The 57,671-nt window shown below is 42.0% G+C and carries 55 protein-coding genes and 4 pseudogenes (1 of these 59 running past the window's edge); 38 read left to right on the forward strand and 21 right to left on the reverse strand.

Annotated elements, in window-relative coordinates:
- The first annotated feature begins 237 nt into the window (after nucleotides 1–237).
- Both MADE_RS01735 and MADE_RS01740 read left to right on the forward strand, forming a co-directional pair.
- Entirely contained in the window at nucleotides 238–606 is a 369-nt protein-coding gene (locus tag MADE_RS01735; RefSeq protein WP_012516876.1) for a hypothetical protein, read from the forward strand.
- A gap of 75 nt (nucleotides 607–681) precedes the next feature.
- On the forward strand, nucleotides 682–864 hold the full coding sequence (locus MADE_RS01740) for a hypothetical protein (protein ID WP_012516877.1): 183 nt from the start codon (nucleotides 682–684) through the stop codon (nucleotides 862–864).
- 251 nt (nucleotides 865–1,115) lie between these two features.
- Here the strand turns inward: MADE_RS01740 and MADE_RS20100 are convergent.
- The 4 genes and pseudogenes from MADE_RS20100 to MADE_RS01760 form a co-directional block, all read right to left on the reverse strand.
- Nucleotides 1,116–2,069 (reverse strand): annotated as a pseudogene (locus MADE_RS20100) (IS481 family transposase).
- A 71-nt stretch (nucleotides 2,070–2,140) separates the two neighbouring features.
- Nucleotides 2,141–2,875 (reverse strand): hypothetical protein, encoded by a 735-nt coding sequence (locus MADE_RS01750; protein WP_012516879.1) that lies wholly within the window; start codon nucleotides 2,873–2,875, stop codon nucleotides 2,141–2,143.
- A gap of 84 nt (nucleotides 2,876–2,959) precedes the next feature.
- A complete protein-coding gene (locus MADE_RS01755) occupies nucleotides 2,960–3,775 on the reverse strand; it encodes a hypothetical protein (RefSeq protein WP_023559485.1) in 816 nt (271 codons plus the stop codon).
- A gap of 61 nt (nucleotides 3,776–3,836) precedes the next feature.
- Complete coding sequence (locus MADE_RS01760) at nucleotides 3,837–4,226, reverse strand: hypothetical protein (protein ID WP_012516881.1); 390 nt, start codon at nucleotides 4,224–4,226, stop codon at nucleotides 3,837–3,839.
- 1,581 nt (nucleotides 4,227–5,807) lie between these two features.
- Between MADE_RS01760 and MADE_RS01770 the strand changes: the two genes are divergently transcribed.
- The 5 genes from MADE_RS01770 to MADE_RS01790 all read left to right on the forward strand — a co-directional run bounded on the left by MADE_RS01770 (nucleotide 5,808) and on the right by MADE_RS01790 (nucleotide 12,816).
- Complete coding sequence (locus MADE_RS01770) at nucleotides 5,808–7,088, forward strand: TolC family protein (RefSeq protein ID WP_012516884.1); 1,281 nt, start codon at nucleotides 5,808–5,810, stop codon at nucleotides 7,086–7,088.
- A gap of 2 nt (nucleotides 7,089–7,090) precedes the next feature.
- A complete protein-coding gene (locus MADE_RS01775) occupies nucleotides 7,091–8,272 on the forward strand; it encodes an efflux RND transporter periplasmic adaptor subunit (protein WP_012516885.1) in 1,182 nt (393 codons plus the stop codon).
- A gap of 15 nt (nucleotides 8,273–8,287) precedes the next feature.
- On the forward strand, nucleotides 8,288–11,395 hold the full coding sequence (locus MADE_RS01780) for an efflux RND transporter permease subunit (protein ID WP_012516886.1): 3,108 nt from the start codon (nucleotides 8,288–8,290) through the stop codon (nucleotides 11,393–11,395).
- A 43-nt stretch (nucleotides 11,396–11,438) separates the two neighbouring features.
- Nucleotides 11,439–12,317: a cation diffusion facilitator family transporter gene (locus tag MADE_RS01785; protein ID WP_012516887.1), complete on the forward strand. Its 879-nt coding sequence runs from the start codon at nucleotides 11,439–11,441 to the stop codon at nucleotides 12,315–12,317.
- A 307-nt stretch (nucleotides 12,318–12,624) separates the two neighbouring features.
- Nucleotides 12,625–12,816, forward strand: coding sequence for a DUF3955 domain-containing protein (locus MADE_RS01790; protein ID WP_230962262.1), 192 nt, complete (start codon nucleotides 12,625–12,627; stop codon nucleotides 12,814–12,816).
- Nucleotides 12,817–13,060: 244 nt separating this feature from the next.
- Here MADE_RS01790 and MADE_RS01795 read toward each other — a convergent pair whose 3' ends face one another.
- Together MADE_RS01795 and MADE_RS01800 are read right to left on the reverse strand one after the other, a co-directional pair.
- Nucleotides 13,061–13,471 carry a diacylglycerol kinase gene (locus MADE_RS01795; RefSeq protein WP_012516889.1) on the reverse strand — a complete coding sequence of 137 codons (411 nt, stop codon included), beginning with the start codon at nucleotides 13,469–13,471 and terminating at the stop codon, nucleotides 13,061–13,063.
- Nucleotides 13,459–14,349: pseudogene (locus MADE_RS01800) on the reverse strand (phosphoethanolamine transferase); the annotation flags it as partial. The pseudogene MADE_RS01800 and the gene MADE_RS01795, both read right to left, overlap by 13 nt.
- Before the next feature lie 100 nt (nucleotides 14,350–14,449).
- On the opposite strand from MADE_RS01800, the pseudogene MADE_RS01805 reads away from it, so the two are divergent.
- Nucleotides 14,450–15,858: pseudogene (locus tag MADE_RS01805) on the forward strand (IS66-like element ISAma4 family transposase).
- 15 nt (nucleotides 15,859–15,873) lie between these two features.
- Here the strand turns inward: MADE_RS01805 and MADE_RS01810 are convergent.
- The 5 genes from MADE_RS01810 to MADE_RS21255 form a co-directional block, all read right to left on the reverse strand.
- Entirely contained in the window at nucleotides 15,874–16,602 is a 729-nt protein-coding gene (locus MADE_RS01810) for a phosphoethanolamine transferase domain-containing protein (RefSeq protein WP_012516893.1), read from the reverse strand.
- 120 nt (nucleotides 16,603–16,722) lie between these two features.
- Nucleotides 16,723–18,465, reverse strand: a complete 1,743-nt coding sequence (locus MADE_RS01815) for an ArnT family glycosyltransferase (protein WP_012516894.1) — start codon at nucleotides 18,463–18,465, stop codon at nucleotides 16,723–16,725.
- Nucleotides 18,440–19,156, reverse strand: a complete 717-nt coding sequence (locus MADE_RS01820) for a TVP38/TMEM64 family protein (protein ID WP_012516895.1) — start codon at nucleotides 19,154–19,156, stop codon at nucleotides 18,440–18,442. The genes MADE_RS01815 and MADE_RS01820 overlap by 26 nt, the downstream gene beginning before the upstream one ends.
- Nucleotides 19,157–19,891, reverse strand: coding sequence for a glycosyltransferase family 2 protein (locus tag MADE_RS01825; protein WP_012516896.1), 735 nt, complete (start codon nucleotides 19,889–19,891; stop codon nucleotides 19,157–19,159). It lies immediately after the preceding gene.
- Between the two features lie 402 nt (nucleotides 19,892–20,293).
- The gene (locus MADE_RS21255) at nucleotides 20,294–20,467 is read right to left on the reverse strand and encodes a hypothetical protein (protein ID WP_470207098.1); all 174 of its coding nucleotides are present in this window, start codon (nucleotides 20,465–20,467) and stop codon (nucleotides 20,294–20,296) included.
- 315 nt (nucleotides 20,468–20,782) lie between these two features.
- Between MADE_RS21255 and MADE_RS01830 the strand changes: the two genes are divergently transcribed.
- From MADE_RS01830 to MADE_RS20640, 18 genes are all read left to right on the forward strand, one after another.
- Nucleotides 20,783–21,472, forward strand: coding sequence for a response regulator transcription factor (locus tag MADE_RS01830; RefSeq protein WP_023559489.1), 690 nt, complete (start codon nucleotides 20,783–20,785; stop codon nucleotides 21,470–21,472).
- Entirely contained in the window at nucleotides 21,456–22,895 is a 1,440-nt protein-coding gene (locus MADE_RS01835; protein ID WP_012516898.1) for a sensor histidine kinase, read from the forward strand. The genes MADE_RS01830 and MADE_RS01835 overlap by 17 nt, the downstream gene beginning before the upstream one ends.
- 1,221 nt (nucleotides 22,896–24,116) lie before the next feature.
- Nucleotides 24,117–24,407, forward strand: a complete 291-nt coding sequence (locus tag MADE_RS21145; protein ID WP_417871225.1) for a hypothetical protein — start codon at nucleotides 24,117–24,119, stop codon at nucleotides 24,405–24,407.
- Nucleotides 24,408–24,511: 104 nt separating this feature from the next.
- The gene (locus MADE_RS01840) at nucleotides 24,512–25,003 is read left to right on the forward strand and encodes a DUF411 domain-containing protein (protein ID WP_012516899.1); all 492 of its coding nucleotides are present in this window, start codon (nucleotides 24,512–24,514) and stop codon (nucleotides 25,001–25,003) included.
- An 80-nt stretch (nucleotides 25,004–25,083) separates the two neighbouring features.
- Nucleotides 25,084–25,437 carry a copper resistance CopC family protein gene (locus tag MADE_RS01845; RefSeq protein WP_012516900.1) on the forward strand — a complete coding sequence of 118 codons (354 nt, stop codon included), beginning with the start codon at nucleotides 25,084–25,086 and terminating at the stop codon, nucleotides 25,435–25,437.
- Between the two features lie 21 nt (nucleotides 25,438–25,458).
- Nucleotides 25,459–26,346 (forward strand): copper resistance D family protein, encoded by an 888-nt coding sequence (locus tag MADE_RS01850; RefSeq protein WP_012516901.1) that lies wholly within the window; start codon nucleotides 25,459–25,461, stop codon nucleotides 26,344–26,346.
- Nucleotides 26,347–26,366: 20 nt separating this feature from the next.
- A complete protein-coding gene (locus MADE_RS01855) occupies nucleotides 26,367–26,837 on the forward strand; it encodes a YybH family protein (RefSeq protein ID WP_012516902.1) in 471 nt (156 codons plus the stop codon).
- Between the two features lie 136 nt (nucleotides 26,838–26,973).
- On the forward strand, nucleotides 26,974–27,336 hold the full coding sequence (locus MADE_RS01860; protein WP_231514349.1) for a DUF4440 domain-containing protein: 363 nt from the start codon (nucleotides 26,974–26,976) through the stop codon (nucleotides 27,334–27,336).
- Between the two features lie 258 nt (nucleotides 27,337–27,594).
- Entirely contained in the window at nucleotides 27,595–28,431 is an 837-nt protein-coding gene (locus tag MADE_RS01865) for a formyltransferase family protein (RefSeq protein ID WP_012516904.1), read from the forward strand.
- A 794-nt stretch (nucleotides 28,432–29,225) separates the two neighbouring features.
- Nucleotides 29,226–29,660, forward strand: coding sequence for a MerR family transcriptional regulator (locus MADE_RS01875; RefSeq protein ID WP_012516906.1), 435 nt, complete (start codon nucleotides 29,226–29,228; stop codon nucleotides 29,658–29,660).
- A gap of 75 nt (nucleotides 29,661–29,735) precedes the next feature.
- A complete protein-coding gene (locus tag MADE_RS01880) occupies nucleotides 29,736–31,979 on the forward strand; it encodes a heavy metal translocating P-type ATPase (protein ID WP_012516907.1) in 2,244 nt (747 codons plus the stop codon).
- Nucleotides 31,980–31,990: 11 nt separating this feature from the next.
- Nucleotides 31,991–32,344, forward strand: coding sequence for a cupredoxin domain-containing protein (locus MADE_RS01885; protein ID WP_012516908.1), 354 nt, complete (start codon nucleotides 31,991–31,993; stop codon nucleotides 32,342–32,344).
- Between the two features lie 8 nt (nucleotides 32,345–32,352).
- Complete coding sequence (locus tag MADE_RS01890; protein ID WP_012516909.1) at nucleotides 32,353–32,691, forward strand: DUF2933 domain-containing protein; 339 nt, start codon at nucleotides 32,353–32,355, stop codon at nucleotides 32,689–32,691.
- Nucleotides 32,684–33,349 carry a methyltransferase family protein gene (locus MADE_RS01895; protein WP_012516910.1) on the forward strand — a complete coding sequence of 222 codons (666 nt, stop codon included), beginning with the start codon at nucleotides 32,684–32,686 and terminating at the stop codon, nucleotides 33,347–33,349. Before MADE_RS01890 ends, MADE_RS01895 begins: the two co-directional genes overlap by 8 nt.
- Nucleotides 33,333–33,743, forward strand: a complete 411-nt coding sequence (locus MADE_RS01900) for a hypothetical protein (protein WP_012516911.1) — start codon at nucleotides 33,333–33,335, stop codon at nucleotides 33,741–33,743. The genes MADE_RS01895 and MADE_RS01900 overlap by 17 nt, the downstream gene beginning before the upstream one ends.
- Before the next feature lie 17 nt (nucleotides 33,744–33,760).
- The gene (locus tag MADE_RS01905; protein ID WP_012516912.1) at nucleotides 33,761–34,132 is read left to right on the forward strand and encodes a hypothetical protein; all 372 of its coding nucleotides are present in this window, start codon (nucleotides 33,761–33,763) and stop codon (nucleotides 34,130–34,132) included.
- Between the two features lie 198 nt (nucleotides 34,133–34,330).
- On the forward strand, nucleotides 34,331–34,477 hold the full coding sequence (locus MADE_RS20805; RefSeq protein WP_230962199.1) for a DUF5676 family membrane protein: 147 nt from the start codon (nucleotides 34,331–34,333) through the stop codon (nucleotides 34,475–34,477).
- 101 nt (nucleotides 34,478–34,578) lie between these two features.
- Nucleotides 34,579–34,734, forward strand: a complete 156-nt coding sequence (locus tag MADE_RS20640) for a hypothetical protein (RefSeq protein WP_012516914.1) — start codon at nucleotides 34,579–34,581, stop codon at nucleotides 34,732–34,734.
- Between the two features lie 155 nt (nucleotides 34,735–34,889).
- Here MADE_RS20640 and MADE_RS01915 read toward each other — a convergent pair whose 3' ends face one another.
- The 5 genes from MADE_RS01915 to MADE_RS01935 form a co-directional block, all read right to left on the reverse strand.
- On the reverse strand, nucleotides 34,890–36,215 hold the full coding sequence (locus MADE_RS01915; protein WP_012516915.1) for an APC family permease: 1,326 nt from the start codon (nucleotides 36,213–36,215) through the stop codon (nucleotides 34,890–34,892).
- 157 nt (nucleotides 36,216–36,372) lie between these two features.
- Nucleotides 36,373–37,119, reverse strand: a complete 747-nt coding sequence (locus MADE_RS01920; RefSeq protein ID WP_012516916.1) for a copper resistance protein B — start codon at nucleotides 37,117–37,119, stop codon at nucleotides 36,373–36,375.
- 9 nt (nucleotides 37,120–37,128) lie between these two features.
- Nucleotides 37,129–38,943 carry a copper resistance system multicopper oxidase gene (locus tag MADE_RS01925; RefSeq protein ID WP_012516917.1) on the reverse strand — a complete coding sequence of 605 codons (1,815 nt, stop codon included), beginning with the start codon at nucleotides 38,941–38,943 and terminating at the stop codon, nucleotides 37,129–37,131.
- 665 nt (nucleotides 38,944–39,608) lie between these two features.
- Nucleotides 39,609–40,340, reverse strand: coding sequence for a MauE/DoxX family redox-associated membrane protein (locus tag MADE_RS01930; protein ID WP_012516918.1), 732 nt, complete (start codon nucleotides 40,338–40,340; stop codon nucleotides 39,609–39,611).
- Nucleotides 40,333–40,863 carry a DUF305 domain-containing protein gene (locus tag MADE_RS01935; protein WP_012516919.1) on the reverse strand — a complete coding sequence of 177 codons (531 nt, stop codon included), beginning with the start codon at nucleotides 40,861–40,863 and terminating at the stop codon, nucleotides 40,333–40,335. Before MADE_RS01935 ends, MADE_RS01930 begins: the two co-directional genes overlap by 8 nt.
- A 121-nt stretch (nucleotides 40,864–40,984) precedes the next feature.
- Here MADE_RS01935 and MADE_RS01940 point away from each other — a divergent pair, with 121 nt between their 5' ends.
- Nucleotides 40,985–41,380 carry an ion channel gene (locus MADE_RS01940; RefSeq protein WP_012516920.1) on the forward strand — a complete coding sequence of 132 codons (396 nt, stop codon included), beginning with the start codon at nucleotides 40,985–40,987 and terminating at the stop codon, nucleotides 41,378–41,380.
- A 651-nt stretch (nucleotides 41,381–42,031) separates the two neighbouring features.
- Here MADE_RS01940 and MADE_RS20810 read toward each other — a convergent pair.
- On the reverse strand, nucleotides 42,032–42,262 hold the full coding sequence (locus tag MADE_RS20810) for a hypothetical protein (RefSeq protein ID WP_232363093.1): 231 nt from the start codon (nucleotides 42,260–42,262) through the stop codon (nucleotides 42,032–42,034).
- Between the two features lie 1,087 nt (nucleotides 42,263–43,349).
- On the opposite strand from MADE_RS20810, the gene MADE_RS21150 reads away from it, so the two are divergent.
- The 9 genes and pseudogenes from MADE_RS21150 to ltrA all read left to right on the forward strand — a co-directional run bounded on the left by MADE_RS21150 (nucleotide 43,350) and on the right by ltrA (nucleotide 51,238).
- Nucleotides 43,350–44,021 carry a methyl-accepting chemotaxis protein gene (locus MADE_RS21150; RefSeq protein ID WP_415858273.1) on the forward strand — a complete coding sequence of 224 codons (672 nt, stop codon included), beginning with the start codon at nucleotides 43,350–43,352 and terminating at the stop codon, nucleotides 44,019–44,021.
- 56 nt (nucleotides 44,022–44,077) lie between these two features.
- Nucleotides 44,078–44,443 carry a response regulator gene (locus tag MADE_RS01955; RefSeq protein WP_012516923.1) on the forward strand — a complete coding sequence of 122 codons (366 nt, stop codon included), beginning with the start codon at nucleotides 44,078–44,080 and terminating at the stop codon, nucleotides 44,441–44,443.
- 37 nt (nucleotides 44,444–44,480) lie between these two features.
- On the forward strand, nucleotides 44,481–46,505 hold the full coding sequence (locus MADE_RS01960; RefSeq protein ID WP_012516924.1) for a chemotaxis protein CheA: 2,025 nt from the start codon (nucleotides 44,481–44,483) through the stop codon (nucleotides 46,503–46,505).
- Nucleotides 46,502–46,801 (forward strand): annotated as a pseudogene (locus tag MADE_RS01965) (chemotaxis protein CheW); the annotation flags it as partial. The gene MADE_RS01960 and the pseudogene MADE_RS01965, both read left to right, overlap by 4 nt.
- A complete protein-coding gene (cheD, locus tag MADE_RS01970) occupies nucleotides 46,791–47,408 on the forward strand; it encodes a chemoreceptor glutamine deamidase CheD (protein WP_012516926.1) in 618 nt (205 codons plus the stop codon). The pseudogene MADE_RS01965 and the gene cheD, both read left to right, overlap by 11 nt.
- A 2-nt stretch (nucleotides 47,409–47,410) precedes the next feature.
- Entirely contained in the window at nucleotides 47,411–48,457 is a 1,047-nt protein-coding gene (locus tag MADE_RS01975) for a protein-glutamate methylesterase/protein-glutamine glutaminase (protein WP_012516927.1), read from the forward strand.
- A gap of 430 nt (nucleotides 48,458–48,887) precedes the next feature.
- Entirely contained in the window at nucleotides 48,888–49,148 is a 261-nt protein-coding gene (locus tag MADE_RS01980) for a hypothetical protein (protein ID WP_012516928.1), read from the forward strand.
- 383 nt (nucleotides 49,149–49,531) lie between these two features.
- Nucleotides 49,532–49,729, forward strand: a complete 198-nt coding sequence (locus MADE_RS01985) for a hypothetical protein (protein ID WP_012516929.1) — start codon at nucleotides 49,532–49,534, stop codon at nucleotides 49,727–49,729.
- A 369-nt stretch (nucleotides 49,730–50,098) separates the two neighbouring features.
- A complete protein-coding gene (gene ltrA, locus MADE_RS01990; RefSeq protein WP_232363116.1) occupies nucleotides 50,099–51,238 on the forward strand; it encodes a group II intron reverse transcriptase/maturase in 1,140 nt (379 codons plus the stop codon).
- A gap of 124 nt (nucleotides 51,239–51,362) precedes the next feature.
- Here the strand turns inward: ltrA and MADE_RS01995 are convergent, their stop codons facing one another.
- The 3 genes from MADE_RS01995 to MADE_RS02005 form a co-directional block, all read right to left on the reverse strand.
- Nucleotides 51,363–52,034, reverse strand: coding sequence for a haloacid dehalogenase type II (locus tag MADE_RS01995; protein ID WP_012516932.1), 672 nt, complete (start codon nucleotides 52,032–52,034; stop codon nucleotides 51,363–51,365).
- 230 nt (nucleotides 52,035–52,264) lie between these two features.
- A complete protein-coding gene (locus MADE_RS02000; RefSeq protein WP_012516933.1) occupies nucleotides 52,265–54,064 on the reverse strand; it encodes a GGDEF domain-containing protein in 1,800 nt (599 codons plus the stop codon).
- Nucleotides 54,065–54,206: 142 nt separating this feature from the next.
- Nucleotides 54,207–55,091 carry a DMT family transporter gene (locus tag MADE_RS02005; protein ID WP_012516934.1) on the reverse strand — a complete coding sequence of 295 codons (885 nt, stop codon included), beginning with the start codon at nucleotides 55,089–55,091 and terminating at the stop codon, nucleotides 54,207–54,209.
- 283 nt (nucleotides 55,092–55,374) lie between these two features.
- Between MADE_RS02005 and MADE_RS02010 the strand changes: the two genes are divergently transcribed.
- Nucleotides 55,375–55,893 (forward strand): HAD family hydrolase, encoded by a 519-nt coding sequence (locus tag MADE_RS02010; protein WP_023559491.1) that lies wholly within the window; start codon nucleotides 55,375–55,377, stop codon nucleotides 55,891–55,893.
- A 3-nt stretch (nucleotides 55,894–55,896) separates the two neighbouring features.
- On the opposite strand, the gene MADE_RS20645 is transcribed toward MADE_RS02010, so the two are convergent.
- Nucleotides 55,897–56,052 carry a hypothetical protein gene (locus tag MADE_RS20645; protein WP_012516936.1) on the reverse strand — a complete coding sequence of 52 codons (156 nt, stop codon included), beginning with the start codon at nucleotides 56,050–56,052 and terminating at the stop codon, nucleotides 55,897–55,899.
- Nucleotides 56,053–56,130: 78 nt separating this feature from the next.
- Here MADE_RS20645 and MADE_RS02015 point away from each other — a divergent pair, with 78 nt between their 5' ends.
- Nucleotides 56,131–57,671: the beginning of a hybrid sensor histidine kinase/response regulator transcription factor gene (locus MADE_RS02015; protein ID WP_012516937.1), read on the forward strand. The gene runs 2,302 nt beyond the window's last position; only the first 1,541 of its 3,843 coding nucleotides appear in the window; it begins with the start codon at nucleotides 56,131–56,133; its stop codon lies beyond the right edge, outside the window.

The raw sequence follows: 57,671 nt of genomic DNA on the forward strand, positions 1-57,671 counted from the left end.
TAGTAAAATCTACGGAGGCTATTTTACGGAGTAGCTAAATCTGGGGAAGACGGCCTATATTGATCGCTTACTTTGTAGTCATGGGAAATTCGGTAGACGAACTTTTGTTTTATCTTGAACAAAGAATGTCAATTTTACAATCGTTAATGAAGCAGCAGCTCGGTGCCAATAGTGTTTTAAATAATTAAAGAAATGACGAACATAAACAAGTTAACAATCGATTTATAGGAGGAAAAGATGAGCGATCTAGATCACAGAGTCGGTGTATCAGAGGCGAATTTAGTCGTACGGCATTTAAAGTTGGTTGGTATTACCGAAGATAACATAGAAGCAATTATTGCTGGCATTGATGGGACCTTTGGAATCGATGCAGTTTCATTTGAGGACGCCAAAAGTACCCTGCATATAGGCTACGATGCAACCCACTGCAATTTAGATGGCATTGAGACAATCATTCGTGACAACGGGGCAGACATTTCGGACGACTTTTGGACAAAAATGAAAGAAGGCTATTACCAATTCGTTGACGAAAACATTCGTGAAAATGCAAAACACAAACCCTGGAGTTGCCACCGTGTTCCTCCTGGGCAAACCCATAAAAAGTAATTGGTTCAATAGCAACGATCAGACTTACGTTACGCCTGATCGTACAGCCATAACAAACAAAAACAGGACAACACAGTGGTACATAGTAAAAACGAAGCGGACAGAATTAAGTTACTTAACTTGGGAATAATTGAAAGAAACCCAGCTGAGCATGAAATCCATCAAGCGGTACAAGAATTCACAGGTTCCGTTATGCCTAACGCAAAATATTCACTGGAAAAAGCATTAAAAGCGTTTTCTTCAAGCAAAGACGAATAGAAGCGTGGCAAGTTTTAGCCGCTGGAAGGGGCAATTTTTCTATTACCGGCACATGGGTAAATAAAGTGTTAGTGAGTACTTCAATAGGGGCTTTGGTAGCTGTTTTAATAATAGGATTGGCGAAGTTAAATAAATTCGATAAAGACCGAAGTTTTTATCCAACGCTCACTGTTGTGATCGCGAGTTACTATCCATTGTTTGGAGTGTTAGAAAGTCGATTTATATGGCATGAGTTGTGTGATTCATAGACATCATTTCACTTTTCTCAATTGCAGGTCGCGTTGATAATTTGATAGCTGAATGCGCTCGTCCTCAGTTATATAATCCTCGTGAACCTCTTCTCAAAGTGGGGCTTGTTCAAGTCTTTCACAGACAATATCCATTGGCGTTTTTCCCTTTAACTAACCATGTGCCCGTTGCCAGTTGTAGTAATGCTGCCATTCGGGCAATGTTTCGTTTTTTAGTTCGTCTAGATTCAAGTTTACTGTTGAATAAAACTCTTCTTTGTCGGTTCTTTGCGACCTTTCAACCTTACCATTCAGGTGAGGAGAACCAGGCTTGTTAGGACGAAATTTGATGCCATAATCCATCAGCTTTCGCTGAACTTTCTCTGCGAAGAATTCTGTACCACGGTCGGTTTGTATTCGCTGTATTGGAAATGGCATTTCCTCGATTACCTTATCGATAAAAATAAGGGTGTTTGCTGCCGACCTCCGGTTAAACACATCCAGTACGCGATATCTAGAGCAGTCATCAATAGCAGTATATTGGTAAATTCCAGGAGCGATTTTGCATGTATCCATCTGCACTCGATCACCTGGAATAGGTCTTTGGTAACGGATGAAGTCTTTTTTCTTCCGTTGAAATACTATTGGTTTAACGTCATGTCTGGTCAGCACCTTATGTATGGAAGCAAGCGATAATTGAACACTATGCTCGCGAAGAAGTTCATTTTGGATTCTCCGCGCACCAAGCTTCCTGTCTTTTCTCAGGCTTAGAATCCATTCCTCTATCTGATGGTTTATTTTAGTATTTGGCGAGGTATGAGGGCGTTTAGAAACGTCCTGAAGACCGTCTAGACCATTTTCTTTGTATCGTTTTAACCATTTACGAAGAGTGGGTCTGGATATACCACACCTGCGGCAAACCAGACCTGCATTTTTAGTTTCTTCGTAAAGCTCAATCCACTTGAGTCGCTGTCTAATTTCTTTGTTCTTAGAGTCGTATTATGTTGAAACGATCTCTATGAATCACACACATAAACGTCCTTGTTGTCTTAAATATTCTGACTACTGTTTTCGAAGACCGTAATTAAAGATTCATCCAAATAGGGACCGATCTCGCTAAAATCGTAAATGCTATTTATGTTCTTATTGCTAATGATCCTTTTGCATTTTAATTTAGTTAAAAATGAATCACTACTAGCAACGGTGAGAATATCTTGTTCAAGATCTCCAGCTAGTTTTTCAACCAATTTAGATTCTAACCTTCGCGAAATACTCTCAAAAGAAGGCAAATTTTCTTCGTTAGTGTTATCGACCCAATCTTTGGTCCTCGTTAGATGATTCTCTATTACCTCGAAAGTTTTTTCAATTTTTATGTTTTTCTGCAATCGGTAAGCAAGTATTGGGTCATGTTTTGAAAGCTCTAAAATAGCGCTGTCAAACTGAGAGGAGAAATCTACTCGCAGTTCTTCCTTCATATCAATGATTAACGAATTAAATGCTTTCTCAAGGGCAATTCGTAGCTCTGCTTCGAATGCTGATTTATCTTTAGGCGAGAATGCTTGGTCATTCAATTTCTCTAAATACAGCTTCAAGTAACCGTCAATCGCGCGATCTGTATTAATTACTGAATTGATAAATACATTGCGTAACTCAAGGAGTAAATAAATTATTGTTCGATTACTTTCTTTTTTTTCTCTCTGAATTTTCCATATATATGTTGCTAAGGCTACTAAAATAGTTGCACTAGCGGTAATAAAGGATCCCAAAATCTTAAGTTCTATCATGTAACTCTCGTGCGATAAACTCATCAACTAAAGATGCTAACAAATGCAAAATTAGTTTTTGTTTATGAAGTAGATTAATAAGTATCAGCAATTTTGTAATACTGTGAAGATAGCGTTTTGCGCAGACTCTCTAAATTCACGACCAATTCTTGGTGTGTATGAAGGGTGGGGGGCTGATATTACAGTTGTTTTAAAATCGCCTTTTTGCAGGCTACCTACTGAAAACTTGAACGTTACTTTACCTCTCACTTCGTGATGCTGTATGTCTGTTAAGTTTGAAGAGTGTAGTAGCCAATTCTTTGATGATGGGCTATTAGAGCTCTTGGGAACAAGAACAACTTTTGGCTTGAAGTACTCGATTATCTGATTGTTCAGCTCGTAAGAAAACTGAATAGCTCTCTCTAAAAGCGCTTTATCGTATTTAGCCAACTGAGAAGTGAAGCTTTTAAAATCCTTACTTCCCCACAGCACTATGTTAGCCATGAGCGTTTTGTGTTCACCAAACCGCTTGTTGAATATCTCTGAGTAGAATTGCCACTTGTTGTTTGGCTTGTTAATAGGATCCCACAATGGGACATTCGCACCGTCGCTATTTTTGTACGCTTCGCTGAAATTGTCGTTCATGGCTTGTTGCACAAAACCCTCGTAGTGGGAAGGGGAGGAAGGAGACAAAATAGCGTCGAGAGATTCAGGAACATTAGGATTTGAGCCTAACCAAATTACATCAACTGATTCGGCATTGAGCTTACTTAATACTTTTGCTGTCTCGATTTCCCCGAAGATAGAGCCTCTAAACGGTATCGAATAAGAGCCTGTACCTCTCTTGAGCGCTTTATTTTCTTGATTTTCTACAAAGTCAGAAATACTATTGTTTATTGCTTCAAATATATTCAACGTCATGTCCTTATGATTTGCTTGCGTATTCTTTACAAAGCGACTTTTTAACTTTTTCGTAAGCTTTTTATGAACTAAAGATACGGTAATGCTTGTCTAGCTTCCAAGTGCATTGACTCGGTATTAGATTAAATTTATCACATACCAAGGTTTGAAGCTCAACGCTCTGTACCACTTTTCTGTCTGCATATATTTTAAAGAACTTTGAGTTTCCAGAGTAGATTATTCTACCCCTGCTGACTTCTTGATATTCAACAGCAATGAGCTCAGGAAAACACGGAAGGTATATTCTATGCTCTTCCCACTCTACTAAATGGCTAAAGTCACTGTCATAGAGTGAAAGGCTATCAGGCTCTGTACTATTCAAAGGCATTGCTTTAGCAAGTACAGTCGACTTGTAGACCCAAAAAATACCAATATGAGGCAGCTTAGTTTTCATCTTGTATATCTCCAACATGTTGACGTCACCCAACTGTCTTGACAGAGATTTACAACCCTTTAATTATTTTAAATTTGCTGCTGAAGTGAGCGCTATTCGCTTGCATGATATATCGTAGTCAAAAGAGGAAAGCTAACTTCTTATCTCTACTCGAATAGGTAACGTTAATGTGCATTAACATGAACTATTTAACATGAAAGTAACTCTGCTACGGTTCTAGATCAGAAAGAGAATTATCACAATTATTATAGTGCCCCTTCATAGATTTCAGTCATCTGTGGAGCCTCTTCAGATTTTTAGGAAACCTCCCCTAAAGAAGCTTGCTATGCCAGGAATGAGTGGTTGTTAACAAACAAAGTATACTTCAGAATTCATACTCGAAGCGGTATTACTCTGCTAGAAACCTGATATTATTGGTCGTCAGATTGCTTTAGATATTAGTATTTTTCTTAGTCTACCTAACTGCTGAAAACATCATGCTGCGCAATCTAAAGATAAAACACATAAGAGCAGTGATCCCCGTTGTGACGCGGGGATAGCAGATTAAAACATGAACTTGCCAAGGTCAAAAAATGACCGGTATTTTTACGCGAAGCGACAACGTTTTTAGCCAAAAAGTTACAGTAAGGTATCTAGCGATATCGAGTTTCCGATATGCCTTTCTACTAGTCTATTGTACCGTTTATTCGAAAATGGAGCCTTAGATGATTTGGTGAACTCAAAGAAGCGATGCGAACCAACTTCATGCTCATAAGCATAGCATCACGGTTATGGCATGAGCCAGATAATATTTACTTTGTTGTTCATTGATGCGCTCACTGTAAGGAGATCAGATAGCAATTGGAAAAGCTACCTCTTGGGTCAACGGTGATTTTATCTTTCAGTATTGGACTTGCTTTTACACTTGTTGTAGGGGGTATTACAGGTTTTGGTACGAGCGAGACGCAATAATTGTGACAGGCTTATTGAAATTGCATGTTGTATTCTTCTATTCCTTCGGTGTACTTATTTTACATTGCCGGATTATGTATGAGCAGGCTTTGCAGTAGATTTCTGTTTTTCTGACAAGATTTAGCAACTTAATTGAAATACATGGCTTTTTAATACAGAGTTCCTCTTGTGAATCAGAAAGCTGACCATTTAGGCATTGACTACAATCATATTTTAAGAGAACATGAATTGCCAATAGAGGAATCTTGTGTTGAAAACGAATTACCGCATTAGCAAAAATCTAAAAGTGGTCTTAGCCGCTTTTTTGTTGTGCGCACAATTTTTGTTGATTGTGACTGACGCGTTTTCTATTGAACAAGACCACTTGTTTAGCAATGAATTATGTACTGAAAATACATTAATCGAACTGTCCGATGCTTACGATTTAGATACGGGAAGTGATTGTGACCATTGTTGTTCTTGTCATGGCCATTTTACACACATAGCTTTTTACTTTGATATTGAAAGCTCGTTTCTAAAAAAATCTCCCAATTTAGTCTCAGTTTATAGTGAAGCTACACCTAATCGTTTCATTAACCAAATAGAGCGTCCTCCAAGAATTTAATCCCTGTCGTTTTTCGTTTTTTCAACTGACTAGGATTATATATCATGAAAATTTCACAGTTTCCTGTGCGCAAATTTACGCGCGCCGGAATATTGACTAGTGCATTGATGCTATCTCAAGCCAATGCATTGGCAGAACAAGTAACTTTAGATGATGCAGTTCAACTTACTCTCAACCGTCATCCAAGCTTGTTGAAATTCAGACCTCTTACTAGAGCTCTTGAGGGAGATCGCCAACAAGCTTTGCTTTCTCCAGCTTACACCGTAGGTGCTAATCTAGAAAATGTGATGGGCACAAGTTCTACTTCGGGAGTTCAAGCAGCAGAAGCAACCATCTCTCTATCTTCAGTGTATGAACTTGGTGGAAAGAAGAGTGCAAGAACACTGGTTGTGGATGCCAGAGCTGCCCTTTTAGATTCAGAGCAGTATTCAATGTCTCTCTCACTACTTGGTGGGCTCACTCAGCAGTATATTCGCGTTCTGGCACAACAGGAGCGTCTGCAAATAGCTGAGCGAAGTGTGAGCTTAGCTGAAGATGCTCTTACTGTGATCACTAATAGAATAAAAAGTGGTGCAACGAATGATGCTGAATTGTTCAGAGCTAAATCGGCTTTAAATCAAGCGAAATTAGAACTTGCGACAGCAAAGGTGAATAAAGAGATAGCCCTGCAATCTCTCACACTATTCTGGCAGGGCAATTATGAAGATATCACGCTTACTGGTTCTTTAAATTCACCCGCTAAAAATTATTCCTACGAAACACTTTTTAACCAATTCTTATCATCATCGAATGCGGATTTACTAATTAAGTCACTTGACCTGAAGGACGCTGAAATTCAGTTGGCTAAGTCTGATAATACCGCAGACCTATCTTGGTCTGTTGGTGTTAGAAGGAATCAGGGAGCTCAAGATACATCGTTAGTTTTTGGTGCCTCAATTCCACTATTTGCTGAGAAGAGGAATTCGGGTGCAGTCAAATCTGCAATTGCTAGTAAGGAGGCGGAGTTATTAGAGCGAGACACCAAGTATCTCGATGTAAAAGCGATTCTATTTAAAGCAACGAAAAGCATAAATTTTAGTTCACAGGCAGCATTGCACCTGGAAAAAGAAGTAATGCCAGATTTGAAAAGAGCATTGGAGCTGACCAAGGAGGGCTATCAAAAGGGAATTTACACTTATCAAGAATGGTTTGCTTCACGTGATGCACTTCTCCAATCTCAACGGAGTCTCATCAACTATCGCGAAGCCACCCTGCTCAATGAAGCACTTATCGAACAATGGACAGGGCAATCTCTGAAATCATTCACTTTCAATCTCCAGGATTAATTATGCTAAAGCAAATTTTATTTTTATTTCTTATCGGCACTGTGACATCTATCGCGACCGCAAGTGAAGATGTCACCAATTCAAATGACAACCAAAATATATTCCAGAAAGGTAACATCAAAATAGAAGTAAGTATCGATGAAAGCCCCGAGGGCTCTGTAATTATTGCCTCGACTTTTGAAGATGGGAAGCCATTTATCCCTGATTCCTTTTCTATAGAGCTACAGAAGTTAGGTTCAAGCTCAGAAAAATTTGAGTTTCAAACTTCAGAGGGGGTTTTGCGGTCAATAAAAGCTCTGTCTGAACCTCATTCTTTTAGGGCTACTATTTATCTGACTGACAAAAGACGAAAGTATTCCTGGGAGTGGGAAAACTTCGAGGGAAGAACACAGATCTCAAGAGCATTAACTGAAAAGTTTCAATTAGCAACCTCCGAAGTTCAGAGTGGGACCATTGAAAGACATATCGAATTGTTGGGTACTCTTGTAATTCCACCCAAGAACAAGGCTGAAGTTAATGCGCGGTTCTCGGGAGTTGTAGAAACTCTCGCTTCGGATGTTGGTGACAGCGTGAAGGCTGGCGATGTAATTGCAAAAATTCAATCAAATGACAGCTTACAAACCTACATCGTGAAAGCGCCAATTTCGGGTACGGTAGTAAGTCGAAATGTTAATGTTGGGCAGTTGGTTACCAGTGAAACGCTTTATAAAATAGTCGACGCTGAAACGCTTTGGGCAGAATTGAAAGTATTTCCATCCAAGCGGGATACAATAAAGCAGGGCTCTTATATCCACATAAAAAAAGGTTCCCGACAGCAAGATGCAAAGGTCAAATTTCTCATTCCGTCAGGTTCACTTGAACCTTATCAGATCGCAATTGTTGAAATCACTAATACCGAAGGAGAATTCTCCCCCGGCGATATGGTTACAGGTGTAGTTGATGCTCAGAAAGTCGATGTTTCGCTTCGCGTTGAGAATGAAGCTATCCAATCAATGGATGGTAACTCAGTTGTATTTTTAAACGATGGTAACACGTTTCAAGCTGTCCCTGTCGAGCTGGGTATAAAAGATGACAACTTCACTGAAGTAAAGCGTGGCTTAATCGCTGGTCAAATTTACGTATCAAAAAATAGCTTTCTGATAAAAGCGGATCTTGAAAAATCCGGTGCCTCTCACGCTCACTAATCCTGGAGACGATAAATGATTGATAATATTATTCGTCTTTCAGTAGAAAGACGCTTTTTGTTTCTTGTTCTTGCACTAATCTTAATTGGGATCGGCGTTTGGAGCTACCAGCGATTACCTATTGATGCTGTACCAGATATTACAAATGTACAGGTTCAGATTAACACCAAAGCTCCGGGGTACTCACCATTAGAAGCTGAACAACGAATAACATTTCCTGTCGAAACAGCACTATATGGCTTGCCTAACTTATCCTATACACGTTCTATATCGAGGTATGGTCTTTCACAGATTACAGTTATTTTCGAAGAAGGAACGGATATCTTTTTTGCCCGAAATTTAATCGACGAAAGACTTGCTAACCTTAAAAGTGTTTTACCTGATGGCCTTGAGCCAGAAATGGGGCCAATCGCAACAGGGCTTGGCGAAATTTTCGTATATACACTGGAAGGGAAAGATGGAGCAACGTTACCCGATGGCTCGCCGGTCACACCTATGGCTTTAAGAGAGGTACAAGATTGGATCATTCGACCACAGTTAGCCCAGGTTCCGGGAGTAGTAGAAGTAAACACTATTGGAGGTTATGACAAGCAATATCACGTCAATCCCGACCCTGTAAAAATGCTGGAGATGGGAGTCTCGCTTAAAGACATTTCTGAAGCACTATATTTAAACAATGATAATGCTGGAGCAGGCTATATTGAGAAAAATGGCGAGCAACTTCTTGTTCGCTCTCCAGGTCAATTGACAGGGATAAAGGATATCGAAAATGTCGTAGTAGGAAAAAAAGGATCTGTTCCTGTTCTAATAAAAGATATTGGAACTGTAGGCTTGGGTAAGCAGCTGAGGACCGGTGCCGCTACAAGAAATGGTAAAGAGACAGTGATGGGAACGGTCATGATGTTGCTGGGAGAAAACTCAAGGGAAGTTGCAGCTTTAACTGCCAGTAAATTAACTGAAATTCAAAGATCGTTACCAAGCTGGGTAGTTACTGAACCCGCCTATGATCGAACTACACTGGTCGACAAAGCGATAAACACTGTGCAGAAGAACCTGCTGGAAGGAGCATTACTCGTAATTGTCATATTATTTTTACTACTAGGCAATATTCGAGCGGCTCTTATTACGGCTGCGATCATACCTATTGCTATGATGATGACAATCACTGGAATGGTCCAGAGAGGTGTTTCGGCAAATCTGATGAGTTTGGGGGCTTTAGATTTTGGTCTGATTGTCGATGGCGCTGTCATCATTGTTGAAAACTGTATTAGGCGCTTATCTGAAGCGCAACAGCATCACGGCAGACTTCTTCAACTCAAGGAACGTCTAGAAGAAGTGAAAATAGCAACGATTGAAGTAATCAGGCCCAGCTTATTTGGAGTCGGGATCATAACCGCTGTTTATCTGCCTATTTTTACTTTAACAGGCGTAGAGGGAAAGATGTTTCATCCCATGGCAATAACTGTTGTTATCGCTCTTATTGCGGCAATGATTTTGTCACTGACGGTAGTGCCTGCAGCGATCGCAATTTTCATGGGGGGAAAAATCAGTGAAAAGGAGAGTTTTTTAATACGTTGGGTGAAACTGGCTTACGAACCAGCACTTAGGGCTATTCTTAAATTTAAAGCTGCTGCTCTTGGGGCTGCACTAGCGTTTGTTGTCTTCTGCGGATGGTTGGCAACAACACTTGGGTCTGAATTTATTCCTCAACTGGATGAAGGTGATGTCGCTTTACAGGCTTTACGCATAACGGGTACCGGTCTAAACCAATCAATTCAAATGCAAGAATTACTTGAAGGTGCGCTGTTAGAAATTCCAGAGGTAGCGGTAGTCTTTGCGAAAATAGGTACACCAGAAGTCGCTACAGACCCAATGCCTCCTAATGTAGCCGATAGTTTTGTAATACTTAAACCTCGCTCAGAATGGCCTGATCCAGCTAAATCTAAATCGGATCTAGTGGCTGAAATTGAATCAGTCGCCTCAAAGCTTCCCGGTAATAACTATGAATTTACCCAACCAATTCAAATGAGATTTAATGAATTGATTTCCGGCGTAAGGGCTGATGTTGCAGTCAAGGTTTTCGGTGATGACTTAGAGCAATTGTTGGATTCTGCAAATAAGGTTGCTGAGATCGCTGAGTCGATACAAGGTGCCTCAGACACCCGAGTTGAGCAAGTTGCCGGCCTTCCTATGTTGTCCATATTACCAAAACGAGATGCTCTCGCAAGGTACGGTCTTAACGTAGCAGACATTCAAGCACTCGTTTCAACCAGCATAGGGGGTAAGGAATCAGGCATAATCTATGAAGGCGATCGTCGGTTTAAAATTGTAATCAGATTATCTGAAGAGTTGCGTACAAATATTGACAAATTAGAGAGCTTACCTGTTCGTGTCGGCAATAGTTTTGTACCGCTTGAAGAGGTAGCCACTCTCGAGTTAAAGCCGGCGCCTGCACAGATCAGCCGAGAGAATGGAAAGCGCAGAGTTGTCGTAACGACTAACGTACGAGGAACCGACCTAGGAGGATTTGTCGTTGATTTACAAAAAAGACTTAAATCCGATTTAAAAATGAAGGAAGGATATTGGTTAGAGTTTGGTGGTACCTTTGAACAACTGGAATCCGCCAGCAAACGGCTGACTTTAGTCGTTCCGGTTACGCTTGCGTTGATAGTTGGCATACTCATTATGGCGTTTGGGTCTGTTAAAGACGCATTGATAATTTTCACTGGTGTACCACTAGCCTTGACTGGAGGAGTACTGGCACTCTGGATTAGAGATATGCCTCTTTCAATTTCTGCGGGAGTAGGCTTTATCGCTTTGTCCGGGGTCGCGGTTTTGAATGGACTAGTGATGGTCGCATTCATCAGACAACTCTGGCAGGAAAATGGTGATATTTATACTTCAGTAATTCGAGGGGCCATAATCCGGCTTCGACCTGTTTTGATGACTGCGTTAGTGGCCAGCTTAGGCTTTGTTCCCATGGCACTTAATACAGGAACAGGTGCTGAAGTACAAAGACCGCTCGCCACTGTAGTCATTGGGGGAATTATATCGTCAACTTTACTGACACTGTTTATATTACCTGCGCTTTATCAGCTCGCACATAACAAACGCAACTCTTAATCAAATTTTACGCCCGGTATGTTCCGGGCGCACCGGAGCCTCTATGACTCATAATCATTCAAATAGCTCAAACAAAATTGGGTGGGCTTTTCTATTAAATTTCAGCTTCACAATTATTGAATTTATTGGCGGCTGGCTAACGAACAGCACTGCTATAATGGCAGATGCTGTTCATGATCTCGGCGATTCAGTTTCTATTGGAAGCGCCTGGTGTCTCAATAGGTTAGGAGAGAGAGAGGCCGATGAAAATTTCACATATGGGTACAAGCGACTCAGCCTGTTAGGGGCATTTATTAACGGAGCCGTACTTATCCTTGGCTCAATCTGGGTATTATCAGAAGCCATTCCTCGAGTATTAGACCCGGTCGTTCCAAATACAGAAGGCATGATATTACTTGCGATTCTAGGTGTCGCTGTAAACGGCTTTGCTGTGTATAAACTCCAGGGAGGAAATACCCTAAACGAGAGAGTGTTGAACTGGCATTTATTGGAGGACGTTTTAGGCTGGGTTGCTGTATTAATTATTGCCATAGTAATGCAATTTGTCGACTGGCCAATTTTAGACCCCCTACTTTCGATTGGCTTTACGCTTTTTATATTGTTTAATGTAATTCGAAACTTATTAGCAACCTTAAAATTATTTTTGCAAGGTGTTCCAGAGAAAAACTTATACAAACAAGTGTTAGATGAACTCCGGAGTGTTGATAGAGTTGAATATATCCATGACTTAAAAATTTGGTCACTTGACGGAGAACACAATGTTATTACTATACGCGTTGGCAGTGCCTTAAAGACAGTTGAAGAATACAAGTTATTGAAGCTTGATATTTATGATAGCTTGGCCATGTTTGACTTCAGTTACAGCACAGTTGAAATAGAGTTTACTGACGAGCATTCTGCAGTTAATGAGGAGGTGAGATGAAATTCCATTACTCATTAACAATGATAGTCGACAGTAATTCAAGTTTTAATACTAAGCTAAAATTTTATTTGTGACACATTGTCTACAATCATGACTATAGATTTTCATGGAACTTTTTAGTTTGTTCCCCTCATGATTAAATTTTTTGTTAAACTGTAAGGAGAGTGTGATAGATAATAATGCGTAACTAAAGTGGTAAGAGGCAAGATTGAACACGTACCTTCGACATCAACGTTTCTTTCGTGCTCTTACGAGATGTTGAAAATAAAATATAGAGACATTAATGAAATTTATAAGTAACTATAAGATGAGCTTCTTATTTTTTATTAGTGGTATTCTGTGTTTAATCGCTTATAACATAAAAGGCTCGAGTATAGATGAAAATGGTTTTTTGGTTGAATCGTTTGGCTTCATTCCTATATTTTGGCTATTTGAGCTGATGGCATCGCTGACTTTTGCTTTCACTTTCATTAAACTTAAAAAAAATCAGCGAAAGTAAAAGCACGCGAAGAACTTTTTCTAACTGACAATTTTGCTTTGCGATTTGCTATGCAACTCCTGGCTAGTAATTGAAAACTGAACCCAAAGGTTGTTGGGTATTGCCTTTTAGTTATATCAGACTTTAACTTCTTATATTAAAGCTCGCTAATTATTGGCTTTCTATTCTTTTATACACATTGATGAATTTGCACAGTTGGACCCATGTCAGTGCGGTACCTCATCGGTGAGTCAACAGTCTCAAATCAAAAATATCTACACAATGTAGCTAACCACAACAGTGATGAAATTGCGATCGTCACTAAAACAGCCGCTGAGCCTAAATCTTTCGCTAAGCCTGACAGTGGGTGAATCTCTTTTCCAATACGGTCAATAGTTACTTCAATTGCAGTATTTATAATTTCAGCGAACAAAACGAAGAGTATGGAGGAAAGTAAAATCGCCTTTTCCATATAAGGAATTGACCAAAATGCAAGCACTCCCGCCGCTAAGATAAGTAAGATAAGTTCTTGCCGGAACGCTGACTCGTTTTTAACAAGCCATGATGATATAGCTCGAACTGAGTTTTTCATTGCTAATACAATACGCAACATGCCCTTTGGTTTGGCTTTAGGGTCGAAATGCATTTTTGATGTGGCTTCGTCTATGACTCGCATTTTCGTAAAATATCCTGAGTGGGTTGGTAGGTGCTGCTTTGCACATTAGTAAGACCAAGTAATGTGTCAAAAAGGTTGTCATGCGAATAAGGATGACTGGATAACGACTTTACGCAATCACTGTATTCAGGTTGGCTAAACTTGGAGGCCCAATAAACCATTGGTACATGAGTTTGCTCAACAGGCGCTAAATTATAAGGGAAACCGTGTAAATAAAGCCCTTTTTCTCCCAATGACTCACCATGATCCGATAGATAAAGCATCGACGAATTAGGAATAGTGGAAAGCTGTTCAATAATCTGGCCTAGCACGTAGTCTGTGTATGCAATAGTATTATCGTACGTATTTGTCAGCTCTGCCTCTTCACAATTTTGAATATCACTTCTGGGACAGTCAGGCACGAACTTAGCAAATTTCTCTGGGTATCTCCGGTAGTAAGTAGGGCCGTGTGAGCCAATCATATGTAAGACTATCACTCTATGTTCTTTAGATGGCCTTGAAAGAGTTTCTCTTAAAAGGTCAACAAGTACCTCATCATAACAATAATCTCCATCGCAAAACTTGGGATCTCTGGACGGATCAAAGTCTAGGGTCTTTACCCTCTTGCATACGCCTTTACAGCTACTGTTGTTGTCAATCCAAGTCACGTCAACTCCTGCACGATGAATGATGTCTAAAACATTGTCCTGACTGTCTGCAATACGCGAATCATAATTTTCTCGAGAGAGTCTTGAGAACATACATGGCACGGAGACTGCGGTAGCAGTACCGCAAGATGTCACCTTGCTAAAACTGATTGCACCTGCGTTCTGGATATTAGGCGAAGTACGCCTCGAATAGCTGTTGCTTGAAAACTTGTCCGCTCTGGCTGTTTCGCCGTAACCGTTCACCAGGGCCCTATTGACAGTTAGTAATATTTATTTTCAATGATCGTGGGGATCCTATTGATTGATCCCGCCAGTCTGTCAGAGTGGTTTCATGCCACGTAAAAAGCAGCCCACAAAGCCACCTGTCGCTACTAATCTCGATGATGCCAATGAGCTCATTAGTACACTCTGGGACAGGCTAAATGACCTCGAAGACCGACTGAATCAAAACAGTCGTAATTCATCGCGCCCGCCATCGTCTAATGGGCCGGGGGCGTCCTCTTCTGCGCCAGCTAAAAAGCCGACAGGCCGTAAGCGCGGTGCGCAATCCGGCCATAAAGGCAGTAAGCGGATGCTGGCCGATACCGTTGATGAGACGCGCACCTATTATCCCGACGATACTTGTGCTTGCGGTGGTACTATTACTATCAGTGATTCACCGTATCGCCGCCATCAGGTTTTTGATATTCCTTCTCAGGCTTTCTCTGTGGTTGAACATCAGTTACATCAGGGTCAGTGTTGTCAGTGCAGCAAAACGGTAAAAGCAACGCTACCTGACAACGTGAATCAGGGACAGATGGGCAATAACCTGCTGGCATATGTGGCAATGCAGTCCGGTCAGTTTCACCAGAGTATCAGTAAAATCCAGCAACAGCTCGAACAGAACTTCGGCTTATCGTTCAGTCGCGGTGCTATCTCTGAAGCGCAGGCCGGGTTAGTTCAGTACTGACGCCAGCGTATCAGGATATCAAAGAGATGATGCGCACTGAGGCGGTGGTACACTGCGATGAAACCCGTCATCAGCGTGGTAACGAAAACCGCTGGATGTGGCAGGTATGCACAGCAGAATTATCATGCTTTATGACGCACTTCTCACGTGGCGCCTGGGCGGCAAAGAAACTACTCGGCGATAATCCGGAAAACATTGTTGTTACTGACCAGTATGCCGGTTATCACTACATCGATTCAGACCACCGTCAATTGTGCTGGGCGCATATCTTAAGAAACATGAATGCGCTGGCGGAAAGCTGGGGTACGAACAAGACTTATGGAACGACGTTAGTCAGGCTCATTCGCATACTGTTCCGGCTGCAACACCGGTATGAGAGTAACGCACTAAGTGAAAAGCGATACCTGGACCGGATGGAAAAACTACGCATCGCCTGGCGAGAGCAACTTGAACTGGCATCAAGACGCTGTGTGACTCCCCGCTATCAGAACCGGTGTAAGCTACTGCTAAAACACGATGACATGTGCTGGGTATTCCTCAGTCACGATGGCGTCCCTCTCACTAACAATGAAGCCGAGCGTTCATTGCGAAGCTATGTGCTGTGGCGAAAAGGCAGCTATGGTGTGTGGTCTCACCGAGGGGAACTGTTCAGACAACGTATACTCACCATCGTCGAAACCTGCCGGAAACAAAAGCTGAATCCACTGAATTGGCTCCGCGCCATTCTCGAAGCGACGCTGAACAAAACGTCCTATCCTCTGCTCGACGACTTCAAAGCTGCCTGTCAATAGGGCCTTGGTGAACGGTTACGTTTCGCCAACCACTAACACTGTAATAGATGGGTGTATATTAGCGTTACCTTTTAAGTAGGGACGCTTGTCTAATACTTTGTAGGGTAAAGGCGGATAGAAGTAAGTGTCCCGAAGGTACTTGTACCCTGAATCATAAAAGGCGTAGGGAATAATATACTTCGTTAGATCTTTGTTATTTCTGCCGACAGCTGCATAGCTCTTAAAAAGGAACGTGGCTATAATTGCAATACCCAATAAAGCTAATAAGTTCAGCACTAGAAGGTGCTTGATTCGAGCCTTGAGCTTTCCATTTATTTCCAGATTAAAAATCGCAAATACAGGGATTAATCCCAGTATAGAGAAGAATAAAAAAAGTGTTGAATTTAGATAAGAAAAGGCTTCACCAGAATTTGTTTCCATTACATTCTGTATCATGCTCTTATCGAAAATGACACCATAGGCCAAGGTGCCGTAAAGTAGAATAGAACTTACAACGAAAGCAATTGCAACGGTGGTGCGCGGCAAAAATAGGGCACCAAAAAGACTTAGAAAAATAATATTAAAAAAGGTTAGCAAGAGCGGTACAGAGAGAAAAAACACCCACTCATTCAATGTTACAGGGGCTACAACTTCATAAACAGCGGACAAAAATGGTATGTTAAATATTGCTGCGATAAACAATGAAGAAAGTAAAATGAACTGAGCTGATGTAGGATTGAAATTTAGTGTTCTTGGAAATTTCACAATAAGGTTCTCGTGTACTTCTTAGCACATAAGTTACCTGTCTAAACTTAAATAACGCTTAAGAAAAACTGTAGAATGAAAATTCTCGCATTATTTTTTAATTGTATGAAAACATGTACCTCACGTAACGGGCCTATCTGGGATATAACTAAAGATCTCAGTCGCAGTTTTCGTAAGCGGACACTTTTCGGTTAATGCCTCGTGCGATAATAGTACCCAGTGGGCGCGATGTGCATACCCTACAGACGTTGCCATTTCTTTTTTAAAACAACTATTGCGTACATGTTTTTCATCGACGAGGATGTATCTTCCCTTTTCAGTCTTATCCAGCCACTGGTAGGCGGCAGACAATTGCTGATCAACAGGGGTATGATACCCAAAATGAGTGATGGGATAAGGCGAGAAGAGAATGAACTGTTCAGAAAAATCAACAAGTGCAATAGTTGCATCATGTTTACCAATTTCTTTTTCAATATTTGCAAATACGCTTTTAGGGGTTTTTACATCTTCAAGTAAAGTGTAACCCCAAGTAGCGTACATGCCCCAAAGAGTACACAAGAAATAGGGCCAGACTTTCCAGTGCTTCCCTCTAGTAGTGATCACCGTAACCAGACACGTCAGTCCCCCCGTTACTAAAAAAAACATCCACGGAGAAAGCCCGAACTTTTCTTCTAACTTTAGGGCGAATGATGCTTTTACTATGCCGGAAAAACCAAACCCCAATAAGCCTACTGATAGTAAAAATACAACGCCCCACAAAAGCCAGGAAAATACTTTCTTATTAACAACTGAATCAAAGTAAGGCGCAGAGATCAGTGCCAGCATCGGCAATGCGGGTAAGATGTACACCCCCCGTTTACCAGGACTTACACTGAAGAAAAGCAGAACAAGTACAATCCAAACCAATGGTAAGTATATGCGGGCATCACCTTTTTTGATTGCGCGATACCAACATGGGATGAGCCATGGGAGAGCGATGCTAATTGGCAACCAGAATAATGGAATAACCTCTACGAGGTAATACCAGAACGGCTTTATGTGATGCCAGGAATCAGCATATCGAGTGACCGTTTGCCTGAAAAGAATATTATCTCTATATAGAGCAAGTGATGTGTTGTGGCTATTTTCGACCAATATCAACATAGGTATAAACCATAGTGATATAGCCAGTAACATCACCACTGCACCCATTATCCACGGTAATACGGACTTTTTAGTTTGCTTCTTAGCTATGTCCCGCTGAGGCCAAAAGTGTCGATGTATCAAGTATGGTATCAGCATCAGGACTGGTAAAAATCCGACCCCTTTTGTGATGACGCCAATTCCCATGAAGAAAAAGGCGAGGTAATACCAACGCCATCGCCTTTCAACTAAGAAAAAGCGCAAAAGACCATAGCATCCGATTGTTATCCAGCAGCAGACCATTGCGTCTATCTGTGCAGACTTGGCTTGAAGCAAAAATTGAAAACTCAATAAAAGAAGTGACGTTGCGATCAGCGCCTCTTTTGTACTCCACAGTCGTTTTGAGATGTCATACACCAAAAAAAGTGTGAGTAGGCTGCATAAAGCAGATGGGAGCAGAAAGGCAATCTTAATTGACCCGAATAGCGCAAAGAAAAAAGCGATAGACCACATAAACACAGGTGGTTTATCAGGATAAAACTCTCCCGCTCTGGCTGGAAAGAACCACTGACCTGTTTCAACCATTTCTTTTGCAACTTGTGCAAAACGAGGTTCGTCAGCAGGCCAGGGATCTCTTAACCCAAGCCCGATAAATATCAACACGCTAGCCAGTACAAAAAGCCAGAAAGTATAATTTGGGTGCTTGTTCTTATGTTTAATGGCTAGGCTCGTCTGATTCATTGCTACATTTGCTGCTTTTTGTGAGAGAACGAAGAGTTTTATCGTCATTATGTTGACGATGATAAACCTTAAAAAGATATGCGCTTAGCAAGCTGGAAATCCCAAATAATAGGGCGCTTATGATTATTTTAAGTTCAGAGTTGACTAATACACCCTTACCCATTAATGCAAAAACCGCCATTTGAGGGATGTAGCCAATAGTAGACCCAAAAATAAAAGAGCGTCGTGGAATCTTTGAAACGCCAGCAAAAATGTTTGTGAGTAGATTATTCCCTATTGGCAACAGTCTAATGATAACGGACTTAAGAAAGGGAGAGCGAAGTAGAAAGTGGTCTAACTTGCGCACTCGCATTTCAAAGTGTTGAATAATAATCGGTCTAGCGAAATACCGGGACACTGCCATAACTGTTGCACAGCTGAGCGTAGCTGCTAATGTTGAATAGATGACACCTTCAGCAAATCCAAAGGCATACCCCCCCATAAATGCGACTAACTGGCGTGGAAGTCCGATAGTAAGTAAAAATACTGAGACGGCTAAAAATTTGGCTATCCCTGTCACTCCATTATCACGGGTATGATTGTCTATCCACTCCTGATTAAATGCGTCAAATGAGGGGGAGAGCGAAATCAAATGACTAAAAAACAGAATGGCAAGTACCAGAATGAAGAAACGAAGGAGACTGGAATTCAATTAGATACTCTCTTCATTTTCTAAGATGACATCATTAAGTTTATTACGTTTCTGAAGCCAATAAACTCCTGCCATATCAATTAGTCCAACCCCAAGCCGCCCTAACATATTATATTTTGATTTTCCGAATTGCCTGTCTCTGTGATTCACTTCAACAACTTTAATGATCCCACCTTGTCGTCGGATCAGTGCTGGCAGAAAACGATGCATATGATCAAAATAGGGTAAATCGAGGAATGTTTGTTTTGGAAAGACCTTTAACCCACATCCGGTGTCAGGTGTATCATCATTAAGAAATTTACTTCTTACAGAATTTGCTAGTTTTGACTGAAATCTTTTCCAAGCTGTATCCTTTCTGTCTTTACGATGACCAGCAATGCAAAAGTGACTCCCTAACGGAAATTGAGAGGCCATAGTCAGGAGGTTTGGTATATCAGAGGGATCATTCTGCCCATCCGCATCAAGTGTAACTACAAGTTCTCCATCAGCATGGCTCACCCCTGTCCAAATAGCTGTACTTTGTCCCACCGAGTGCTTGTGCCGTAGTACGTTAACTCTTTCAAAGCCACTCGCTTTCAGATAAAGCAGATTCTCAAATGTATTATCCGTACTTCCATCATCAACATAGATGACTTCGAAGTTGGCTACACCTGTTAACGCTCTATAAATTTCCTCAATTAAGGGTTTTAAATTTTTTTCTTCGTTTTTCGCTGGTATTACAACTGAAATTCGCACGTAGCCCTCTGTCAAAGCCTCAAGATCAAGAAAATTCTATTTTCGACAGGAAAACGTTAACAAACAAAACTTAAGATACGCTTATGAAGAGTCATTTAATTGAAGTAATAATGTTTTAATCGCTCAGGAAGGAAGAAAGAGGTGGGTTAAGGAAAACACGCTATAGGAATGTGTTTCGACCAGTTATCGTAGCACTTTTGCCACGGCCCTGGTTTGCACTTACGATCACCTTGTCTTGTTATTGCAAATATTTTGTCCTGAGTAACGCCTGCGGCCAAATAAGCAGCAAAGTCAGTGCTTGAATCGCCAAATGCAGCAAAAAGTGTCCAGCCAGACTCCGTGTAACGCTTTAGAATATTTAGTTTAATGTTTTAAAGTTTTTTCGCTCAGCCGTAGCATTCGCTACCTGAATATTTCCGTCTGGGAAATGGTAACGGGATAAAAAAATGAAATGTTGCACTGGAAGTATATACTTCGCGCAGTCAGATAGATAACTCTGGAGCCGTTATCAGTGTATGCTTGAACAAGTTCAGACGCACTTTCTCTTTCAGAAAAAATGCAGGTGTTACTGAGCATCAGTGTTTCATCGGTGTCAAAAATAACAGCTTTGTCACTCTTACAATTTGGGGGCAGAAATTTCTGTAGAGGTTATTGAGCACTCGCTAAGTAGCAGGGCTGATAAGAATCGGTCTTCATCGTCAGTCACAAAACTGTTATTAATATGAACATAATAACGAGATAAATTAAGAGCTACTGAAGGAAATCAATCAGTTTATGCTAAAAGAACCACTTTTGCGTAGGTTAACTATAAGCACCAGTTCAATAGCTTCTTCAGTAAATCCTAAGGATGAGAAGGTATACTGAAATAACTTTAAAATTGACGTTCAAATTATGAGAATACTTCTGATAGAAGACTCCTTATCATTAAGGAACAGTTTGAGCTTAGGCTTAGAAAAGTTGGGGTACTCAGTCGATACTGCTGGCACTGGCTCTGAGGGATTGAGTATGGCGTTGCTTGGTAGCTACGAAATAATCATCCTTGATATGATGCTACCTGAGTTGGACGGTATGACTATTCTTAAAACGTTACGAAAAAGACATTTAGAAACAAAGGTTATCATCTTATCTGCGCGATCTGAGTCTGAAGACAAGGTAGCGGGGCTATTGGCAGGTGCTGACGACTACCTTTCTAAGCCGTTCTCGTTTGACGAATTGACTGCTAGACTACTTAGCTTGATGAGGAGAGGTGCGGCAAATTGTCTCAATGACCAGGTTACTATCAACAGTTTGACACTCAATATCCAGTTTAAAACGCTTTCATACAATAATGGCATTATCAACCTGACCCCGAATGAGTACAAAATTGTTGAATGTATTTTCCTCAATAGACACAAGATAGTTACCTCAGAAATGCTGAGTGAATTTATTTCTGGAAGCTATGACCATATCTCAAAAAATGCTATTGAAGCTCACCTTTCCTCAGCAAGGAAAAAAGTAAGAGAAAGCGGCGCGTCTCTACCCATTAAAAGTAAACGTGGTTTTGGTTACAGAGTTGTAGAAGCTAATGAAATCAATACGTAAAACATTAACACGAAGACTTTCTATTATTATTTCACTGTTAGTCATTGCCGTTTTACTTGCAGCAGATATTGGCGTCGATTCCTGGATCGAACAAGAATTCAACCAGGCTATGAAGGCAAAAGTAGGTATGCTTCAGAGCTTGGTAAATGAAGATGTCGAGGGTGTGGAGTTCGAATTTGCAGGTGAGTATTTGCCTGAGTTTGAAGGGACATCTTCCCCCGAGTATTTTCAACTTTGGTACAAAGACTCAACGTTTGAAAAATCAGATACTCTGGCGCTTTATACCATCAATGAATTGCCTTACAGCAGCATTGGCCTGGATGAATATTCTTTCCAGGATATTACTCTGCCCGATGGCCGTACGGGTCGGGTAATTTACACTCGATATATACCTCAGATTGATTCTGAAGACAGAGCTGGATTTTATCGCGTCATGGATAAGGGTAACGATACTCGCCCGTCAATGGTTATCGCGTACGCAACATCTACAGAATTGTTAAATTTCACGTTGTGGTTTATCGATGGTGCTTTTCTATTTGCATTAATTATCGTGCCGCTAGTTGTTCGATTTACAGTGCGTAACACTGTGGCTTATGCTCTGGCACCCTTGGATGCCTTAAATGCCAAGATAAAAGGACTACGATTTACCACTAGGCAAAAACACGAAGCTTTTCAAAATAATGTCGAGGAATTGGAACCCATTACCCAAAGTTTGAATCACTTTATTGAAGATAATTATTCGCTTTACCTGCGTGAGAAGAGGTTGACTTCGGATATCGCACACGAGCTAAAAACACCAGTCTCTGAATTAATAAATATGACTGAAGTAGCAATTAAGTTTCCAGGAGAAATAAGATTAGAAAAAGATTTTAAGCCACGTGTTTTGCAAATAGGCACAAGAATGAAAAATATTATTTCTGGCCTTATGTTAATCCAAAAATATAGTTTTAAGACCCTAGAGCTAACTGATGAGATAGATATCCACAAATTAGTAACTCAACTTATTCAGATAAAAGAAGCAAGAAATGTTAAGGTAGAGATTAGCTCCAATTTTCAGTCAAGCGTCAAGAGCAATCGCGTTGCAGTAGAATCGATAATAAGTAATCTGATAGATAACGCTATAGAACACGGAAAAACTGATACAGAAATACTTGTGAACTTAGGTGTAAATAGTTCTAGTAATGTTTACCTCAGAGTGACAAATAAGGTGGGGACAGAGGTTAATGAGGATGATCTAAAGCATATGTTTGAACCGCTTTGGCAAAAAGATGCTTCTAGAACATCTGAAGATAACTTTGGGCTAGGTCTTTCTATAGTAGATGCATTGTGCGACGCTGTATGTGCAGAAGTTTCTGTAACCAAAACTGCCGAAGAAGACATATCGTTTTTGTTGACTTTTAAAAATGAAACTATTGGTCCGTAATCTTTGGCAGGCTTAAGTTACTGTAACCTTAGCCTTAATATCACTCCTGAAAAGAGAGACTGCGACTTAGCAAGAGAATAAAAATAGGGTAATGAAACGTAACCTAGCTTTCGAATTTGGTATGTAGTAGAGATCAAAAAAGTTTTCGGCCACCTGTTCCTTGTCACGGATAATTGCTGCTGGAACAAGTCAATGCTTCCATTCAACTCATTGGGCGTACAACGATAAAATGACTTTACGATTTTTTTGCAGAGTTCTATCAAGAAACTGTTGAAAAACACTTGCTGACAATAGGTTATCCTAATATAGATTAACGTTACCTGTCTCAATGAATGTCCCGAGATCGATGAAATAATTAGAAACAGCATAAAAATGTTATTCAATTGATACTAGGGAAGATCCGAATAAGTTCCTAACGTGAGATCATGACTGCATGTTAAGTTACATTTTCTACTGCTCGTGAGCCAACAGTTAATTATTGCCAGTAGTCAGCTAAAGCAAGCGCTGATAGCCCTATAAAGAGGTTTTCCTATCACGGATAGACAACTTATTACCGTGCTCACAATTGATAGAAGTGATTGAACTTTTTTATCCTAAAGCTGATATTAATCGCCTTATTCATATGCAGAAAAATAAGTGAAACAGAGAGTATCTATAACCGCGGGGCGAAAGTCACTTATCGACCAGCGCTTGAGTGGCGCTTGAGTGGCGCTTAAGTTGAAATCGCTGAAGTGAGTTTGTGCCTCAACGATTTAAACAGAATATCTGATTTCTCTTTCAAGTTACCGGTGAATTTATATTTATCGGGTGTGTTTATTTATATAGCTCCTCAAGCCTCCTCAATTTTCTAGTATTTCTGGTTAGCCCCCGTTATAACGTTAATGGAACTGGACAAAAGGAAAGTATTGTGGCGGCTACTTAAAGCGTTCAAGTTCTACCGCAGTATCTGAATTATAGAGTTAGAGACGCGCCCAAAAATTTGCATGGTTGTAGGCAATCTCCCTCATCATGACTATTTCCTAAATTCTGCCGATGAACGGGCTATTCTAATTACAAATCAGCCTCAACTGTTTACCAATTCGCGAAAATCCATTATTCTCCATATTGGTTATGTTTAATGCTTAAGAAATGTTTAAATTCATATCAAAACTAATATTAGTGTTTACAGTGCTATCTGCCCTCGTCGGGCAAGCGATGGCTGTAGATACTATGAGTTTTGAAATGGATATTGATAACAAACATTACAATAGTAATTCTGAATCGAATTGCTCTACGAACATGAGCCATGGTATGAGAGTAGATTCTATAAGTTCCGAAAACGCTAGTATTAAAGATTGTTGCAACACTTCGGAATGCACATGCCCACCAGGTGGTTGTACTCATGCTCCCGTCCTTATAGCTTCCATGATGATTGTTCAACACCCAGTGGTGCCGGACGCTTCATTTGGCTTGTTCTTCCAACAGCCAGTTTCAGTAACTTCCTCACTTTTTCGCCCACCGATATTTGCCTAACACAGGGTCAGTGCGTCCAAATTTCACGCACAATTTGTTTTAGTTCCTGTTTATTATCTAGGTGCTAGCGTACCTATATGTGCCAGCTTTGTCTGGAGGCAAAAATGTTAAAAAAAATCATCTATCAAGCTGCGGTATTACTGCTAATTCTACCTAGTATTGCCATGGCAAATATCCACCATGGCGCAAACGACGTCTTCGAATTATTAGTTTATAAATCACCATCGTGTGGATGCTGCAAAAAATGGATAACCCATTTAGAAAACCAAGGATTTCAACTACGTACAAAGGACTTTCATAACTTGAGCGACATCAAGAACGAATACGGAATTTCGCCAAATCTTCGCTCTTGCCATACCGCTGTTACAGAAAATGGCTTTGTATTTGAAGGCCATGTCCCTTCTAAGTTTATAAAACGATTCTTGTTAGAAGAACATCCAAAGGCTATCGGGTTATCTGTTCCAGCTATGCCAGTAGGTTCACCCGGAATGGAAGTAGCAGAGCAGTTTATGCCTTATACCGTTTTCATTATATATCAAGATGGGAGCTACGAACCTTACGCGAAAGTAGAAAGCTACGAAAGTCAATTCGATTGAAGTCAAAGTTAAACAAATAAATGCGCACTTTTGACAATCAAAGCAATTTTAATTTTTAAAAACCAAAGATAGAGGTAATCATGAAAGCACTTGTTAAATCATTTGCAATATTTAGTGTACTGCTAAGCAGCGTGGCATTAGCACATGAGGCTATAGAAATTAAATCTAGCACACCAAGCAAAAATGCAATGCTGATGGAGGCCCCAATGGAACTATCAGTCAGCTTTACCAAGGGAGTTAGATTAATAAAAGTAGTTTTAAAAGATAGTGAAGGTGCAAAAGTTGATTTTGGCTTTGAACCTCCGAAAGAGGTTGCAACGGATTATTCTTGGACCTTACCTAAATTACGTCCAGGTTCATACAATGTTGAGTTCATCATGCTTGGCTCCGATGGGCACAAGATGAAAGATAGTTTTGGATTTATGGTGCACTAAAAAGGGGATTCAGCTGTGGAAATGTATATCTGGAACACTGTAATTGTAGTGTCAAAGCTAATGTTTTATTTAGGTTTCGCGGCCACAGCTGGATATACATTTTTCTGGCGAGATATTAACGATAATAGCACAAATTATACAACGCCATCTTATAGCGCTGTATGGGTAAAGGTTTGTGTCTTTGTTGCGTTTATTTCTAATGCAGTGTGGTTTATCGCGAACACTGGAGCGATGGTAGAAGAGGGAATTCAAGGCGCACTTGACCCCTTTATGCTTAAGATAATGTTGAGTTCTCCTATCGGTGAAGTCACCTTGTATCGTGCGGGGGGGTTAGCCGTAGCTTTAATAACTATCTACTTATTGAAATTTAAACCTCTTAAACCTTTCCTAAGGTTAAAGTCTTGCTTACTTGTGCTGTGTCTATTCACTCTCTCGTACACATTTACTTTAACCGGCCACGTTTCTGAATTAGGAAGTATTGCTCGAATACTACTTATGGTTCACGTATTTGTTATGGCTTGGTGGTTTGGTGCATTGATTCCGTTAAAGCTCTCCTGCCATTACCAGAGCTACGAAAAGCTTTATAAATTAATGGATAGGTTTGGTACGCAGGCGGCCGTATTGGTTACCTTATTATTATCTGCAGGCATTTGGCTAGCTATTCAATTGGTAGGTAGTTTTGAAGGGTTATTTAGCTCCATATATGGGCAAACTCTTCTTGTTAAAATGTTCCTTGTAACTAGCATTCTAGCTATTGCTATACGGCACAAACTGAAATTAGTCCCAAAACTTAAAAGTGGCTCGGGAAGCGAAGCACTCTCAAAATCCATTTCATTAGAGTTAACAATAGCAGTTGCTATTTTAATCATTACTTCTGGGCTTACGAGTATTGTAGGTCCCGAAAGATAAAACTTAGAAGAGAAATTCAAATGAAAATTAAATTATTAGTCTTACTATTTATCATGCCCGTAATCATGAGTTTTGCTGCTAGTGCCCATGAAAAAGAACATCATGAGAAAGGTATGTTTAGTGGGTTAGATACGCCTGCAGCTAAAATAGTTATTGCATTCCATCACGCGCTTAATACGGGAGACAAAATCACTGCGAAGAGCCTACTGGCGGATGATGTGACTATTTATGAAGGAGGCGGAGTTGAGAGGAGCGCAGATGAATATGCTCAACATCATATGAATTCAGATATGGAATATCTATCGTCAGTGACAAATAAAGCGTTGGAGCATCAAGTCAAAGTTCTGGGCAACACAGCAATCTCCGCATCGCGGTTTCTGGTCAATGGGATGTTTAAGGGGGAAGAGAGAGACTACCAAAGTATGGAAACAATTGTCTTAATCAACACCGAAGGAGAGTGGAAAATCAAACATATTCATTGGTCAAATTGATTCGATTAACTACCCGAGAGAGCTCGTATGAAAAAATTTTTAATCATAATCATTTCGTCTTTGTTATCTTTTTTTCACTTTCGCTCATGATAACAATGCAACTGATAAAGATCAGATAAAAGACATTATAAAGCAAATTGAATATGGCTGGGAGAATGGAGACGGTGCCCCCTTTAAAAAGCACTTTTTCGACTTTAAAGGCGCAAGATACTTTGAATCTGGCGGACAGAATGTAGGGTTAAGTGACTTGATAGAGCATCATGTTGAACCAGAAAAGGATGCCTTAGTTTTCTTAAGTTTAGATTTTTCTAACATTCAAACTCATGTAGAAGATGATTTTGCTTGGACACTCGTTGATACAACCGTTCAAGGAGAGGTTAGGAAGTCTGGAAAAACTTTCAACAAAACGGGGTTTCAAACCTTTCTTTTTAAAAAAGTTAACGGTGAGTGGCTGGTAGTTCACACGCATTCCTCTAGTAGAAATCGTGCAAAAGACTAGCGAAATAAATGTATTGAAAGCTACTTTGGTAATATCAACGGTAGCTTTCCAGTTTGCTCAAGATCAGAACCATCTCGGCTATCCTATTGCCAAAATGCCTTACACTTCATATTGGCACGAACTAAGCTTCCCGCCAGCCAATGAACCCTTATTATTCGTTTTTGCACAGATTTTTAATCAACATCGAATCCTTAAACACTTGTCCTCCCAACCTACATTTTGTTCCACATACGCTATTCTCAAAAGGTGCAGAGAAATATGAAAATCGTTTATTTTGGAAACGACTTATTCTCGAATTGTTTGTCACTTCTAATTAAAAATAGATTGAACATTGAACGCGTTTTTATAAACGATGTTCAGGAAAATGCGAGCTTCATCAAACGAATTTGTCGTAAATACAATATTGTTTATTCCACTGAAAAACCAAGTATCGTGACTCTTAAAGGATATTTAAATGACGAACAGACAGTCTTTGTTGTAGCCGATTACGGATACAAAGTACCCACAAACGAAATAAAATATGCGATTAATATCCACCCATCTTTACTACCCAAAAGTAGAGGCCCAACCCCACTCACCTACATTATCGACAACCCTGAGAACGCGGGTGTTAGCATTCATAAACTCACTGAGAAACTTGATGCAGGTAGCATCCTAATCCAAGAGAAATTTGAGGTCGAAAACAATGAAACGATTTCATCATTGATGGTCAAGTCTCAGTTACTCGCAGAAACTCTGTTAGAAGAATTACTTAATAACTTTAATGAGCTTTATAATAACGCCACACCTCAATTGGAAAAGCTAGCGTCATTCCAAAGTCTACCTCCAGTAAAAAGAAGGTTTGTAAATTGGGATCAAAACACCGCTCAATTTAGTCATGCCCTTCGACAGTATGGGCACTTTGGGATTCTTATTTCGTTAGATAACGCGTTATATATCGCAAATGATGTCGAAGTCACAACTTTCAGTCACGATTTCACGTGCGGTAGCATAATCTTTGAGGATGCACTGATTAAAAGCATTGCTATAAATGATGGCTATGTTGTACTTTCTAAGCGTAGTTTAAGGCTATATGAATCAAGAGTACTAAACTAGTTGATTACGGCTTTAATGTTTAAAGGTGCTAAGCACTTTTTTGTGTTGTGTTGATCTACGTCAAAGTAAGAATAACGGAATACCGCTACTATTCCCTTACTCACTGATGGAGTTTATTGTGTCAGGCATTTATAAGTGGTTTAAATTAGTACTAATAGCTGCGCTGCTTTCACAGCACGGCTTTGCTATGACGAACCCAATTAAATGTGATGGTCACGACACATCAGAATCTCATATGTCCTCAAATGATTCCTTATCAAGCGTAGAACATACTACTTTAAATAATCACACACTTCATTCAGAAAAGAACCAGGATGTACAGCACTGCGAAGGAAATGATCAATCGATATGCGCGTGCTGTATAGGTGCTTACTGTGCAACTTCTTTAACCCAATTTTGTATACTTTCAAATATTGAAATTCTGATAAGTGAAAACATTAAGCAAAGCTCATTTTCAGATATAAATATTACCCCTTTAATTGGTATACACTCTCCTCCCTTCCACCCTCCGATTAAGAGCTACACATAAACTCAGTGAGGCTTTTCTCTAAGTTTTCTTTACTAATCAATTGCAATCAAAGAATGTCTTAGACGATCAACTGCTTAATTAATATACATTAAGACACTGTTTGCTATCAGTAAACGAACAGCAAGTATTATCCGCCTCACTTACAAACGCATTACATCTTAGAACCGAAAGTTTCACGAGTTACATGCCTATTGACTCGCGTCCCACAAACAGGTTTAGCCTTTAGGTATAAGTAAAATTTTAGGTTAAAGACATCGGAACAACTATGAAAGTAAGAGAGATCGCAAGCGCCTTGGCTACAACGCCAGATACTGTTCGCTATTACACGCGCTTGCAGTTAATAACGCCGGCAAAATCTGACAATGGTTATAAATTCTATTCAACGAAAGATGCTTCCAGGTTGCGGTTTATATTAAGTGCAAGGCATTTAGGTTTTTCAGTTGAAGATATCAAGCAAATTCTCAGAGAAGCAGATAATGGAAAGACCGCTTGTCCCCTAGTTAGAACCTTAATTGCAAGAAGGCTAGCAGAAACAGAAAGACAATTTAAGGCAATGTTGTTACTCAGGCAAAATATGATGCTGGCAGTAAGGAAATGGGGAGCAATGGGTGACAAAGCCCCATCCTCACACGTGGTCTGTCATTTAATAGAAGAGTTTGAACACACCGTCCTGGAGGAAAACATAAATGACAGAACTTAATGCAGGTGTTTCTTCAGAAAAATTGTTGTCCGTCAAAAAACAAGTCTTCTAAAAATAGGAAAAAAGGAGAGCACTATGAGTGCAGAAGTAACACAGCGACAATTAGTGATAGAAGGCGCCGGATGTGCCAGTTGCGTTGGAAAAATAGAAGCTGCCTTGAAGCAGACGCCGGGAGTGCAGAATGCCGAAATGAACTTTGCAGACAGAACAGTACTTGTATCGGGTACAGCGGATTCTCAATTATTGGTTCAAGCAGTAGAGTCCGTTGGTTACAACGCAAAGCCTTTCGAAGATAAGCCTGACACTGATGTAGTCGATGAAAAAGAAGCAGCGGATAGGACCTATTACAAAAAGCTGATGCGAGATACTTTCATTGCGCTTTCGCTAGGTATCCCTCTAATGACTTATAGCATTGTTGTCGACGAAATGACGGTCGAGACTAATGTCGAGAGGTTGTTGTGGCTAGCAGTTGGCCTACTGACGCTGGGTGTAATGTTCTTTTCCGGCCGGCATTTTTACATCGGTGCGTGGAAGAGCTTTAAAAATCATTCTGCCAATATGGATACACTCATTGCACTTGGTACAGGCACAGCATGGTTCTATTCGATGTTGGTAGTGTTGGTACCTGAAGCAGTGCCGTTAATGGCAAGGCACGTTTATTTTGAAGCTACAGCTATGATCATTGGTCTAATTGATCTGGGGCTTGCCTTAGAACTAAAAGCCCGCGGAAAAACCTCAGAAGCAATCAAACGTTTAATTGGATTACAAGCGAAAACAGCCACGGTTATTCGCGACAATAAAGAGGTCCAGGTCGCTATCGAGCAAGTGCTTTTTAACGATGTCATCAAAGTCAGGCCTGGAGAAAAAGTGCCTGTTGATGGTGTGGTTGTTGAAGGCCATACGTCAATCGACGAGTCAATGCTAACCGGGGAACCGATGCCAGTTGAAAAATCACATGACGATGAAGTCGTTGCTGGAACTCTCAACAAGTCAGGAATGTTTCTATTTAAAGCAACTCGAGTAGGTAAAGACACGGCACTGGCGCAAATCATTGCAATGGTTAAACGCGCACAAAATTCAAAGCCGCCTATTGGGCGCTTGGCCGACGTGATATCCGCTTACTTTGTTCCTGTGGTCATGATTATATCTGTGCTCAGTGCGCTAGCATGGCTGAACTTTGGGCCTGAGCCCGCACTGGCATTTGCCATAGTTTCGGCCACCACTGTATTGATCATTGCTTGTCCATGTGCATTGGGCCTAGCCACGCCGATGTCAGTTATGGTGGGGGTTGGAAAGGCTGCTGAAGCCGGCGTGCTAATTCGCAACGGCGAAGCGCTACAAACGGCATCAAAAATCAGTGTGATGATACTGGATAAAACCGGAACGATTACGGAAGGTACACCCAAGGTCACTGACATAATTTTAGCCAATTTCAGTGATGAAAAGACAGTGCTGCAATTGGCAGCTAGTCTGGAAAATGGTTCAGAGCACCCATTAGCAATGGCGATAGTAGAAAGTGCCCACGACCAGGGCATTGAGCTGCTGAAAACCGAAGAGTTTAATGCGATTACCGGTATGGGGGTTGAAGGCCGTTGTGAAGGAAAGGCCTTATTGTTTGGTAACAGCAAGCTTATGGCTTCAAAAGGGGTGGGCATAGGTAATTATTCAGAGAAAGCACAAACACTGGCCAAAGACGCCAAAACTCCCATGTATTTCGCTGTAGATGGACAACTTGCTGCCATCATAGCGGTTGCCGACCCGATAAAACCTGACTCTGTTTCTGCCATCAAGCGTCTTCAGGCTAATGATATCCGGGTCATCATGTTAACGGGGGACAACAAAGAAACTGCTGCTGCAGTGGCAAAGAAAGCGGCAATAAGCGAGTTTTTTGCTGAAGTATTGCCCGAAGATAAGGCCAACAAAGTACATGAATTACAGCAGCAGAGAGAAGTAGTGGGTATGACTGGTGATGGAATTAACGATGCTCCGGCTCTTGCCTTGGCTGATGTTGGCTTTGCCATTGGTACAGGAACGGACGTTGCCATTGAAAGCGCCGATATCACCCTGATGCGCGGCTCGTTGCATGGTCTGGCCGATGCTATAGCGGTTAGTAAAGCCACCTTGCGCAACATTAAGCAAAACTTGTTTGGAGCCTTTATCTACAACGTAGCAGGTATACCTTTTGCGGCGGGCGTGCTCTATCCATTTTTCGGAGTATTGCTAAGCCCAGTTATCGCCGGAGCCGCCATGGCATTTTCTTCGTTAACAGTGGTATCAAATGCGAACCGGCTTCGCCTATTCAAGGCAAAGGACCACTAAGGAGTTTTCTTATGATGATAATTAATATTGTGGGACTTACGGGTATTGCACTGATTATTTGGTGGTTTTGGTTATACAAGCCTGATCAGACAGTTACTGAAAGTAACGAAATACTCATAGAAGTAAAAAATGGCGTGTACTCACCAGCGTCTATTCAGGTAAACGCAAACCAATCTGTTACGTTGAAGTTTTTGCGCAAAGATGAGTCTCCCTGTTCCGAAGTACTGCTAATTCCTTCATTAGATATCAGTGAGCAGCTAACGCTTAATGAGGTAACACCAATTCACCTCGAAAACGTCCCACAGGGCGAACATACTTTTCACTGCCAGATGCAGATGTATCGCGGTGTTCTTACGGTGGTATAGGAGGAGTCATGAAAAACAGTCACCCCAGATTTTGGTCAACACCTACAGGGTGGGCAGCATTAGCGATGATCGCTGCCGTTACTTATTTTTTAATTTTCGAACATGGTCATCATGTCCTTCAGTTTCTTCCCTATTTGATTTTATTGCTGTGCCCATTCATGCATATATTCATGCACAGTAGCCACGGTAAACACGGACACGCCCACGAACATTCTCGCGACAGTGACAATAAGCAGAAAAGTTTTCAGGAATTGAGTGATAACAACGCGGCTTATCGTGATGGATACATTCAGGGGTTGGAGGAAGGCCGAAAGGAGTCACTTAAAAAGGACAACCAAGATGAATGATACATATGATTATGGCTTATGGTCAATGGTGATACTGAACTCAGCTATTTTTATCTTTTTTGCATTCAGTTTTGTAAAGCCAAAATCTTCCACCGACTGGCGAAGTTTGGGGGTATTTTCTGCGTTTATTGTAGCCCTGTTTACCGAAATGTATGGCTTCCCACTGACTATTTATTTCTTGTCAGGATGGCTTGCTGAAACCTATCCGGAAGTAAACTTTTTTGCGCACGAAAACGGACATCTGTTGCATACTTTCTTTGGTTTTAAAGGCGACGCCCACTGGGACCCATTTCATATCGCCAGTATGGTATTTATTGTTGCAGGATTCTTTATCTTGTCCTCAGCATGGAATGTGCTGCACCACGCTCAGAAGAACCATCACTTAGCTAAGACTGGATGGTATGCGCGGTGTCGCCACCCTCAATATTTAGCCTTCATACTGATCATGTTCGGTTTTTTGTTGCAATGGCCGACCATTCCCACACTGGTCATGTTTCCAGTTTTAGTTGTTGTGTATGTGAAACTGGCAAAGCGTGAAGAAGCTCTGGCTATTGCTGAATTTGGCGATGAGTATGTGAGCTATATCAACACGACACCTGGCTGGATCCCAAACCTCAACTTTAAATTAAAAGGTGAAAGCCATGAAAAAATTCACTAAATCAATCATTTTTTCAACCACATTAGTAATGGCTGCAACATCGCAAGCTCAACAAATGGAAGAGCATGAGCATAAGGGCTCAGACAAGCCAGAGATTCAAACGGGAATGCCTATGCGTGGCCAAGATATGCATATGATGAATGCAAAAATAAAGTCGATGAAGGAAGAAGTTAACGCTATCAAAGAAGAAAAGAATCCCAGCAAGCAGCGTGAAATGATGAAAAAACACATGCAATCCATGATGGGAATGATGCATATAATGCACGAAAAAATGGAAGGGCAACCCATGCAAAACCAAGTTGATATGGCAGAAAGGCATCTTAAGATGATGGAAGTAATGATGTCGAAAATGGATGGAAGCCATTCACCCGAATCTCAGAAACATTCAAATTAACACCCGAGGAGAAAGATATGAGTGATTTAGACCACAGAGTCGGTGTCAGAGAAGCAAATTTAGTCGTTCGGAATTTACGGCTCAGCAATGTCTATGAGGCAAATTGCGAGCCCCTAATTGAAGAGATTGACAAGCTCTTTGGCATTGATGAGGTGAGCTACAACATCAAAGAAGGGGCTATTCACCTGGCATATGATGCGACACATATCGATTTAGACGGTATTGAAGCGATCATTCGAAAACACGGCGCAGATCTTCACAATGACTGGTGGACACACACAAAAGAAGGTTATTACCAGTTTGTAGATCAAAATATAAAAGACAATGCGACGCACAAACCGTGGAGTTGCCACCACTTGCCGCAGGGCGCTCACAGGAAGCGTACATAACCTTAATGTGCTCTACGTTCTCACTCAACAACAATGCTGAGCGATGTCGTTACATTATGATGCTGGCTTTAAGGAGGCGTAAGATGAAAATTCGAGAAAATGTATTTGCGTTCGCGTGCGCCGCATCGTTCAGCTTCGAGAGTGTTGTTAGTTGTTAGTTCTTTGTTCATTATTACAATGCCCGACATGATGTCACCCATGGCTGGTAATATAATGTTTTCAGACTGGCAAGGGATGATATGGAACGTGCCTTTATTGGGTGTAGTGATAGGCGGAGCTTTATGGGCTTTGTTCGCAGGTGTACTGGGTTGGCTTATTGCCAGTATTTACAATAGGCAGCTGTAGTAGTGAGGGCTAAATAAATAGTCAGTATTTGTCCTTTTAGCACAGGTACGATATTTGCTGATATCTACTGCCACATAAATTTAAACTAACGGTGAGATATTATGATAACCAATAATTCAGAATTAGCCTTACAGCAAGCCATGCAACTACCCAGTCAAACCAATACAGAGAAGCAGGGTTGTAGCCAGCCACCTGAGTCAAAAGGACAGGAGTTTGCTGAAATAATGAATACACTGAAGCAGCAAAAAAGCGGTTAAAGTGTGCCACGAGTAAAAATAACCGGCACGCTAATGCCGGTTAATTCCTTTCCTATTCATAACAACTGCGCTTACCTTTTAGGCTGCTACTCTGCCTACGCTGAATATTGTCTTACTCCGTCGATGTAGTTCATGAACAGCTTCAATGATTTGCATCAGTTATAATTTTTATCATCATCATCATACGCATGGAGCTTTAGAAACCATTTCTCAGCCGCGAATACGATAAGAAGTCCAGCCACAGAAATCCCAACAATGAAGATATCTGATTTTGCTTTCACCCACATAAAAGATAGAAGAACAATGATATCGAGAATAATTGCACTGACTAGTACCCAAGCTTTAGCTTGCACATCATCTCGTAAATGCTTGAACACTCCCCAGTGGATGAAGATATCCATTACGATATAAAAAACTACACCGATTGAGGCTATGCGGCTCAAATCGAAGAATATGGTAAGAAATATTGCGATGACTAACGTATAAATTAAGGAATGTCTTCTTATATCTCCCGGTAATGAAAAATGACGGTGAGGCACAAGTTGCATTGATGTAAGCATCGATAGCATTCTTGAAACAGCGAAGATGCTGGCAACGACACCGGAAGACGTGGCAATAATCGCGAAAGCTATAGTAAACCAAGCACCATACTGGCCGAATGCGGGTCGAGATGCTTCAGCAAGCGAATAATCTTTTGCCTGTATTATTTCGCCAATTGATAAATTTGCTCCTACTGCAACTGCGACAAAAACATAAAGTACCACACAAATGGATATAGAAATGACTATGGCCCTTCCTACATTTTTTTCTGGTTGTTTGAGCTCGCCTCCGCTGTTTGTGATTGTAGTGAATCCTTTGTATCCCAAAATACCAAGTGCCACGGCTCCGAGAAAACCGGTTGCGCTGGTATCTTGCGGTTGAGCTGAAACGCTCTCAAACGACAAACCGGTTGCCCACAGCCCACCAATTGCCAAAACTGCAAGTCCTGCTATTTTGATAAAAGCCATAATAAATGAGAGGGTCTGTATGAATTGATTACTCAAAATATTAACAATGAATGCCACAATAAGAAGACTCACGCCAAGCGCTGGTATAAGCCACTCAGCGCCCTGAGAGTCAAACAATTGTAGGACATAAGTGCCAAAAGTGCGGGCTACCAAACTTTCATTGATAACCATGGAAAAAAACATTAGCAATGCACAGGCACCAGTCAGCAGACCTCTACCATAGGCTTTTTTCAGAAACATGGCGATACCACCTGCAGAGGGGTATTTCTGTGCCATTTTGATGTAACTGTATGAGCTAAACCCTGCAATTATCGCTGCAACTAAAAACGCAAAAGGAAACCATGTGCCTGCCAGCTCTGCTATTTGCCCGGTTAAAGCAAATATACCAGCACCTATCATTACACCAGTTCCCATCGATACCGCGCCCCAGAGGCTTAACGAATCTTTCCTGTTTGAATGCTCGTGTTCATTCATATTGGTTACTCCTTTATGTCATGTGAGCCTGAGTAACAACAAAAGCAACCTGCAGCAAATATAAGGACACAGGCCCATTACAAAACAAATTCGAAGACGTGTAGAAAGAAATAACTGGCAATGGCATACCAGTTATTTCATTTTTAGCGTAGGGCGTTTAAAACCAAATCCTTGCACCTAACACTACACCAGTTTCACTGGTTGACTTGCCTTCAGCCTTTAATGCATCAGCTGTATTTCCCAAAGCTTTGCTGTAATAAACACCGACATAAGGTGCTACCTCCCTCACTATTTCATGCCGATATCGCAAACCAATACGAATATTACTCAACCCGCTTTGACGGTCATACTTTTCAGAATCGGTGAGGTTGGCAACAACTTCCAGTCGCGGTTGCAGATAGGAAACTTGACTTAGTTGCCAGTCATATTCGGTTTCATTGATGAACTGCATGTCACCGTCTTCGTTAATACGCAGTGAATTTTCCATTTCAAACCAGTAAGGAGCTAGACCTTGATAACTGACCACCGCATAGTTCTCCATATCCGCATCTGATGACAGCTCTCCCTTTGTGCCCACACCAAATTGTATAGACCAAAAAGAAGAAACTAGATAACCGTACAACAGTTCTGCTCGTTCCAGATCAGTAGGCATTCCATCGTTTTGTGTATTTTCGCCTTCGCTTTTAAAAACAAGACGATGGTAATCTCCGCCATACCACGCTTGCATGTCCCAGACCCCTATATTTTGCTGCTCATCAGTGCGAGTATATTCAAGTCGGTCAAATAGAACTTGGCCAAAATATTCATTAGGAATAGGAGATGGCCAGTCATCTCTTGATTGAGCCAAAGCATTGTCAACGCTCAAAGTTAATGTTATTAGGCCTGCTATTAATATCTGTTTCATTTTAATCTCCTATGCGACCTGTACAACACGAAACATACCTGCTTCCATGTGGTATAGCAGGTGACAATGAAACGCCCACTCACCGGGGGCATCTGCGCTGATTTGTAACGAGACCTTCTCTCCAGGCTTGAGGCTGATCGTGTGTTTACGAGGTCTTGGATATTGGCCGTTTTCAAGTTCCATCCACATACCATGTAAATGAATAGGGTGATCCATCATAGTGTCATTAACCAAGATCAGACGTAGTCTCTCGCCATAATTGAAACGTACATATCCGTCTACTTCACTAAACTTTTTGCCATCGAACGACCACATGTACCTTTCCATATTGCCCGTTAAGTGAAGCTCAATTTGACGTTCCGGCTCTCTTTCGTCAGGCCAAGGACTTTCACCGACTAAATCTGTATAAACAAGGACACGATGTGGGCTGTCTTCCAAACCGATCCCAGGTTCATCCAACCTAGAACTTGGATTTTTAGCAATCATCGCTGCACCAGCGCCGTGCCCGTCTTCGCTGTGGACAATGTCTATGCTTTCTACTGGGAGCTTTTTGGAGGGGGTCATTTCTCCTTCCATTTGGGTGCCATGCATTGTATGGGCGCTATGCTGCCCCATTCCTTTCATTTCACCTTTTGGAGCAGCCATGCCCGAGCTGTCGACCTTGGACTTATCCATATTCATGCCTTTCATACCAGACATGTCCATCCCCATCGCCGCCATACCACGCTCTGTGATAACTCGCTGTGGGGGAACCTCTGCAGTAAGGCCAATTGACGGGGTTAGGGTGCCACGCGCATATCCACTTCTATCAAAACTTTCCGCAAAAAAGGTATAAGCTTTTCGCTCTTTTGGCTGAACGATTACGTCATAAGTTTCCGCTACTGCAATTCGAAACTCATCCACATTTACTGGTTTAACAGGCTGACCATCTGCAGCTACAACTGTCATTTCAAGCCCTGGGATGCGAAAGTCGAAATAAGTCATCGCAGAACCATTTATGATCCTCAACCGGATTTTCTCGCCTACTTTAAACAGGGCTTGCCAATTATCTTGTGGTGTCCGGCCATTCATTAAGTATGTATATGTACTGCCTGTAACGTCAGCTATATCGCGAGGGCTCATACGCATTGCACCCCACATAGCACGCTCTTCCCATGTATCGGCAAGCCCTTTTTTCTTTACGTCTTCTAACGTGTCGAAAATAGTTCGCTTTTGATAATTGTAATAACCTTCCGCTACCTTCAGTTTTCGCATAACGTCATGGGGGTCTGAAAACGTCCAATCGCTTAAAATAATTGTATGTTCCCTATCAGCCCCAATGTCCCCATCTGCGGGGTCGATCACAAGAGGTCCTAAATGGCCCAACTGTTCCTGGAGGCCTGAATGACTGTGGTACCAGTAGGTGCCGTTTTGCTCGACATCGAATGCATATTTAAATGTTTCGCCAGGTTTTATTCCGGCAAAGGAAACTCCCGGAACGCCATCCATATCTGGTGGTAAAATAATCCCGTGCCAGTGTATTGAAGTATCTTGGTTTAGGTGGTTAGTTACATTGAGGTGCGCTCTCTGTCCTTCTTTCAATCTAATCAACGGGCCCGGCATTTGACCATTGATCGTTATAGGTGAGCCCATATTTGAGCCTATTGGCAATTGCGCTTTTGACACATTGAGATTTTTAATATCACCTGTCAAAACTTGATCTTTAAAATGGCGACCAACAGGTGCTGCCCATAGAGGACTAACGTTGGTTAACGCAGCCGCAGCGCTTGAGGTCAGGGCAGCGAGCACAAATCTTCTGCGACCGTTGTCGATAGAATTTTTCATAGTTTTTAGCCTTTGAATTGATACTAACTGGACGAAGGAATTTCATCCATTTAAAAAGTATTACTAACTAAGTCAGTACCTTAGGCTATCGGTGGGCGGAAAGGTGGAGTGAAAATTTTGGGGGGAACAGCTAGAGCGATAATGTCATACTGCTCAGCAAAAGTTGTTTCAAATTGACGAATGGGAACGTAAAAAAGACTTGCAAAGTGGTAGCAATTGGTAGCTATACACATACATCCATCATTGCAGCAACCTGATTTACCCGAATGCGAGGGGTGTCCATCAGTGTGAGCGCTTTGATGCTTAGAACTAGGTGAACTGCTACGTTTCTCCTCATGAGCGTCTGCGAATTTGTGAGAAACCTTAGTTAATGAGCTATGTTCATCCATTTTCATTTCACACGCATCAACTGGCACGGTAAACAGTACCAATAAATATCCAATGCATAGTGTGAAAATAATAGATCTCATAACTTTGTATTTGCTCTCAACCTTTACGCGACGTTATTCCCTTAGAAAAGATAAGTCTTAAGGACACTTTAATCAATGACATTTGCTTGTAACTAAGATAAACAACTTCCTATGTAGTTAAACAAGCAGTCTTTTCAATCTTAAAAGCTGATAGAGTTACTTTTATTAAGTTTAGTCGATAAGCAACTCTTGTAACTAAAAAGATAACATGAGTAATGCGCCTGCTATCATAAAAATGTTTTCTGATAGTGAAACAAAACCTAACGGCACGTTACTGTCCCCACCGACACAAGCACATTTGAGCTCCCGTTTATCCACATATACTGCTTTAAAGACAGAAATTGCCCCAACGGTTCCTATAAATAGTGAAAATGGCGCAACAGCTATGGCAGGCAGTTGAGCTACCATTCCTATCCCCGCGTAGGCTTCAAGAAATGGGTAGATGTAACCATATCGAAGCCACCTCATTGCCAACAAATCGTAGGTTATGAACGAATTTGTAAAACTATACAAATCCTTCAATTTTTGAACTGCAAGTAGGGTCATTGAGAAAGCAATAAAGAGAACCAGTGTTCTTATAGAGATGAAGTCTTCAGAAACAAAAAACTGGAATGCTAACGATAGCAGAGCTGCCACAGAAAAAATCGCAATAACAGGTGCATAAGTAGTTCCGTTCTGCCCCGCTTCTCCTTTCCCGAAGTATTTACGAAGCTCATCATATCCACCAACTCGCTTTTCTTCGATGAAGGTTTGAGGCGTCGTTTCTACACCATGCTTTTGCTTGAAATCATCGGTGTCATTACGTGAAGTAAGATGATTGTCTTCTACTGAATAGCCTTCTCGCTCTAGTAAGTCTTTTGACCTTAAACCGTAAGGGCAAATGTGCTCTTTAGTAACCATTCTATATAGGATAGCTTTCTTACTCATTTTCCTTTCCTTTATTCAATTTACCTTCAAATTGAGGAATTGGACGCTGTTCGGCCTGTTCCTGAGTTGTTACCTTGCCATTCTTATTTATATCCTCTATCAACCACTCCATCTCCTTTATTTCCTTTCGCTGAGCTTTAATAATGCCGTTTGCTAATTCTCGTACGCGAACGTCTTCAAGGTTAGAACGCTCACTAGTCAAAATAGCTATAGAGTGATGAGGAATCATTGCTTTCGTGTAAGCGGTATCTGAAATGGTACTTTGTGAACGAACAAGATAGATACACAAGGCGAAAGTAAGTGCCGCTATTATAAAAATGGCTGTATTGAGTTTCTTGTTGCTATACATACCTAACATGAAAGCTAACATTATAATCGCCATGCCTGCCCCCATATAGAGTGCCATATAAGTCCTTGTCTCACTGAACCAGACATGCGAGATAGCGTAGGTATTTAAGTACATCATTAAAAACATCGCTACAGTTGAAGTTATTATCATTGCAGCGAACTTAGAGTATTTCATATGTAATCCTTACTTAAGAAACAGTTAATATTTGTAAATCTTTCTAACAAAAGATAGTTTGAGAGAGGTCAAAAACCAATCAATCTTAACTAGTCAAGTTTTGTACCAATAAGGAAATATTATGTTTTTGTCTCTATTAATAGTTTTAGTTACCCTGATGGTCTGCGTAGCGCTGCATCTTTTTAATATTTCGGTAATTGCGGACAATGTTAGCGGGAGATTGAAGGGTACTTGGACAAAAACACTGTCGGTCGTAGTAATTGCCATTTTGAGCCAACTTTTACTAGCAGTCATTTTTACGCTGGCGTATGAAATCGGACTTTATTTCGAGCTCGGCGATTTTAAGCAACCTGCCACTTCTATTGATATTTTTTACTTTTCACTAACTACGATCACTACATTGGGTCTTGGAAGTATCGAGCCGGACGGACATCTACGAGTGATAGCAGGAGTTGAATCGGCTACAGGATTTCTACTAATAAGCTGTTCAGCATCGAAAGTGTTCAAGCATATGTAAAAACTGTAACCTGAGAAGGTGTAAACATCCTGCCGATAGGAATAGTTTTTCATGAAATAATATTTCGCAAATTATTCTCTTTTTAGATACCCAAAAGCGAACAAGAGAGCGCTCTTTGCTTCTCTTTGAAAGAAGTTTGAGGGTATAGCTTAGCAAACGTTTCAGAACCAAAAGCACGGTTGAAAGCTGACTTTATTATCTCAAAACTGATTTAAATCTGGGCTATGATCTTGGCACTTTTATTCGAGTCGCTTATGCAGATATATTTGGGATTACTATAGGAGCATACGCACAACTTCGGTAATTCCTTCATCCCTGATAACTCTAGTTTCCAAAAGCAGTTACAGCTTGAGTTCGAACCAATGAACATACGAGCTGTGTTGTGCTATTTACTTCTCTTACGGACATTTTTGCGGGCTTTGAGGTTCTTCCTGCAGCCTTTCGAAGATTATGAATCAATACTAGTAATTGAATTTTTTGCTGAGTTATGATTTTCGTTTGGTTTTAGAGCGCATTGATTAAATTTACATATCTTCAATAACTATTCTTTATTTTTAAAAGCAACCGAAGAAGCCACCGTTAAACGACCAAGTAAAGGGGTCTTTGTTCAAGCGACTAATAAAAAGTAACTTTATCTCCCCATATGGTGGACTAAATACACCCACGCTTTTTGAACTCCTCGACCCATTCTTTAAAGCGTTTTTCGTCTCGCTCTGCAGTCTTTGCGCGTCTATTTAATGTTTTCTTGGACAATGCTTTGGGCTCTTGTTTATCAAAAGTAACTCCAGATAAAGCGTCGGCACGCATTTCGGGCTTTACATGACTGTAATACTGCTCGATCATTGCTGCACTAGTTCCACATTGGCGCGCAATTGCGTACATGCTGGTTCCGTTGAGAAGCTGCCACGTAATGTAAGTATGTCGGAGAGAGTATAGCGTTCGCGGTCCTCTGGGTGACTCTTTTAGTCCCGAATTTTGAAGAGCTTTCTCAAATGCCTTACCTAATTGCCTTGTGGATTCGCCACTTGCTAGCAAAAATAGTTTTTTGATTTGCAGAGCCATTTTTTGTGGCTGGTTATTATAAATCGCGCATATCAGCGTTCACTGCTATCTGATTACAAGCATTTTACATCAAGCTGATTTCCGCGCTTTTCACGCAATTTGGACACAATTAAAGCCCAAAGACGCGTTTTTATTAAAAAACTTATGCATGTTCTTGCCTACTTTTCAAAATGGGTACTACGCTTACTTCATGTGAGAAAAGACAGTCATAAATAACTTTGCTACCGACTAAAGGTGTCAAAGTGATTGTGCATTTATTCAAGACTGCCTTTTAGCTTGGTGCAGCGGCTAACGCTAGCAGCAAGCTTTGTGATTTGTTTACACCTTGTGTGCTTAGGAGATGAGACGTGCCATTGGCTATCTGCCAGTTCGCGATTTCTCAAGGAGAGTTTTTTTGTCAGTTAATAGCGTATCGTTAAATCAGCAAGGGGCGTTAAAAAGCGTATTTATTCTGCCTGTCGTGGGTATCGCTGTATCCTGGGCGCTGTTTTTTTTCGTATCCCCACTAACCGCACTTGCGGTGTTAACAGGTGTGGTTATCTTTACTGGATTTATCTTTGGGAAAAGTGCCGGTGAAGATGATGCATTTTACCCGGATAGCGAGCCTTCAGAGCAGAGCAAGCAGCCAAGTAATGCTGATATCAAAAAAGCGAGCGACGAGCTAGCTTTGTCTTTAAGTACATGCGACAGCAATTTATCGTCCATCAAGTCTACCCAAGATGACGCCGTTGAAACCTTATCCAATGCGTTTAGCAGTTTGAAAGCGCTTGTTGCACAACAAACCGAGTGTATCGATGCCCTGCTTAGCGTTGACGACACGCAGTCTCATTCTTATTCAGAGCGCATGCGTAGCTTCGCACAAGAAACCGACGGAACCCTAACCCAATTTATCGATTCAACCGAGCAAATGTCCTCATCAACAAAGCACTTGATGGAACAGGTGCAAACTATCCAACAGGCAATGCCTACCGTGATAGATGCGCTAAGCGGTATTGACGATATTGCCGCCCAAACTAACTTATTGGCCCTAAACGCAGCTATTGAAGCGGCGCGAGCCGGTGAAGCAGGCAGAGGCTTTGCGGTTGTAGCAGATGAAGTACGCGCCCTTTCAACCCGTTCTACCCAGTTCAGTGACGTAATTAAAACCCAGGTCGAGAACATTCGTAGTTTGGTAGATAAGCTTACTGACACTGCAGAATTTGTAGCCTCGCAAGATATATCACAGGTTGTTAATGCTAAATCACATATTAGTGATCAACTGGCGGAAATCATCAGAAAAGCAGAAGCAGACCTTGTTACTACGAAACAAATTGAAGATATAGGAGCACAGCTTGATGCGTCGATAAACGCAGCTATCCGAGGTATGCAGTTCGGGGATATTAACGGCCAGCATATCCAATATACCCAAGACATGATCGCGTTCATTTTAGAACAGTTGGCAACGTTAGATGCCAGCAATATTGAGCGTTTCGTCAACGCATTAAATGAGTACCAAAAAGGACTCGCTGCGAAAGGTAAAAATGACCACAACCCAGTGTCTGCAACCTCTATGGACGCTGGAGAAGTTGAATTGTTCTAAGCTAAGAAAGGAACAGGAAGCACGTCAGTAATGACATACTTTGGAGAAGTGAGCAAATGAGCAAACACATTTTAGTCGTCGACGATTCGGTATCAATTCGTCAAATGGTAGAAATGACACTAAAGGGCGCTGGGTATACCGTCACCACAGCCCAAGACGGTCAAGAAGCCTTTGATAAGTGCAAAAGTCAGCAATTTAATTTTGTGTTAACCGATCAAAACATGCCCCGTATGGACGGCCTAACTCTTATTAAAAATTTGCGAGGCCTTGGTGCCTACAGCAGAACGCCTATCGTTATGCTTACGACAGAAGCTGGTGGCGATATGAAAGCGAAGGGCAAAGCTGCCGGTGCAACAGGCTGGATGGTTAAGCCCTTCGACCCTAATAAGCTTCTTGACGTAACGCGCCGCGTATTGGGTTAGGTCGCCTAACCATTCCTATTATCTGGAAGGATTCAGAATGAGCATCGATATTGAACAGTTCCATAGCGTATTTTTCGACGAGAGCGATGAGCATCTCGACGATATGGAACAGCTATTGATGGGCTTGGATGTTGAATCACCAGATCCTGAAGAACTAAACAGTATATTCCGTGCTGCCCATTCCATTAAGGGCGGCAGCGGTATCTTTGGTTTTGATGCGTTAATGAGTTTAACGCACGTGATGGAAAACTTGCTTGATCAAGCGCGTAATAATGAGCTGTGCATTACCGCTGACATTGTTAATGTGCTTTTAGAAACCCTTGATGTTTTAAAAGACACGCTAAATGCCTATCGCGACGCCACTCCTGTCCCTGAAGATAGCATTGCTGAGCGCGTAGAAACGTTAAATGGGGTGATTAACGGGCAAAGCGCTGAACCAACTAAAATAGAGACGGAAGACCAAAACGAAAGCGTGCAGGATGATAGCTTTGGCTTTTTCGAAGACGAGCCGGTTCAAAGCAAAGATAATGAAGACGATGGTTTTGGCTTCTTTGATGACGAGCCTACGAATGCTTCAACACAAGCTGATGACGGTTTCGGCTTCTTTGACGATGAAGACACGTCGAATACGGTTGCCGAACCAGAATTGAGCAAAGCTGAAGAGAGCCAAGGGTTTGGCTTTTTCGATGATGTGCCTTCAGCTAGCCATATAAATACCGCTTCAGAAACGACAAAGGGCGGCGAGCCGCAAAGCGCAAGTACTTCACAAAACTCAACATCAAATACCCACACTAAAGAAGAGAAAAGTGACACTGCCTCAACGCCCGCACCGGCTAAAGCGCCAGCTAAGCCTTCCGCTAAAAAAAGCGCAGTGCGTGAGTCTGCGTCTATTCGCGTAGATACCACGAAGATAGATGCCATGGTTAATTTAGTGGGCGAGTTGGTTATCACCCAATCTATGCTTTCTATGATTGGGCAAGATGTTGACGGGCAGGTAGGCGAGCGCTTACAGCTAGCTATCGACGAACTACAGCGTAATACGCGAGAAATTCAAGAGTCAGTCATGTCTATGCGTATGCTGCCGCTTACTGCAACGTTCAATCGTTTCCCTCGTTTGGTGAGAGACTTAGCGGGTAAGTTGGGCAAGCAAGTAGAACTGGTACTTCAAGGTGGCAGCACCGAAATAGACAAAAGCTTGATTGAGAAAATTGTCGACCCCCTTACTCACTTAGTGCGCAACAGTATCGACCACGGTATTGAAACGCCTGAAAAGCGCGTGGCCGCCGGAAAGGCTGAGAAAGGTACGGTTATTTTAAGTGCCGAGCAAAAAGGCGGCAGCATTATCATAAGTATCATCGATGATGGCGGCGGTTTACATCGCGACAAAATTCTTGAAAAAGCACGCAGTAATGGCCTAGCCGTATCCGATGACATGCCCGACGCAGACGTGTGGCAGCTCATCTTTCAACCCGGCTTTTCGACTGCTGACGCCATCACTGATGTGTCTGGTAGGGGCGTGGGTATGGATGTGGTACGCCGAAATATAGAGTCAATTGGCGGGAGAATCGACATAGAGTCTAGCGCGGGCGAAGGCTCTGCCTTTTTCATTCACTTACCGCTTACCTTAGCCATTGTTGATGGTATGTGTGTAACGGTTGGAGAACAAATCTTTGTTATCCCGCTTCTTAATATTATCGAGTCTTTTCAACCTACCGAGCAGCAGTTAAAAACCTTGGGTAACGACACCGTTTTATACATTCGCGACCAATATTGGCCCTTAGTGCCACTTTACGATTTTATGCAGGTAGAAGATGCAGCGAAGTCGCCAACCGAGGGGATCGTGGTATTGCTTGAGAGCAGTAAGAAACGCTTCGGAATTTTGGTCGATGCATTAGTTGGTCAGCAGCAGGTGGTCATTAAGAGCCTAGAAGAGCACTACCGCAAGGTAGCAGGCATCGCCGGCGCAACCATAATGGGTGACGGCAAAGTGGCACTTATTATAGACGCAGACTCCATTGCCACGACTTATACCTCAAGCCAAATAGAGGAGTTACTTTCATGAGCGAAACTGCTTTGCATCAAGCGGTTACAGGTGGACAAGACAAAGAGTACTTAAGCTTTGTGCTTGGTGACGAACATTACGCATTGGACATAACCACGGTAAAAGAAATCAGAGGCTACGAGCAGGTCACCAAAATAGCTAATGCTCCGGCTTTTATTAAAGGGGTGATTAATTTGCGTGGCGACATTGTTCCCATCGTGGATTTACGCATTAAGTTTAACGTGGGTGAGGCCACGTATAACGACTTCACAATAGTGATAATGCTGAACATTCAAGCGCGTATTCGTGGCGTCTTGCAACTTTGAAGCACCGATAAGCTATTACGACAAACGCTTTGCAACTGACGCTGTAAAGCTGTTGCCAGGGCAGTACTTCGTTACTACCCAAAATAAAATGCTGGTCACTGTGCTGGGCTCCTGTGTGGCGGCATGTTTATTTGACCCGGTTTCAGGCATTGGTGGCATGAACCATTTTATGCTGCCAAGCGTGAATAAAACTGCCGAAGAGTTCGACAAAATGCAGGGGATGGCCGCGAAGTATGGCGTTCACGCCATGGAACTGCTTATTAACGATTTAGTGAAGGCCGGGGCGTCAAAAAAGAGAATTAAGGCAAAAATATTTGGCGGGGGGAGGGTGGTTCCCTCGTTCGTTCAAAACGATGTGGGACGGTTTAACGCCGAATTTGTTACCCAATTTTTAAACACAGAGCGCATTCCCATACTCGCGAGTGACTTGTGCGATACCTATGCACGAAAAATCTATTTTTTTCCTAGTGACGGTAACGTACTCATGAAGCGTATTCATGAACTTAATAATGCGACCATTATTGAGCGCGAAAGCCAGCATCGTTGGGAGCTGTCTGCTCGGGCACCAAACGGTAGTGTTGATTTATTTGAGGACTGAAAATGACAATTAAAGTACTGGTAGTCGATGACTCTGCGTTGATAAGACAAATTCTCAGCGAAATTATAAAAAGCGAACCAGACATGACATTGGTAGGTGCAGCGCCCGATGCGTTTGTAGCGAAAAAACTCGTATTAGAGAAATCACCTGATGTAATAACACTCGATATCGAAATGCCAAAAGTAGATGGTTTACGGTTCCTTGAAGTACTAATGAATGCAAAACCGACCCCGGTTGTGATGATTTCCACGCTCACCGAAAAGGGCGCTGACGCCACACTTCGTTCATTGGAACTTGGGGCTATCGACTTTGTTGCGAAACCCAAAATTGGCGTGGCGCAGGGCATGGCTGATTATCACCAACTTATAGTTGGAAAAATACGTACTGCCGCCCGCTCTAAAGTAAAGAAAGCGACGCCTGCTAAGGCATCAGCGGTAAGCAAAGTGAACTACACTGGCACAGAAAAACTTATTGCGATAGGCGCATCTACCGGTGGCACTGAAGCCATTAAGGAAGTGCTGCGAACATTTCCTGCAAATGCACCGGCGACGGTTATCACTCAACACATGCCCGCTGGGTTTACATCGACCTACGCAAGGCGTTTAGACTCGGTATGTCAAATGCAGGTCAAAGAGGCAAAAGGCGGGGAACGCTTGCTGCCTGGACAAGCTTACCTAGCCCCAGGTGATAAGCATATGGAGATAGAAAGGAGCGGGGCTGACTATCGAATTAAGTTAACTGATGGGCCCCGGGTTTCAGGCCATAAGCCCTCTGTTGACGTACTGTTCAATTCAACTTGTAGGAGCGCAGGTAGTAACGCGATTGGTGTGCTATTGACTGGCATGGGCAGTGACGGTGCAACGGGCTTGCTTGAATTATTAAATGCGGGCTGTGAAACCTTTTGCCAAGATGAAGCGAGCTGCATTGTATTTGGCATGCCAAAAGTAGCCATCGAGAAGGGCGCGGCCAAGCAAGTGATAAGCTTAGACAGGATGGGTGAAACAGTGATGGAAACAGTAGAAAAACTGTCAGCGGGTAGTCGTTTGTAGGTGTAGTAAGTAAATACTAACAAAAAAGAAATGCCCGTCCTAAAATCGCTGAGTGGATTGGGATAAGCCCACTTGTTTCGAAAAACCTAAGGTGTTTTAATATCAACGCGTTACAGTTAGTAATGCTGCTACAGAATGCTGTTACTGTGGCCGATACTATGGATAGGCTAATTGTTAATTACGCAAAATATAAAAATCGATACGTAAGTGGAATGGTAAGATTAAGTAAAGTCGTCATAATAATATAAAAGACAATGGCTTACAGGTAGTGGTTTCAGTAAAGTAAGCAGTGATTTATTACTGCGTATATTTTGAAGTACCTAACAAGAATAAGAGGCCTGCTATATTCCTTACAGATTTAAAGCAAGTATATGCTCATTTTTACGGTATGACACTAACCTGGGATTATAACGAGTAGTTGGGGACTCTTATGAAACAGCAAACGCTAGTAGCGCTATCGGCCTTAATGTTTTCTTCTTCTGTTTTTGCGAATGGCGGATTTGAACCAAATAAAAAAGAATGTGTTAATGTCGGCAAAGAAATAACGCGTGTTAGCAGTGAAATGGATACTGCCAAGTCAGGGATCCAGAAGTCGTGGCTGAAACGTCAGCTAGGCGCATTAAAAACAAAGCGCACTTCTTGTAGCATGAAAGGTTTTGAAGCAAATAAGCCAGAACTGGCTAAACTCTAATTGCCTAAATGCTTGCTGAAAGCGACATAGCGAATTAGCGCTAATACGAATAGAAAAGTCTTACCTAGGTAAGACTTTTTTGTTTGCCCAGCGAAGCTGGCAAACCCGTCAGGTTGAAAGAAACCTGAATCACCCTGACTGAGGGGAAGATAATCCGAATGGCAAGGGCGTTGTTGGCCAACGGCAGGGTCCGAAGGAAGCCATAGGAAGTTAGAGGTACACAACGCAAGTGAACCTGATTCGGCAAGACAGGAGGGTAAGCGTGCAAAATAGCGTGAAGCCCGATACTCGGTCAGTCCTGTTTTGTGCTTGAGGGTGGGATTTCTAACAGGGCGTCAGTGCAGTAACTGGGGAAGCCTGGCACCTAAACTTACTTAGAGTAAGTGGTTAACGTTCAAGGGGAGACTCAAGATGTTAATCGGTGTGAGGTGGCAGATGAAGCCGTAGTAGTGAGTAAAGTTCGGCCTGTGAAAGCCAGTAATGGTGTGGAGGGTAAAACCGAGCTGACCATCAGCATTGTGTTTGATGGCGTCACTATTAGCCAAAAGCTGATAGGGATGGCGAAGGGCGGAAGTACATAGTAAGTCTGTGATGAGTAGATATTTTTTTTTAGTGGTACACGAATCGATTAGCTATCGACGTCTTCGTACTTGGTTCGTTGTGGAAGCGACGGACTGACTACGAAACGGTACATGGGAGTAATGTGGTGAACGTTGAGTAGATTGCCATTGGGCTAGCACGCTTAACAGCCACGTGAAATAGACCAGCACGAAAGGATAATATTGACCCCCACACAGCACACCATCTTCGAGAGGAAGTATGCGGGTTTATTATAGTTTGTACGGTCACCTGCTTAATAAAGCGAGGCTGTTCAAGGGGTTTAAAAAGGTATTCAAAGCGAAAGGTGCGGCCGGAATAGATGGCAGAGCCTGAGCGCGTTTGCCTCAAATCTGGATAATGAACTATCGCAGCTTCTTCTTGAACTCAAAACCAAACGCTATCAACCGCAACCGGTAAGGCGGGTCATTATCCCGAAAGACGGGGGCGGTGAGCGTCTATTGGGTATCCCAACAGTTAGGGATAGAGTGGTTCAACAATGCTTGAATGACCTCCTTACACCCATCTTCGAAGAGCAGTTCCATCCATCAAGCTTTGGTTATAGACCGAAGCGGAGCTGTCACGATGCCATTAATAAAGCCACCATGTTCATCCGTCGATACGGACGGCGACACGTGGTGGATATGGACCTGTCGAAGTGCTTCGATAAGCTGGACCATACGCTTATCATTAAGAGCATCAAAAGGCGGGTGCGTGATGGCAGCGTGTTGAAGTTAATTACTCAGTTCTTAGAAAGTGGGGTAATGGTTGATGGGCATTGGCAGCAGACAGAGACAGGCAGTCCGCAAGGTGGGGTAATAAGCCCGCTCATAGCGAACATCTATCTGGATGCGTTCGATAAGGAAATGAAAGAGCGAGGGCACCGCATAGTGCGCTATGCTGATGACATCCTGATTTTGTGTAGCAGTCGTGCAGCGGCAGAGAATGCCAAAGCGCAAGCCACACATATCTTAGAAGAGAAACTAAAGCTAAGTGTAAACACGGATAAAACACACATCACTCACAGTGATGATGGTGTGAAGTTCCTTGGTGTTGAAATTGGGACGAAATATACCCGCATCCAGCCCAAGAAACTCACCGCGTTTAAGGCGAAGCTCAAGCAGATGACGAAACGCAATGGCGGAATGCCGCTGCAATCAGTTATCAATGCACTAAACCCACTGCTAAGAGGGTTCAGTTATTACTTCAAGATAGCCAATGCGAGCAGGGCATTTAAGCAAATAGCAAGCTGGCTAAGACGCCGCTTGCGCAGCATTCAACTCAAGTTATGGAAAAAGGCGAGCCGCCTCCATCGCTGGCTAAGACAGCACGGTTATAAAGGTCAGTTTGCTCATATCAACATGACGAGTTGGTGCAGTGCACGCAGTCCCTTAGCAAGCTACGCAATGCCAAACAGTTGGTTTGATGAAATCGGGCTAATGAACTTGGAGAATGTTGCAACGGGATATGTGTTTAGCAATTACGCTAAATAACTATGTACATGAGCCGTATACGAGGTCCGTATGTACGGTTCTGTGAGAGGGATGAGGCGGTGATGCCTCACCCTACTCGATGTTTGTGCTGCAATAACACGGGAAACCCGTGCAGAATGAAACATTAACGAGTTACTAAACTAACCAGCTCATTCAATGATGCAATACTGTGATCGGGAGTTAAACCGAGCGGGTACATCATTTTCCCTGGCCGTTCTACAAACGTAGTTCGCATTCCCGTTGCTTTAGCCCCGCTTACGTCCCATCCGTGCGCGGCAACCATCATCGCCTCTTCATTTTTCACATTGGCTTGTTGGCAAGCCCAGTGATACACCGCGGGGTGAGGCTTGTAGGTTCGTACGCGCTCTACACTCAACACGTGGGAAAAGTAGTGTTTAATATTGGCATATTCTAGTTGAGCATTTAAGCCAGTTTCAGATGAATTAGATAGCGCTACCAAAGCAATACCGGCACTGTGGAGAGCTTTGAGCGTAGGGATGACATCATCATGCGCAGGCAGCTTCGTAATGTATTGCTTAATGGTGTCTTTTGCCGTTTTTTCATCTAGCGCAATGTTTTTACTGTGGGCCACCATCGTAAGTGCTGCACCGCCCACATCAATGAAGTCGTGAAACTGTGAAGACATGGTGTCGACTAAACTATGGTGAAGCAAGTTAGCAAACCACAGGTCTACCAGCGTTTCATCACCCTCTAAAACCGTTGCGAGCCCCGTTTTAATGGCCTGCATATCCAATAGTGTTTCGTTGATATCGAAGAATATTACCCGTGGCGTCACGATACACCTTCCTTTTGCTATTGGTGATAAACGTAGCGCTTTGCCTAAATGCACTTGTAGCTTATACCAATGTAAAACAGAAATGGTTTTGCGAAAGCGTTATACGACCAAAGTCGCCTCTGTTGCTTTGAAATTCAATGTAGAAAGGAGCAGACGGATAACATAAGAAAATAAAAAGCCGGCATAAAAAGAGTGATGCCGGCTTAGTATTTTACAAGCTCACAGTATATTTATAGATCGTCGGCTTTATTATTTAGATCAAGAGACATGGCGATATCATCCAGTATATCGTTAAGGCCCGTTATCTTTTCATTAGCGATAAATACGCTCATGTGTGATTCAACCTCAATACTGTCGGTTGTCGTTTCACTTTCAAACGTACTATCAAGTGCGCTTTGCACTCTATCGAAGAACTGGCGCGCACTTCTTTCCTCGATATTGTGTAGGCACAAAATAAATTGCTCGGTACCAAAACGGCCAAGAATGTCATTGCCGCGCGTCGCATTCTGAAGGGTCTGGGCTATTTTTCTTAACACCAAATCGCCTTTGGTTGAGCCCAGTTTACGGGTAATGTCACGCAGGTTACTCACATCGAAAATGGCGATGGCAATGGCTCTACCTGGTTTTGGCGCATCAAGTTTATTTATACGGGAAATAGCAGAGTCGGCGTTAAGTAGCTGAGTTACCGGGTCGATAGCTTTACGCGCTTGGTGTTTTCTGTGCAAGACATAGCCCGCTATACCACTTATCAGTATGAAAACAATAATAGCGGTATACAGTGTATTTTTACGTCGCTGCTCAGCTTGCTCAATGGCAGACTCTAGATCATAAATGCGAGTATAAAGGTTGGCTGCACCGATAATTAAGGAAGAGTCTTGCGCCAGTTCCCTGCGCTTTGTGACTTCTTTTGAATAAATGTTGTGCGCCGCTTTAGCGCGCTCCAAATCCCCTAACGCAATGTACATATCTACATTAAAACTTAAATAGTCTAAATTGGTTTCAAATACCTTAGGTATTACATTGGCGTTCATTGCCTTGATTTCTGATAGGTACTCTCTTATGCAAGGCAGGTCGCTATTTTGTAAGCAAATTTCGGTTTTATGCCAGCTAACCAGCATCTCACCTAGCGAACTGGATATATTCGCAGTTGCCTCTTCTAGATCGGGCAGGGTGTAAGCCAAGCTAGTATAGTCTTGGGTTTTTCTATAATAAATTGACAGCGCGTACTGATACAAAAAGTTGCTAAGCGTGGTATTTATTTCAGTATTTAATGCACCTAGTTCTAATATGCTTTGGTACGCTCGGTCGAACTGACCACTGCTTAACAGTGACACAATGGCGCTAATAATAATACTTACCCTGTTACTGCCTTCGTACACTTGAAGCCCCATCTCATGGGCTTTTAAATACTGCTCGGCGGCGAGGGCGTGCTGCTCTAAGCTACCGTAAAGTAAACCTATAGAGTTATGAATATGCGCCAGTTCCCCCGGGCTACCGTCATTTGAATAGCGCTTTAACACGCCAAACATTTTGCCCAGCCTAACTTCAGGGGATGAAGAATCGGAACAATAGCTAATAAGCCCTAAAGAGGCACTGGTAAAAATATCGCTGTGACGTTCGGGTGAAGATAAGTCTTGCGCCTGCTTATAGTATTTACAGCGCGCTGGGTTTTCCCTTGCATCATAAGAGAAGCCAATTTGATAAATGGCAGACGCAAATGCATAGGAACTCTCATCAATGTTGCTCTGCATTATCGCTTTTAGCAGCATTTTTTCTGCTTCTTCATATTTGCCGCGGCAAATCAAAAACTGCCCCTTTGCGACAGTCAGTGCGAAACGCTGCTGGGTAGAAAGAGATTCGCCTAAAAGCGTTTTTTCAAGTTGAGGAAACAAAGACTGGCTAGGACAGTCGTATGAAGGAGTGCGAACTTCCTCTATGAAAGCGTCTATCGCATCACTTGCCTCTGTTGTGAAAGAAGCAAACGCAACGCTTAAAATCAAAATTATTGTACAAGCAATCTTTTGAAACATGAGTATTCGATTTTGTTTTTCCTCAATAATATCGATTTGATTGGGGAAGTACTACAAAAGCCCCATAAAAAAAGCGGCTTTTTATGGGGGCGGGGGGAGAGGTTTGTTTATGAGTAGCTTAAAGGCAAAATTTAATACGCTGTTAGTGTGCAGAAGGCGCGCCAAAGCTTACCAAAATAGCAACGCCTATTAGGGCTACCCCAGACCAGATAATAGTGGCCCTTGTGGCTTTTTCTCCCAGCACCCACGCAACCCCAAGCGACATTAATGCGCTGGTGGCAATAAGCGTTTGAACAACGGCGGCTTTTGCATAGGCAAAAGCAAACATTTGTAAGTAAATTGCGGCAGTAGTACCCAGTAACGTGGCTAAGACAAACGCGGGCCATACACGATTGCCATTTTCAATAACGGGCATATAGCGGGTTTTCGTAAGCGCAATAAAGGGGACGACAAAAAACATACCACCCACTAAGCGTAAAAACGCGGCACTGGCAGCGTCAATTTCACCCGCGCTTAAAATGTCGCGGCTAACTACCGCCCCTATAGCCTGACATAGCGCAGCACCCACGCCATATAAATAACCACTGGTAGCAAATACGTGGGTAGTACTGCGCTTGCGTGCTTTAATTACCATGTCGACAGAAAACAAAACAACGGCTACGCCGACCCACTGTTGCCAGGTGATCCATTCGCCAATAAAAGCCATAGCGAAAAGGGCCGTAAAAAGCGGCGCAAGGGTTTCGGCAACCAGCACAGCTTGGCTATCGCCAATGCTTTGCAGGGCTTTAAAAAAGCAGGTGTCGCCAATGCCTATACCAATTAGCCCGCTTACAAGCAGCCATAAAACAGTGCTAGTGGTAAGCCCTGTAGGCTGAACCACTAGCAGTACTGCCGCTAAAATGGCGATAGAAATAAGCCCCTTCCAAAAGTTCATGGTAAGCGGTGAAAATGCGTTGCCCGTACCTCTGAAAAGACGGGCAGCAATCGCCCAACAAAGCGCTGTACCTAGCGCAGCAAATACACCCATAAATTACCTGTTAAAAATATGATTAATTCAGAAAGGGCAAATTTAGTTTGCCAAAAGAGCGCTATGCTAATGCAAGGTGTGGGCGGGGTAAACTTAAATCACATCAGTAGTTTTTAACTAAATATATTGAAGCCTTAAGCAAACGTAACTGAAGGCTAAAGTCTTTCGTGGCATTATGTTGGCGGTAAGGTTAGTGAGTAAGTTAAGCGCTGTGCTCAATTAAGTGGGCGTTAACCGAATTTTAAGAATTACAGTGAAGTAAAAGGACGATAAAAGCGTGAGCGTGAGCGTAGAGCAGATGAATTTGACCGGCATTAAAGGTGTAATATTCGATTTAGACGGCACCTTAGTAGAGTCTAGCCTTAACTTCACGCAAATGCGCGCCGACGTAGGCTGCCCACAAAACGAAGACATTCTTACCTTTGTTGATGCCCTTAGCTGCGCCGAAACCAAAGCGAATGCTCACCGAGCTATATTGCAGCACGAACTAGACGATGCGCAAAATGCGAAATGGCTAGAGATAGGCAAAGCCATGGTAGAAAAAGTGCAAGCTCATAATTTACCCATGGCGATAGTTACCCGGAACTGCCGCCAAGCTACCGCTATTAAAGTCGCCAATAACGGCATTCCCATCGACTACGTGCTTACCCGCGAAGATGCCCCAGCCAAACCCGATCCAACAGCCTTATTAATGGTGGCGAACACCTGGCAGCTTCAACCTGAAGACTGCCTGTATGTAGGCGATTTTATTTATGACCAGCAAGCCGCCGAGAATGCTGGGATGAAGTGGTTGTTGGTTTAGAGGTTACCGATCTACATCTGGTTTCTTTGGCTTTATCGGCCCTATTGGCAAAATTAAGTAAAAGTCTTCTTTCAATAGCGGGGAGCTAGTTCCAGCGTATACTTTAGTATAGTCTTGCTGTCCAAGTTCTTGCATGTTTGTTTTTTGTTCGATATTCATATCTCTTCCTCTTTATTTTTTTAATTTTCCTGCTCATGTGAGCACTTTAAAGGTAATCGTTATACAGGGATGTAAGATATGACTACTGAGACAGTTCATCGATATCAATGGAAAACTCATTCTTGTGTCCTAATTTTCCTTGTTTGTTTATTCGTTATTCCAAAAACGAGCCAAGCGATTGGTGTAAATTTAGAGGGCAGGACTTCTTTCGATGGCGTTCCTTCAGGAGTTATTCGTGATTTAGAGGTCTCAGACAAGGTTGTCTATATAGCCGCGGAAAATGGTGTATTTGAAGTTATTGGGAATGAGTCTGAACGGTTAGAGTTCAACACGTCTAACCATGCTACGGGGATCATCTCTGATATCCACTTGAGCGGCGCTAGCCTATGGGTTGTTGAATACGGCGTGGGCGTTTTTAAAGTTAATTTGAGAACCAAAGAAGCTAAGCAACTATTTTCTAATAGAGATTGGACGAGTTCTGTTTGGGCTATGACCATGACCTCTACAAACTTCTATTTCTCTGTCATCGACGATGTTATACAAACGAATAGAAATTCAGGTCATTCAACGAAGCTAAGCACGCAACTGGCATCTTTGAAGTTAAACGGTATCTACTCACTTTTCGCTGTGAACGACAAGGTGCATATAGCATCAAACAAAGGTTATGTTTCAATATCAGAAGCGTCAGCTACTATTGAAGAGTATAAGCTAAGCGACAAACTTCCGCTTTTATCTAGTGCAACTTTCGTCAAGGTGATCGATAAAGAGTTATACATTGGAGGACCAGAGGGGCTGTATATTTTAGGCAGTGAGGCTCGTTTCGTTTCTACTGAGGGGATTAGTGGTACTTACATAAACGACGTAATTAAAACAGAAGACAATAAAATCTGGGTTTCGGACGGTCGGCTATTGATACTGGAAAACGGGAAGCTCGTAGCGCCACCCTTTATGAATCCAATATTAACATCTGAGGCGATTCGTTCGATAACCAAAATAGCGGTTGGTCCTTATGATTCGCTACTTATTGCTTCTTCTCAGCTAGGCCTAATTTCCTTACCCAAAACGAAGTTTTCAACAAACCTCATATCATTTAAAGGGAATGCCTTAAGAGATAATATTCAAAAATCTGCTTTCGACCAAACGGAAACGTTAGTCCGAATTGAAAATGGCCTATTTACGCTAAATGAAAGCAATGGAGAGCTAACTGAAACAGTTTTAGGCAAAGATAAAGCTGCTCATTGTACGTCTCGGCAAGAAGAGATCTTTGCACGGCTTAAAGCGTTAAATCCATCAGAGCTGTGTAGCAGTGATTTCATTCATTCTGTCGACATCGATAAAGACGCCTTCTATTTATACTTCGATGATGGAATTAGCGCAAACTACTACTATGTAGTGGATGAGACTATAAAAGACACCATCAAAGCACCCCGAAAAATCGTGTATAGCTCGCTATTAAGCGGCGGTGAACTAGCGGCATTCGATGAGTTTGACAATATACATTTTCAACTGTCTAAGTTTACTTGGCGGACAATTAACCCCGAAGAGGGTAATTGGTTCGGACTTCAGTGTTTAATTGAATTTGAAGAAACTTATTTAGTATGTACATCTGGGGCTGGCCT

Source organism: Alteromonas mediterranea DE (assembly GCF_000020585.3).
Taxonomy (GTDB): Bacteria; Pseudomonadota; Gammaproteobacteria; order Enterobacterales; family Alteromonadaceae; genus Alteromonas; species Alteromonas mediterranea.

Bases quoted from the DNA above. Each gene is read 5' to 3' on its own strand.
- MADE_RS01900 (WP_012516911.1), top strand. From the start codon at position 33,333: ATGAAAAAATTCACTAAATCAATCATTTTTTCAACCACATTAGTAATG.
- MADE_RS01865 (WP_012516904.1), top strand. From the start codon at position 27,595: ATGAAAATCGTTTATTTTGGAAACGACTTATTCTCGAATTGTTTGTCA.
- MADE_RS01835 (WP_012516898.1), top strand. From the start codon at position 21,456: ATGAAATCAATACGTAAAACATTAACACGAAGACTTTCTATTATTATT.
- MADE_RS01980 (WP_012516928.1), top strand. From the start codon at position 48,888: ATGAAACAGCAAACGCTAGTAGCGCTATCGGCCTTAATGTTTTCTTCT.
- MADE_RS01775 (WP_012516885.1), top strand. From the start codon at position 7,091: ATGCTAAAGCAAATTTTATTTTTATTTCTTATCGGCACTGTGACATCT.
- MADE_RS01915 (WP_012516915.1), bottom strand. From the start codon at position 36,215: ATGAATGAACACGAGCATTCAAACAGGAAAGATTCGTTAAGCCTCTGG.
- MADE_RS21255 (WP_470207098.1), bottom strand. From the start codon at position 20,467: ATGCTCAGTAACACCTGCATTTTTTCTGAAAGAGAAAGTGCGTCTGAA.
- MADE_RS20810 (WP_232363093.1), bottom strand. From the start codon at position 42,262: ATGTACGCAATTGCGCGCCAATGTGGAACTAGTGCAGCAATGATCGAG.
- MADE_RS01955 (WP_012516923.1), top strand. From the start codon at position 44,078: ATGAGCAAACACATTTTAGTCGTCGACGATTCGGTATCAATTCGTCAA.
- MADE_RS01885 (WP_012516908.1), top strand. From the start codon at position 31,991: ATGATGATAATTAATATTGTGGGACTTACGGGTATTGCACTGATTATT.
- MADE_RS01845 (WP_012516900.1), top strand. From the start codon at position 25,084: ATGAAAGCACTTGTTAAATCATTTGCAATATTTAGTGTACTGCTAAGC.
- MADE_RS01880 (WP_012516907.1), top strand. From the start codon at position 29,736: ATGAGTGCAGAAGTAACACAGCGACAATTAGTGATAGAAGGCGCCGGA.
- MADE_RS01855 (WP_012516902.1), top strand. From the start codon at position 26,367: ATGAAAATTAAATTATTAGTCTTACTATTTATCATGCCCGTAATCATG.
- MADE_RS01940 (WP_012516920.1), top strand. From the start codon at position 40,985: ATGTTTTTGTCTCTATTAATAGTTTTAGTTACCCTGATGGTCTGCGTA.
- MADE_RS01790 (WP_230962262.1), top strand. From the start codon at position 12,625: ATGAGCTTCTTATTTTTTATTAGTGGTATTCTGTGTTTAATCGCTTAT.
- MADE_RS01890 (WP_012516909.1), top strand. From the start codon at position 32,353: ATGAAAAACAGTCACCCCAGATTTTGGTCAACACCTACAGGGTGGGCA.
- MADE_RS01780 (WP_012516886.1), top strand. From the start codon at position 8,288: ATGATTGATAATATTATTCGTCTTTCAGTAGAAAGACGCTTTTTGTTT.
- MADE_RS01830 (WP_023559489.1), top strand. From the start codon at position 20,783: ATGAGAATACTTCTGATAGAAGACTCCTTATCATTAAGGAACAGTTTG.
- MADE_RS01905 (WP_012516912.1), top strand. From the start codon at position 33,761: ATGAGTGATTTAGACCACAGAGTCGGTGTCAGAGAAGCAAATTTAGTC.
- MADE_RS01930 (WP_012516918.1), bottom strand. From the start codon at position 40,340: ATGAGTAAGAAAGCTATCCTATATAGAATGGTTACTAAAGAGCACATT.
- MADE_RS01925 (WP_012516917.1), bottom strand. From the start codon at position 38,943: ATGAAAAATTCTATCGACAACGGTCGCAGAAGATTTGTGCTCGCTGCC.
- MADE_RS20805 (WP_230962199.1), top strand. From the start codon at position 34,331: ATGGCTGGTAATATAATGTTTTCAGACTGGCAAGGGATGATATGGAAC.
- MADE_RS01920 (WP_012516916.1), bottom strand. From the start codon at position 37,119: ATGAAACAGATATTAATAGCAGGCCTAATAACATTAACTTTGAGCGTT.
- MADE_RS21145 (WP_417871225.1), top strand. From the start codon at position 24,117: ATGGATATTGATAACAAACATTACAATAGTAATTCTGAATCGAATTGC.
- MADE_RS01935 (WP_012516919.1), bottom strand. From the start codon at position 40,863: ATGAAATACTCTAAGTTCGCTGCAATGATAATAACTTCAACTGTAGCG.
- MADE_RS01975 (WP_012516927.1), top strand. From the start codon at position 47,411: ATGACAATTAAAGTACTGGTAGTCGATGACTCTGCGTTGATAAGACAA.
- MADE_RS20640 (WP_012516914.1), top strand. From the start codon at position 34,579: ATGATAACCAATAATTCAGAATTAGCCTTACAGCAAGCCATGCAACTA.
- MADE_RS01770 (WP_012516884.1), top strand. From the start codon at position 5,808: ATGAAAATTTCACAGTTTCCTGTGCGCAAATTTACGCGCGCCGGAATA.
- MADE_RS01815 (WP_012516894.1), bottom strand. From the start codon at position 18,465: ATGAATCAGACGAGCCTAGCCATTAAACATAAGAACAAGCACCCAAAT.
- MADE_RS01750 (WP_012516879.1), bottom strand. From the start codon at position 2,875: ATGATAGAACTTAAGATTTTGGGATCCTTTATTACCGCTAGTGCAACT.
- MADE_RS02000 (WP_012516933.1), bottom strand. From the start codon at position 54,064: ATGTTTCAAAAGATTGCTTGTACAATAATTTTGATTTTAAGCGTTGCG.
- MADE_RS01785 (WP_012516887.1), top strand. From the start codon at position 11,439: ATGACTCATAATCATTCAAATAGCTCAAACAAAATTGGGTGGGCTTTT.
- MADE_RS01735 (WP_012516876.1), top strand. From the start codon at position 238: ATGAGCGATCTAGATCACAGAGTCGGTGTATCAGAGGCGAATTTAGTC.
- MADE_RS02005 (WP_012516934.1), bottom strand. From the start codon at position 55,091: ATGGGTGTATTTGCTGCGCTAGGTACAGCGCTTTGTTGGGCGATTGCT.
- MADE_RS01960 (WP_012516924.1), top strand. From the start codon at position 44,481: ATGAGCATCGATATTGAACAGTTCCATAGCGTATTTTTCGACGAGAGC.
- MADE_RS20645 (WP_012516936.1), bottom strand. From the start codon at position 56,052: ATGAATATCGAACAAAAAACAAACATGCAAGAACTTGGACAGCAAGAC.
- MADE_RS01760 (WP_012516881.1), bottom strand. From the start codon at position 4,226: ATGTTGGAGATATACAAGATGAAAACTAAGCTGCCTCATATTGGTATT.
- MADE_RS21150 (WP_415858273.1), top strand. From the start codon at position 43,350: ATGTCCTCATCAACAAAGCACTTGATGGAACAGGTGCAAACTATCCAA.
- MADE_RS01850 (WP_012516901.1), top strand. From the start codon at position 25,459: ATGTATATCTGGAACACTGTAATTGTAGTGTCAAAGCTAATGTTTTAT.
- MADE_RS01755 (WP_023559485.1), bottom strand. From the start codon at position 3,775: ATGACGTTGAATATATTTGAAGCAATAAACAATAGTATTTCTGACTTT.
- MADE_RS01895 (WP_012516910.1), top strand. From the start codon at position 32,684: ATGAATGATACATATGATTATGGCTTATGGTCAATGGTGATACTGAAC.
- MADE_RS01840 (WP_012516899.1), top strand. From the start codon at position 24,512: ATGTTAAAAAAAATCATCTATCAAGCTGCGGTATTACTGCTAATTCTA.
- MADE_RS01795 (WP_012516889.1), bottom strand. From the start codon at position 13,471: ATGCGAGTCATAGACGAAGCCACATCAAAAATGCATTTCGACCCTAAA.
- MADE_RS01875 (WP_012516906.1), top strand. From the start codon at position 29,226: ATGAAAGTAAGAGAGATCGCAAGCGCCTTGGCTACAACGCCAGATACT.